This window comes from Rhodovastum atsumiense (assembly GCF_937425535.1).
GTDB classification, from domain to species: domain Bacteria; phylum Pseudomonadota; class Alphaproteobacteria; order Acetobacterales; family Acetobacteraceae; genus Rhodovastum; species Rhodovastum atsumiense.
In genome coordinates this window covers 516829-574499 of record NZ_OW485601.1, presented here as the reverse complement: position 1 = coordinate 574499, position 57671 = coordinate 516829, and the positions used below count along the sequence as shown (strand labels likewise).

General features: G+C 69.8%; 47 protein-coding genes and 1 tRNA gene (1 of these 48 running past the window's edge). 33 read left to right on the top strand and 15 right to left on the bottom strand.

The genetic code is table 11. From position 1 onward, the window contains the following. Positions 1–2264, bottom strand: partial view of a DUF3141 domain-containing protein gene (locus tag NBY65_RS02400; RefSeq protein WP_150045143.1) — the 5' portion only. The gene continues 136 nt to the left of window position 1, outside the view; the window shows 2264 of its 2400 coding nt (coding positions 1–2264); it begins with the start codon at positions 2262–2264; the stop codon falls past the left edge of the window. Positions 2265–2614: 350 nt separating this feature from the next. Further along, a complete protein-coding gene (locus tag NBY65_RS02395) occupies positions 2615–4036 on the bottom strand; it encodes an MmgE/PrpD family protein (RefSeq protein ID WP_150045142.1) in 1422 nt (473 codons plus the stop codon). A gap of 209 nt (positions 4037–4245) precedes the next feature. Here NBY65_RS02395 and NBY65_RS02390 point away from each other — a divergent pair, with 209 nt between their 5' ends. After that, on the top strand, positions 4246–4980 hold the full coding sequence (locus NBY65_RS02390) for a PIG-L deacetylase family protein (RefSeq protein ID WP_150045141.1): 735 nt from the start codon (positions 4246–4248) through the stop codon (positions 4978–4980). 121 nt (positions 4981–5101) lie between these two features. Continuing rightward, on the top strand, positions 5102–5629 hold the full coding sequence (ppa, locus tag NBY65_RS02385; RefSeq protein ID WP_150045140.1) for an inorganic diphosphatase: 528 nt from the start codon (positions 5102–5104) through the stop codon (positions 5627–5629). Positions 5630–5890: 261 nt separating this feature from the next. Here the strand turns inward: ppa and NBY65_RS02380 are convergent. Continuing rightward, a tRNA-Cys gene (locus NBY65_RS02380) sits at positions 5891–5964 on the bottom strand. 121 nt (positions 5965–6085) lie between these two features. Here NBY65_RS02380 and NBY65_RS02375 point away from each other — a divergent pair. The 11 genes from NBY65_RS02375 (at position 6086) to NBY65_RS02325 (ending at position 19581) form a co-directional block, all read left to right on the top strand. Further along, positions 6086–6760: a protein-L-isoaspartate O-methyltransferase family protein gene (locus NBY65_RS02375; protein WP_150045139.1), complete on the top strand. Its 675-nt coding sequence runs from the start codon at positions 6086–6088 to the stop codon at positions 6758–6760. A 175-nt stretch (positions 6761–6935) separates the two neighbouring features. Then, on the top strand, positions 6936–8324 hold the full coding sequence (locus NBY65_RS02370; RefSeq protein WP_150045138.1) for a TolC family outer membrane protein: 1389 nt from the start codon (positions 6936–6938) through the stop codon (positions 8322–8324). Between the two features lie 52 nt (positions 8325–8376). Continuing rightward, complete coding sequence (locus NBY65_RS02365; RefSeq protein ID WP_162530849.1) at positions 8377–8955, top strand: DUF2497 domain-containing protein; 579 nt, start codon at positions 8377–8379, stop codon at positions 8953–8955. A gap of 85 nt (positions 8956–9040) precedes the next feature. Beyond that, a complete protein-coding gene (locus NBY65_RS02360; RefSeq protein WP_150045136.1) occupies positions 9041–11737 on the top strand; it encodes a valine--tRNA ligase in 2697 nt (898 codons plus the stop codon). 201 nt (positions 11738–11938) lie between these two features. Next, positions 11939–13591: a thiol reductant ABC exporter subunit CydC gene (gene cydC / locus NBY65_RS02355; protein ID WP_150044457.1), complete on the top strand. Its 1653-nt coding sequence runs from the start codon at positions 11939–11941 to the stop codon at positions 13589–13591. A 187-nt stretch (positions 13592–13778) separates the two neighbouring features. Then, on the top strand, positions 13779–15740 hold the full coding sequence (locus NBY65_RS02350) for an elongation factor G (protein ID WP_150044459.1): 1962 nt from the start codon (positions 13779–13781) through the stop codon (positions 15738–15740). A 212-nt stretch (positions 15741–15952) separates the two neighbouring features. Next, on the top strand, positions 15953–16336 hold the full coding sequence (locus NBY65_RS02345; protein ID WP_150044461.1) for an OmpA family protein: 384 nt from the start codon (positions 15953–15955) through the stop codon (positions 16334–16336). Between the two features lie 27 nt (positions 16337–16363). Beyond that, positions 16364–18190: a DNA helicase RecQ gene (gene recQ / locus NBY65_RS02340; RefSeq protein WP_150044463.1), complete on the top strand. Its 1827-nt coding sequence runs from the start codon at positions 16364–16366 to the stop codon at positions 18188–18190. A 101-nt stretch (positions 18191–18291) separates the two neighbouring features. Beyond that, on the top strand, positions 18292–18675 hold the full coding sequence (locus tag NBY65_RS02335; RefSeq protein WP_150044465.1) for a Rap1a/Tai family immunity protein: 384 nt from the start codon (positions 18292–18294) through the stop codon (positions 18673–18675). Next, positions 18675–18941 (top strand): glycine zipper family protein, encoded by a 267-nt coding sequence (locus tag NBY65_RS02330; protein ID WP_150044467.1) that lies wholly within the window; start codon positions 18675–18677, stop codon positions 18939–18941. The genes NBY65_RS02335 and NBY65_RS02330 overlap by 1 nt, the downstream gene beginning before the upstream one ends. 385 nt (positions 18942–19326) lie before the next feature. Next, positions 19327–19581: a hypothetical protein gene (locus NBY65_RS02325; RefSeq protein ID WP_150044469.1), complete on the top strand. Its 255-nt coding sequence runs from the start codon at positions 19327–19329 to the stop codon at positions 19579–19581. A gap of 110 nt (positions 19582–19691) precedes the next feature. On the opposite strand, the gene NBY65_RS02320 is transcribed toward NBY65_RS02325, so the two are convergent. The 3 genes from NBY65_RS02320 to NBY65_RS02310 form a co-directional block, all read right to left on the bottom strand. Then, entirely contained in the window at positions 19692–21494 is a 1803-nt protein-coding gene (locus NBY65_RS02320; RefSeq protein WP_150044471.1) for an ABC transporter ATP-binding protein/permease, read from the bottom strand. Positions 21495–21656: 162 nt separating this feature from the next. Beyond that, complete coding sequence (locus NBY65_RS02315; RefSeq protein ID WP_150044473.1) at positions 21657–21935, bottom strand: DUF3253 domain-containing protein; 279 nt, start codon at positions 21933–21935, stop codon at positions 21657–21659. Positions 21936–22117: 182 nt separating this feature from the next. After that, positions 22118–22960: an EAL domain-containing protein gene (locus tag NBY65_RS02310; protein WP_150044475.1), complete on the bottom strand. Its 843-nt coding sequence runs from the start codon at positions 22958–22960 to the stop codon at positions 22118–22120. Between the two features lie 238 nt (positions 22961–23198). On the opposite strand from NBY65_RS02310, the gene NBY65_RS02305 reads away from it, so the two are divergent. The 7 genes from NBY65_RS02305 (at position 23199) to NBY65_RS02275 (ending at position 29926) form a co-directional block, all read left to right on the top strand. Next, positions 23199–24494 (top strand): CitMHS family transporter, encoded by a 1296-nt coding sequence (locus NBY65_RS02305; protein ID WP_150044477.1) that lies wholly within the window; start codon positions 23199–23201, stop codon positions 24492–24494. Between the two features lie 28 nt (positions 24495–24522). Continuing rightward, positions 24523–25863: an acyclic terpene utilization AtuA family protein gene (locus NBY65_RS02300; RefSeq protein WP_150044479.1), complete on the top strand. Its 1341-nt coding sequence runs from the start codon at positions 24523–24525 to the stop codon at positions 25861–25863. A 2-nt stretch (positions 25864–25865) separates the two neighbouring features. Beyond that, the gene (locus NBY65_RS02295) at positions 25866–26183 is read left to right on the top strand and encodes an AtuA-related protein (RefSeq protein ID WP_150044481.1); all 318 of its coding nucleotides are present in this window, start codon (positions 25866–25868) and stop codon (positions 26181–26183) included. Between the two features lie 108 nt (positions 26184–26291). Beyond that, the gene (locus NBY65_RS02290) at positions 26292–26954 is read left to right on the top strand and encodes a CoA transferase subunit A (protein ID WP_150044483.1); all 663 of its coding nucleotides are present in this window, start codon (positions 26292–26294) and stop codon (positions 26952–26954) included. Beyond that, positions 26947–27606, top strand: coding sequence for a 3-oxoacid CoA-transferase subunit B (locus NBY65_RS02285; RefSeq protein ID WP_150044485.1), 660 nt, complete (start codon positions 26947–26949; stop codon positions 27604–27606). The genes NBY65_RS02290 and NBY65_RS02285 overlap by 8 nt, the downstream gene beginning before the upstream one ends. A gap of 36 nt (positions 27607–27642) precedes the next feature. Beyond that, on the top strand, positions 27643–28818 hold the full coding sequence (locus tag NBY65_RS02280; RefSeq protein WP_150044487.1) for an acetyl-CoA C-acetyltransferase: 1176 nt from the start codon (positions 27643–27645) through the stop codon (positions 28816–28818). Positions 28819–28960: 142 nt separating this feature from the next. Next, on the top strand, positions 28961–29926 hold the full coding sequence (locus NBY65_RS02275) for a LysR family transcriptional regulator (RefSeq protein WP_150044489.1): 966 nt from the start codon (positions 28961–28963) through the stop codon (positions 29924–29926). 39 nt (positions 29927–29965) lie between these two features. Here NBY65_RS02275 and NBY65_RS02270 read toward each other — a convergent pair whose 3' ends face one another. Further along, the gene (locus tag NBY65_RS02270; protein ID WP_150044491.1) at positions 29966–31177 is read right to left on the bottom strand and encodes a 6-phosphofructokinase; all 1212 of its coding nucleotides are present in this window, start codon (positions 31175–31177) and stop codon (positions 29966–29968) included. 359 nt (positions 31178–31536) lie between these two features. Here NBY65_RS02270 and NBY65_RS02265 point away from each other — a divergent pair, with 359 nt between their 5' ends. Both NBY65_RS02265 and NBY65_RS02260 read left to right on the top strand, forming a co-directional pair. Then, the gene (locus NBY65_RS02265; RefSeq protein ID WP_150044493.1) at positions 31537–32181 is read left to right on the top strand and encodes an HD domain-containing protein; all 645 of its coding nucleotides are present in this window, start codon (positions 31537–31539) and stop codon (positions 32179–32181) included. Between the two features lie 73 nt (positions 32182–32254). Beyond that, positions 32255–32437: a hypothetical protein gene (locus NBY65_RS02260; protein WP_150044494.1), complete on the top strand. Its 183-nt coding sequence runs from the start codon at positions 32255–32257 to the stop codon at positions 32435–32437. Between the two features lie 267 nt (positions 32438–32704). Here the strand turns inward: NBY65_RS02260 and NBY65_RS02255 are convergent, their stop codons facing one another. The 3 genes from NBY65_RS02255 to lepB all read right to left on the bottom strand — a co-directional run bounded on the left by NBY65_RS02255 (position 32705) and on the right by lepB (position 34482). Beyond that, positions 32705–33118 (bottom strand): GFA family protein, encoded by a 414-nt coding sequence (locus NBY65_RS02255; RefSeq protein ID WP_150044498.1) that lies wholly within the window; start codon positions 33116–33118, stop codon positions 32705–32707. 82 nt (positions 33119–33200) lie between these two features. After that, on the bottom strand, positions 33201–33362 hold the full coding sequence (locus tag NBY65_RS02250) for a hypothetical protein (RefSeq protein ID WP_250265621.1): 162 nt from the start codon (positions 33360–33362) through the stop codon (positions 33201–33203). A 223-nt stretch (positions 33363–33585) separates the two neighbouring features. Then, entirely contained in the window at positions 33586–34482 is an 897-nt protein-coding gene (gene lepB / locus NBY65_RS02245; RefSeq protein WP_162530829.1) for a signal peptidase I, read from the bottom strand. A 404-nt stretch (positions 34483–34886) separates the two neighbouring features. Between lepB and NBY65_RS02240 the strand changes: the two genes are divergently transcribed. Both NBY65_RS02240 and pbpC read left to right on the top strand, forming a co-directional pair. Further along, positions 34887–39992 carry an MG2 domain-containing protein gene (locus NBY65_RS02240; RefSeq protein WP_150044502.1) on the top strand — a complete coding sequence of 1702 codons (5106 nt, stop codon included), beginning with the start codon at positions 34887–34889 and terminating at the stop codon, positions 39990–39992. Beyond that, on the top strand, positions 39989–41977 hold the full coding sequence (gene pbpC / locus NBY65_RS02235; protein ID WP_150044504.1) for a penicillin-binding protein 1C: 1989 nt from the start codon (positions 39989–39991) through the stop codon (positions 41975–41977). Before NBY65_RS02240 ends, pbpC begins: the two co-directional genes overlap by 4 nt. A 166-nt stretch (positions 41978–42143) precedes the next feature. Here pbpC and NBY65_RS02230 read toward each other — a convergent pair whose 3' ends face one another. Together NBY65_RS02230 and denD are read right to left on the bottom strand one after the other, a co-directional pair. After that, entirely contained in the window at positions 42144–44009 is a 1866-nt protein-coding gene (locus NBY65_RS02230; RefSeq protein WP_150044506.1) for a chloride channel protein, read from the bottom strand. A gap of 184 nt (positions 44010–44193) precedes the next feature. Further along, the gene (gene denD, locus NBY65_RS02225; RefSeq protein WP_150044508.1) at positions 44194–45174 is read right to left on the bottom strand and encodes a D-erythronate dehydrogenase; all 981 of its coding nucleotides are present in this window, start codon (positions 45172–45174) and stop codon (positions 44194–44196) included. A 199-nt stretch (positions 45175–45373) separates the two neighbouring features. Between denD and hcp the strand changes: the two genes are divergently transcribed. The 4 genes from hcp (at position 45374) to NBY65_RS02205 (ending at position 49694) form a co-directional block, all read left to right on the top strand. Beyond that, on the top strand, positions 45374–46933 hold the full coding sequence (gene hcp, locus NBY65_RS02220; RefSeq protein ID WP_150044510.1) for a hydroxylamine reductase: 1560 nt from the start codon (positions 45374–45376) through the stop codon (positions 46931–46933). Positions 46934–47015: 82 nt separating this feature from the next. Further along, the gene (locus NBY65_RS02215) at positions 47016–48179 is read left to right on the top strand and encodes a diaminopropionate ammonia-lyase (protein ID WP_150044512.1); all 1164 of its coding nucleotides are present in this window, start codon (positions 47016–47018) and stop codon (positions 48177–48179) included. A gap of 99 nt (positions 48180–48278) precedes the next feature. Then, entirely contained in the window at positions 48279–49307 is a 1029-nt protein-coding gene (locus NBY65_RS02210) for an SDR family oxidoreductase (protein WP_150044514.1), read from the top strand. 195 nt (positions 49308–49502) lie between these two features. Then, a complete protein-coding gene (locus NBY65_RS02205) occupies positions 49503–49694 on the top strand; it encodes a hypothetical protein (protein WP_150044516.1) in 192 nt (63 codons plus the stop codon). A 10-nt stretch (positions 49695–49704) separates the two neighbouring features. Here the strand turns inward: NBY65_RS02205 and NBY65_RS02200 are convergent, their stop codons facing one another. Then, complete coding sequence (locus tag NBY65_RS02200; protein ID WP_250265620.1) at positions 49705–51102, bottom strand: CoA transferase; 1398 nt, start codon at positions 51100–51102, stop codon at positions 49705–49707. On the opposite strand from NBY65_RS02200, the gene NBY65_RS02195 reads away from it, so the two are divergent. Continuing rightward, entirely contained in the window at positions 51101–52147 is a 1047-nt protein-coding gene (locus tag NBY65_RS02195; protein ID WP_150045781.1) for a response regulator, read from the top strand. The genes NBY65_RS02200 and NBY65_RS02195 overlap by 2 nt on opposite strands. Positions 52148–52203: 56 nt before the next feature. On the opposite strand, the gene NBY65_RS02190 is transcribed toward NBY65_RS02195, so the two are convergent. Further along, positions 52204–52377, bottom strand: coding sequence for a hypothetical protein (locus NBY65_RS02190; RefSeq protein ID WP_162530930.1), 174 nt, complete (start codon positions 52375–52377; stop codon positions 52204–52206). Then, on the bottom strand, positions 52350–53447 hold the full coding sequence (locus NBY65_RS02185) for a helix-turn-helix transcriptional regulator (RefSeq protein ID WP_150045782.1): 1098 nt from the start codon (positions 53445–53447) through the stop codon (positions 52350–52352). The genes NBY65_RS02190 and NBY65_RS02185 overlap by 28 nt, the downstream gene beginning before the upstream one ends. An 889-nt stretch (positions 53448–54336) precedes the next feature. Here NBY65_RS02185 and NBY65_RS02180 point away from each other — a divergent pair. From NBY65_RS02180 to NBY65_RS02165, 4 genes are all read left to right on the top strand, one after another. Next, positions 54337–55068 carry a hypothetical protein gene (locus tag NBY65_RS02180; protein ID WP_250265619.1) on the top strand — a complete coding sequence of 244 codons (732 nt, stop codon included), beginning with the start codon at positions 54337–54339 and terminating at the stop codon, positions 55066–55068. 62 nt (positions 55069–55130) lie between these two features. Further along, complete coding sequence (locus NBY65_RS02175; RefSeq protein WP_150045784.1) at positions 55131–55553, top strand: hypothetical protein; 423 nt, start codon at positions 55131–55133, stop codon at positions 55551–55553. A gap of 177 nt (positions 55554–55730) precedes the next feature. Continuing rightward, positions 55731–56138, top strand: a complete 408-nt coding sequence (locus NBY65_RS02170) for a hypothetical protein (RefSeq protein ID WP_150045785.1) — start codon at positions 55731–55733, stop codon at positions 56136–56138. Between the two features lie 169 nt (positions 56139–56307). Then, positions 56308–57371 (top strand): IS630 family transposase gene (locus NBY65_RS02165; protein ID WP_150045868.1). Its coding sequence is split into 2 segments (ribosomal slippage): positions 56308–56800 and positions 56800–57371, totalling 1065 coding nucleotides; the frame shifts between segments, so codons are not numbered across the junction. The last annotated feature ends 300 nt before the right edge of the window (positions 57372–57671 follow it).

The following is a 57671-nucleotide window of genomic DNA, read 5'->3' as shown; positions in this document are numbered from 1 at the left end:
TCGCCGGCGATCTGTTGCACGAGGTCGATCGCCCGCTTGCGCTCGGCTTCCTTCGGCAGCAGGGCGGGCAGGGTGCGCACCGCTGCATCCGGCTCGAAGTCGATGATCAGCCCCTGCTGGGCGATGATGCGGGCGCGTTCCTCCTCGCCGAGGCTGCGGAACGGCTCGACGGCGTGCAGGATGGCGTTGGAGCGCTCCAGCCGTGACTGGCGCACCGATCCGCGTGATTTCGCCATCAGGATCAGCATGCGGATCACGGCCTCGGCGTAGCCGCCGCGTTCCAGGCTGGCCAGCGCCGCCTGCACCTGCGGCAGCTCGCGCAGGGTTTCGCCGATGCCGGCATTCGGATCGGCGCCGCGTCCGTCGCTGAGGCGGGCCAGGAAGGGATTGGCCCAGAGCGCGAAGAAGGTGAGCTCGTCGGCGGCGGCCCGCAGGTCGCGCCAGAAATCGAAGCTTTGCTCGACCATCGCCGCCCAGATGTGCTGGGCCTGCACGAAGGGATTGTCGGCGGCGACCGGCCGGCGGCCGGCCCTGACCTGTTCGGCCAGCGCCGTCACCGGCTGCATCGCCGGGTTGAGATCCGACAGCGCGGTGCGGCGCGCGCGCAGCGGATGCGTCTGCCGCAGCCATTCGGCACTGGTCGGAGTGGCCATCGCGCGCACCCAGGGGCGGGCGAACATCTCGTAGCCGGTGACGTTGTATTCGGAGACGCGTGCGACCAGCGCGAACGGCGTCTCGTCGTCGTGCCCGTCATCCAGGGCGCGCAGGTCGGCGATGCTGCGTTCCTGGAAGCCGACGACGTACTGGGCCTGGATGCCCTCGCCGGTCTTGGCCTCGATCGTCATTTCGTAGAGGCCCGGTGCCAGCGCTTCGACCGCTTCGAGGGTGGAGACGATGCGGTCGTGTTCCTTCCGCGCCACCTTGGCCGAGACGAAGATGCCGAGATGGCCGATGTCCTCGTGCACCATGTAGATGATGCGCTGGCCACGGGCGCGGATCTCGCGCTCGTCCTGGTAGAGCCTGGGGATCCAGCCGAGCGCCTGCTGCGGCGGGGTGATGTCGTCGCCCTGGCTGGCGAAGACGATGATCGGCGCCTTGATCTCGCGCAGGTCCACCGGCCCGCGGCCGCCGAGCTGGGCCTCGCCGCGCTGCAGCCGGTTGCCGACGAACAGGTTCTCGACGATCCAGCGGATCTCGGCCTCGTTGAGCAGGAAGAAGCCCGACCACCAGCGTTCGAAGCCAAGGAAGCGTTCGGCCTCGCTGTCGACGTTGGCGTAGAGGTTGTAGTATTTCCGCCACCACGTGTTGCCGGGGTTCATGGTCTCGAAGTTGAGCACCAGGTTCGCGCCGTCGAACACGCCGTTGCCGAGATCCGATGAGAACAGCGCCGGTGCCGCGCCGCCGGCCAGCCCGCCCAGGTAGCGCAGCGGGTTCCTGCCGCGCACGCCCGCCCAGTAGCTGAGCGGTGCGCCATTGGCCACCACCGGCCCGGTGACATGCGGATTGCTGGCGGCCAGCAGCATCGCCGCCCAGCCACCCTGGCAATTGCCGACGACCACCGGCCTGGGGGCGCCGGCGTGGCGCAGCGCCACCTCGCGCACGAAGCGTCCTTCGGCGGCGCACACGTCGGCCAGGGTCTGCCCGGGCTGGGGACGGGGGAAGAAAATGACGAAGTAGACCGGATGGCCATGGGCGAGCGCCACGCCGACCTGGCTGTCGGACTTGAAGCCGCCGATGCCCGCACCGTGGCCGGCGCGCGGGTCGATGATCATGTACGGCCGCAGGTTGGGATCGACCGTGACGCCCGCGGGCGGCAGGATGCGCACCAGCGCATAGTTCACCGGACGCTCGAACGACCGGCCGTCGAGCACCATTTCGGTGTCGTAGACCAGCACCGGCGTGCCGTCGCCCTGTTGCTGCGCGACCACCTGGTTGCCGACCTGGCGCATCACGTCGAGGAACAGGATGCCGCGCTGGAGCGCATCGGTGACGTATTCGCCCCATTGCGTGGCGATCTGCTGCGGCGTCGTCGGCATGGCGGCCAGGCGCTGCAGCTCCGCGAGATGGCGCGCCGGGGCGCCGCCATGCGTCGCGGCGATCCGCTGCAGATGGCCGGCCGCCCCCTGCAGCAGCGACTGCCACAACGTGGCCGTCCCGGTCAGGCGGTCGCTCATCACCCCGGCACGGAAGGCAACACCAAGCGGATCCTGGCCATTCGTCGGCCATTGTGCCTGTGACGGCAGCGGGAAGAACCCGTCGAGCATATTCCCTCTCCTTGCAGAGTCGACGTCGACAACACACCAGTGCGTGCCCGCCCCCGCCGGGGCGGGAGAGAGTCACCGGCCGGGGTCGTTGCCCTCGGCCGGCAAAAGGCACCATGCTGCGGTGCAGAAGAGTAGCAGACGTTTTCCGTGGACAACGTGACGTTTTGCGGGAGTCCGTTTCGAATTCGTGAACCTCTCACGAAGCCCGTACCGCCGGTGGCGCCCTGGGGTGATTTCGCTTATCGAAACGATCTCCGGTGCGGCGACAGGCATGGCCTTCTGCCGCCTGGAATGGCAGGACCGCAGCCCTGGACAAGATTTATGCAGACCAGATCAGCGACGATCCCGAGCTATCCCGAGATCAGGTCCATGAAGGCATCCACGGCCATCGCCTGCAGCCGCTCGGGATCGCTCAACGTGGCCAGCACCCGCTCGCGCCGTCCCGCTGTCCAGACCTGCGCCCCCAGGTCGAGCAGCTTGGCGTGCACCAGCGGCGTGGCTTCCTGGCGGCGGCGGGCATCGCCGATCGGAATGGCGACCTTCTCGCGCACGGAACACGTGCCGTCGTTCAGCACGATCTGCACGGCGCTCGCGGCGGTGCCCTGGCCGGGGTCGTGGTGGGACGCGGTGAAGGCGGCGTTCTCGGTGACCTGGATCCTGGCGCGCAGGGCCTGCAAGGCCGGGTTCGCGGCGGTGGCGTCGGAATAGTCCGAACTTTCCAGCCGTCCCTGCAGCAGGGCGGTGGCCACCGTGTACGGCAGGCTGCGCTCGCGGGACGCCGGGGTGAGCAGGGTGCCGCCGACGACGGTGCGGCGCATCGCCGTGTCATGGGTTTCCACGTTCACGCTGGCGACCCGGGGGGCGACACTGCGGAACCAGGGCGACAGCCGCAACGCCGCCTCGACCGCGGTGGTGGCGCTGGCATGGCATGGCAGCAGGCGCAGGGTCACCCGGTTCAGGTAGAAATACCCCAGCGGGCGCGCCAGGCCCGGGCGTGGCCCGGCCGTCCTGGCCTTGCTTCGGCGCGGCCGCGCGGCGGCTGGTTTCGGCACGCCGGTCTCCCCGCGCATCGCCAGCCAGGCCAGCATGATGCCCCGTGCCCCGGCATCCGCCTCCGCCCAGAGCCGGCGCGCGCCGGCGGCGGCACGACGCGCGGGGGCGGGAAGGCTGCCCTCGAGCAGGGCATGGCTCAGCGCGGCCCGGGCCTGGGCGCGGCCGCCTCCCATCAGCCGGACGGCCACCGCCGTCGCGGCGATCCGCACCGCGGCGGTCGCGTCGGGCTCGCCATGCGGGCGGTCGCGGCGGCTGGTCTCGATCAGGGCGCCGTGGATCTCGTAGGCCAGCGCCATCGCCTGCAGCACCGCGTCCATGTGCAGCGGCGGCTCGCCGAAGGCGCGGCGCTGGCGGCTGATGTGGTCGGCCACCGCAAGGATGGTGCCGATGGTGTCGGAGGGATGGCCCCCCGACGGAGAGGTGTCGTTGATGCCGAGCCAGCGGATCAGCACGGTCGTATCGAAGGCGGCCTTGATCGGATCGAGCCCGCCCGCGCGTCCCGGCACGCGCGCGCCTTTCGGCACCGTGGTCCCCGGCACGACCGGCCCGAGCAGCCGCCCGCAGGCCGGCACCACCAGCGCCGCCAGCGCGCAGGCCAGGGCATCGGCAAGGCACAGGATGGCCATGGTCCGCGTCGCTTCGTCCGGTGCGGGCAAGGCGAAGAGAGCCTCGACGATGGCGTCGATGACGTCGACCTCTTCGGCCTCGGCGAACGGCATGCTCGCTTCCTTCTGGTCCGGCCGATGGTGCCGTGTCGCGCCCTGGCGAACCGGGGGCGTTTATCCGAATATGTTGCACCCCGGAACGGATGAGGACGTGCAATTACGCGGGAGCGTCGATCGGCGCGGGCCGGGGGGCCTGCGACCGCAACCATCGTGCCGGCCAGGGCGTTCGGGCCGGCGCGGTGAGGGAAGGGGATTGGCCGGGCATGGCCAGGACGGTCGCGGCGGTGCTGGCGGCGTTTCCGGCGTGCGGGCTGGATGACGTGGTCGCCGGCACGGCGCCCGTGCTGGTGCTGGCGCCGCATCCGGATGACGAAACCCTTGGCTGCGGTGGACTCATCGCGACGCTGCGCGCGCGCGGGCAGCGTGTCCATGTCGCCGTGCTGACCGACGGCTCGGGATCGCATCCCGATTCGCGGCGCTTTCCGCCGGCCCGGCTGGCCCGGTTGCGGGCGCGGGAAGTCACGGCGGCGTTACAGGTGCTCGGGGTGCGCGCGGAGGATATCAGCTTTCTCGGCTGCCTCGACGGGGCCGTGCCGCGGGCGGGGCCGGCGTTCCGCGGCATCGCCGCGACGCTGCTTGCCCTGCTGCGGGTCAGCGGGGCCCGCACCCTGCTGACGACCTGGATCCATGATCCCCATCCCGATCACCAGGCCGCGGCGAAGCTGGCGTGGCTGGCCTGCCGGGACGCCGGCGCCCGGCTGGCGTGGTTCCCGATCTGGGGCTGGCGACTCGATTCGGCGGCGATTCCGGGGCCTGCGCCGCGCGGCGTGCGCCTCGACATCGGCGCGCATCTGCCGGCCAAACGCCGGGCGATCGCGGCGCATGCCTCGCAGACCTCGGCCCTGATCGCCGACGACCCGCGCGGCCTTCGCCTGCCGCCTGATGTCGTGGCACTGTTCGAGACGCCATGGGAAACGTTCATTTTCCCCGAAACCTGACGCCCGCGCGGGCCGGCCGGCAGGAGCATGGTTGCTCCGGGCGCACAAAGAGGGTGTAACCGGGCCCCTCGGTAACCACCTTCGTGCCGCCCGCGCCGCGTGCCGGGACAGGAGATGACCCATGCGCCTCGATGCAATTCCGATCGGCAACAACCCCCCAGATGACATCAACGTCGTGGTGGAGGTCGCCATCGGCGGCGAGCCGATCAAGTACGAGATGGACAAGGCGGCGGGCACCCTGTTCGTCGACCGCTTCCTGTACACGCCGATGCGTTATCCCGGCAATTACGGCTTCGTGCCGCACACGCTGTCGGATGATGGTGACCCGATCGATGTGCTGGTGGCCAATACCCGCCCGATCATTCCAGGCGCGGTGATCAATGTCCGCCCGGTCGGCGTGCTGAAGATGGAGGACGATGGCGGCGGGGACGAGAAGATCATCGCCGTCCCGACCTCCAAGATCACCAAACGTTACGTCCGGATCGCGAATTACACCGACATGCCGGCGATCACGCTCGAGCAGATCCAGCACTTCTTCGAGCACTACAAGGATCTCGAGCCCGGCAAGTGGGTCAAGGTGGTCGGGTGGGGGGATGCCGCCGAAGCGCGCCGGCTGATCCAGGAAGCGATCGCCCGCAACCAGGGCTGAGCCGGCACCTGTGGCATGCGAACCATCGGGGGCGCATGCCACAGGTCATCCCAGTCGGCCGAAGTATTGACCCATTCGCGTGCGGGCGGCCGGCTGGTATGTCTTTGGTTGCGCGCGCGGCCGCCCCACCATCCCCGCGCGCATACCGGTCAGCCCTTCAGGCTGCCGGCATCAGGTGCCGAAGATCGGTTCCGATGGGAGGAATGACCCGGGGCACCGTCCAGGGAGGGGGCTCTCATGCCGCGCCTGCCGGGAGGCGAATGGAGGTCCGGGCCGGAATCGAACCGGCATACAAGGATTTGCAGTCCTCTGCATCACCACTCTGCCACCGGACCGGTGCCGAGAGGGCGTGGTTATGGTTCGCCCGCGGCGCCGGGTCAAGCCCGTCGCTGCGGCGCTTGGCGTTCCGGGCGGGCGCTCCTATAAGAACCCGCCCCCAAACAGCCCGGCGCCGCCATGAACCGTCACGTCATCGACACCGCCGATGCCCGCAACCTGATGGTTGACGGCCAGCTCCGCCCCAACAAGGTCACCGACCCGCGCGTCATCGGCGCCATGCGCAGCCTGCCGCGCGAGCGCTTCCTGCCGCCCGCGCTGGCGCCGCTCGCCTATGTGGACGAGGATGTCCGGCTCGCGAACGGCCGCTGCCTGATGGAGCCGATGGTGCTGGCGCGGCTGGTGCAGCTCGCCGATCCGCAGCCGGACGAGCGGGTGCTGGTGGTCGGTGCCGGCAGCGGCTACGGCGCCGCGGTGATCGCGGCGACCGGCGCGCGCGTGGTCGCGCTGGAAGAAGACGAGGATCTGCTGCGGCTGGCCCGTGGTGTGCTGCCCGCGCTCGCGCCGCAGGTGCAGATTGCCGTCGGCCCGCTTGCCGCGGGCTGGCGGGTGGGCGCCCCGTACGACCTGATCGTCATCGAGGGAGGCTTCGAACAGCTCCCGCCCGCCATCCCCGAGCAGCTCCGCCAGGATGGCGGCCGGCTGGTGGGCGTGCGGGTCGTGGCCGGCCGCGTCGGCCAGGCGGTGATCGGCGAGCGGGGGGGGCACGAGCCGGCGGTGACCTCGCGCCCGGTCTTCGACTGCGCAACCCCGATCCTGCCCCCGATGCGGTACGTACCCGGTTTCATATTCTGATCCGGGCCGATATTGCCGGCCTTGCCGGATCGATCGCCCGCCAAAACCGTGGCGCGCCGACCGGGCCTGTGGCAGATGAATGAGAGTCGCGCTGTCGTCGCCGTGTTGGTGCGGCCGTGTCGCCGCGCCCGCCATCCCGCGGAGTCGCTGCGCAGCAAGGAATGAGGGTCGAAGGATGCTTCTGCGTTCGGGTCTCGCTATTGGCATCGCCATCGGCCTGGTCGGGCCAGCCGCGGCAGAAACGCGCACGCTGCAGGAGGCGCTCGCCACCACCTACGCCAACAACCCCTCGCTGCAGGCCGCCCGCGCCCAGTTGCGGTCAGTGGACGAAAACGTGCCGCAGGCCCTGGCCGGCTGGCGCCCGCAGGTCAGCTTCACGGCCAATGCCGGGTATGTCGACGGGCACAACTACCAGCGGGCGCAAGGCCAGACCTTCCGCAGCAACGTGGCCCGTGGCACCAACACCGAGCAGTTGCAGCTCACCCAGCCGCTGTACCGGGGCGGCCAGACCCGTGCCGGCACCAACCGGGCGGAGAACCAGGTGATGGCGCAACGCGCCCGCCTGATCGCTTCTGAGCAGCAGGTGTTCACCGATACGATCAACGCCTTCGTGCAGGTGATCGCCAACCAGCAGGTGCTGGCGCTGAACATCAACAACGAACAGGTGCTGTCGCGCCAGTTGCAGGCCACCAACGACCGGTTCCGCGTGGGCGAGATCACCCGCACCGACGTCGCCCAGGCCGAGGCGGCGCTCGCCGGCGCCACGGCGCAGCGGCAGACCTCGGAAGGCAACCTGCAGACGGCGCGGGCCCAGTACCAGCGCCTTGTCGGGGAACTGCCCGGGGCGTTGATCGAACCCCAGCCGCTGCGCCTGCCGGTCCGCGGCATCGACGAGGCGAAGGCGGTGGCCGCGGCCAACAACCCCGCAGTTGTGGCCGCCCTGTTCGACGAGTCCGCGGCCAAGGACAATTTCGACCTGCAATACGCCCGCCTGATGCCGAACGTGAGCCTGCAGGGGACCGTCGCCCGCGCCGAGGACGTCACCCAGAAGGACCTGACCAACAAGTACGGCGAGATCCTCGCCACGCTGACCGTGCCCATCTACCAGGGCGGGTCCGAGTACTCGGCCATCCGCCAGGCGCGCCAGCAGCAGCAGCAGGCGCGCAAGACCGTCGATGACGCCCGCCGCACCGCGGTCCAGCAGCTCATCGCCTCCTGGGAAACCTACAACTCCGCCCGCTCCACGATCGAGAGCACGCGGGCGCAGATCCGCTCCAACCAGATCGCCCTGGAAGGCGTGCAGCGCGAGGCAATCGTCGGCAGCCGCACCACCCTCGATGTGCTCAACGCTGAGCAGGCCCTGCTCAACTCTCGGGTAACGTTGGTGCAGAACCTCGCCAATCTGGTGACGGCCAGTTATTCCGTTGCCGCAGCCGTCGGCCGCCTGACCGCACGCGACCTGAACCTTAACGTGCCGTTGTATGATGATGCCGCCTACTACAGGGCGGTGCGGGATCGCTGGATCGGCACCGGTGACTACGCGACCAACCAGCCCGGGCGGTGAGCCGGACCAGGACCCTGACGCCGTACCCGGTCGGATCGAGGAAGCAGGCTGCATGAACGCGTCCAACCCGCCCGGCCAGACCCCCGCCCCGCAGACCGCGGGCGGCAATGCCGATCCCTCGATGGAGGATATCCTTGCCTCCATCCGACGCATCCTCAACGAGGACGAGGCCGCTTCGGCGTCCCGCCCGGCGCAGCTTGCCGCGCCGGCGGCGCCGGACCAGGCCGAGATACTGGCGCTCGATGCCTCGATGATCATCTCCGACCCCTCCGCCGCATCCGCCGCTGCCCCGTCCGGGGGCAACGGCGCGGCATCCCCGCCGGTGGAGCCGCCGCCGGCCGTGGCCGTCGCGGCCCCCGCGGTGAATGCCGCCCCGGCCACCGGGCTGGTTGCGCCCGATGTCGCCGCCGCCGCCTCGTCCGCCCTGGGGGCGCTGGTCCGCACGCTGGGTGAGCGCAGCGCGGCGACCCCGCCGTTGGCCATCCACCGTGGCGGCCCGACCGTCGAGGAGGTGGTGCGCGAGGAGCTGCGCCCGCTGCTCAAGGCGTGGCTCGACGAGAATCTCCCTCCGCTGGTCGAGCGTCTGGTACGCCTGGAAATCGAGCGCCTGGTCGGCCGCTCGCTTTCCTGATCGCGTCGCGCCCGACCTTTTCTCCGGCCACCGGACCCCGGCGGCCCCTCCTCATTTGCCGCGAGCCGACCGGGGCAGAAACGACATGCTGGAAAAGACGCATACCCCCGACACCACCGAGAAGCGCCTGTACGAAGGCTGGGAAGCGTCGGGCGCTTTCGCCTGTGATCCAGGCAGCAACGCCACGCCCTTCGCCATCATGATCCCGCCGCCGAACGTCACCGGCAGCCTGCACATGGGACATGCGCTGACCTTCACCATCCAGGACACGCTGATCCGCTGGCGGCGCATGCAGGGCCGGGACGTGCTGTGGCAGCCCGGCACCGACCATGCCGGCATCGCCACCCAGATGGTGGTGGAACGCCTGCTCGCCGGGCAGGGCAGCAGCCGCCAGGCGCTCGGGCGCGAGGCCTTCGTCGAGCGCGTCTGGCAGTGGAAGGCCGAATCGGGCGGCACTATCACCCGGCAGTTGCGCCGACTCGGCGCTTCGCTCGACTGGCCGCGCGAGCGCTTCACCATGGACGAGGGGCTCTCGGCGGCGGTGCGCGAGGTCTTCGTCACGCTGTACCGCCAGGGGCTGATCTATCGCGACCGGCGGCTGGTGAACTGGGATCCGAAATTCCAGTCGGCGATCTCTGACCTCGAGGTCGAGAGCCGGGAAGTCAAAGGCAATCTCTGGCACCTGACCTACCCGATCGAGGGCGAGCCGGGCCGCTTCATCACCGTCGCCACCACGCGGCCGGAGACGATGCTGGGCGATACCGCCGTCGCGGTGCACCCCGAGGACGAGCGCTTCCGCGACCTGGTGGGCAAGTTCGCCATCCTGCCGCTGGTGGGCCGCCGCATCCCCATCGTCGCCGACACCTACTCCGATCCCGAGAAGGGCACGGGCGCGGTGAAGATCACCCCCGCGCATGATTTCAACGACTTCCAGGTGGGGCAGCGGCACAGCGTGCCCATGCCCTCGATCCTCGACCGCGAGGCCCGCGTCACCCTCGCCGAGATCGAGGATGTGCTGGCCGCGGTGCCGGGCATCGCCGATCCGGACTTCGTGCGCTCGCTGGACGGCCAGGACCGTTTCGCCGCGCGCAAGGCGATCCTGGAGAAGCTGGAAGAGCTTGGGCTGCTGGTGAAGACCGAGCCGCATCTGCACCAGGTGCCGCACGGCGACCGCTCCGGCGTGCCGATCGAGCCGCGCCTGACCGTGCAGTGGTACTGCAATGCCGCGGTGCTGGCGAAGCCGGCCATCGAGGCGGTCGAGCAGGGCCGCATGCGCTTCGTGCCGCAGCAATGGGAGAACACCTTCTTCGCCTGGATGCGCGACATCCAGCCCTGGTGCATCAGCCGCCAGCTCTGGTGGGGGCATCGCATCCCCGCCTGGTACGGCCCGGACGGGACGGTGTTCGTCGAGAAGACCGAGGACGAAGCCCTCGCCGCCGCCCGCGCCCATTACGGCCATGACGCGGCGCTGACCCGCGACGAGGACGTGCTGGACACCTGGTTCAGCTCGGCGCTGTGGCCCTTCTCCACGCTCGGCTGGCCGGAGCAGACGCGCGAGGTCGCGCGCTACTACCCGGGCGACGTGCTGGTGACCGGGTTCGACATCATCTTCTTCTGGGTCGCCCGGATGATGATGATGGGCCTGCACTTCATGGGCGACGTGCCGTTCCGCCACATCTACATCCACGGCCTGGTGCGCGACGAGCGCGGCCAGAAAATGAGCAAGTCGAAGGGCAACGTCATCGATCCGCTGGAGCTGATCGACCGCTACGGCGCCGACGCCCTGCGCTTCACCATCTGCGCCCTGACCGGACCGGGCCGCGACGTCAAGCTCGGGCCGAGCCGCGTGGAGAGCTACCGCAGCTTCGTCACCAAGCTGTGGAACGCAGCGCGGTTCTGCGAGATGAACGGCGTGGCGCCCGATCCCGCCTTCGATCCGGCCAAGGCGAGCCTGCCGCTGACGCGCTGGATCCTGGATGCCGCGTCCTCGGCCATCGCCGAGGCAACGACGGCGCTGGAAGCCTATCGCTTCGACGAATACGCCCAGGCCGGGTACCGCTTCACCTGGAACACCTTCTGCGACTGGTTCGTCGAATTCGCCAAGCCGGTGCTGGCCAACGCCGACAGCCCCGAGGCCGCCGAGGTCCGCAGCACCGCCGCGCATGTGCTCGGGCTGGTGCTGCGCCTGCTGCACCCGGCCATGCCCTTCGTGACCGAGGAGCTGTGGGACCGCTTCGGCTACGGCCCGGACTGCAGCCTGATCCGCACGTCCTGGCCTACCCCCTTCGAAGTGCCCGGCGCGGCCGAGGCGCGCGCTGAACTCGACTGGGTGGTGCGGCTGGTCTCCGAAGTGCGCGCGGTGCGCTCGGAGATGAACGTGCCGCCGTCGCAGCGGGCGCCGCTGCTGCTGAAGGACGCGGCGCCGGAGACGCTTGCCCGCGGCCAGCGCTGGATCGAGGCGATCGGACGGCTGGCCCGCGCGGCGTCGCTGGAAGCACTCGATGGCGAGGTGCCGCACGGCTCGGCCCAGGCGGTGGTGGGCGAGGCGACGGTGGTGATCCCGTTGGCCGGGCTGATCGACATCGCCGCCGAGAGCGCCCGGCTGCGCAAGGATCGCGCCAAGGCGGCGGCCGAGGCCGAAAAGATCGAGAAGAAACTGTCGAACGCCGATTTCGTTGCGCGCGCGCCGGAAGAGGTGGTCGAGGAAAACCGGGAGCGGCTGCAGGCGGCCCGCGACGAGATGGCACGGCTGGACGCGGCGCTCGCGCGCATCGACGGGTGACCATGCCCGGGGCGCTGCCCCGGCCCCGCCAGGGGCTCCGCCCCTGGACCGGGCCAAGGGCTTTGCCCTTGGAACCCATGACTCTGTGCCGCGCAGCGAGAATGGGATCCAAGGGCCTTGTGGCCCTTGGCAGGTCCAGGGCGGAGCCCTGGCCTTTCCTGCACCGTTGACGACGCCGCGGACCGGCGCGATGGAGCAATCATGACTCCCCTTACTCCGCCGCTCCTGCGCGTGTTGTCCCTCTGGCGGGGGCGCGCGCTTTGGCTGTTCGCCGGGATCCTGGTCACGCTCGGGGCGCTTGCCACCGGCATGGCGCTGATGGGGGTCTCGGGTGGGATGGTGGCCGGGCTGGTCACCGGTGCCGTCGTCACCGCCCCCGTGCTGCTGCGCGGGCTCGGGCCGGTGCGGGTGGTGTTGCGCTACCTGGAACGGCTGATCGCGCATGACGCGACCTTCCGCGCGCTGGCCGATCTGCGCGTCTGGTTCTTCCGGGGCCTGGCCGGCAGCGCCGTTGGTGGGCTCGGGTTCCGCCGCGCGGGCGATGTGCTGGCGCGGCTGGTCAATGACGTCGAGGCGCTGGACGGGCTGTATATCCGCATCCTGCTGCCGCTTTCCTGTGCGCTGATCCTGGTGATCGGCTTGCCGCTGCTGCTGGCCGAGCTGGATCCGGTGCTGGCGGTGGCGGTGGGGGTGCTGTTCGCGGTGTCCGCCTTCCTGCTGCCATTGCTGGCGGCGCGTGTCTCCGCCGGGGCGGGGGAGCGCATGACCGGGGCGGCGGCGGCGCTGCGGGTGGCGGCGCTGGATGCCATCTCGGGGCTGCGGGAAGTGCGGGCCTTCGGGGCGGAGGGGCGCATGCTGGCGCAGGTGCAGGCGCGCGAGGCGGCGCTGCTGTCCGCCCAGCGCGAGCTGGCCGGGCGCGGGGCGCGGGCCACTGCCGCGTCCTTCCTGTGCGGGCAGTTCGCCATCCTGGTGATGCTGGCGGCCGCCGCCGCGCATTGGATCGCCGATGCGCCGGCGGCCATTGCCGGCGCCTTCCTGGTGGTGGCGGGGTTCGAGGCGGTGGCCGGCCTGACCCTGGCCGGCTCCCTGGCGGGCCATGCCAGCGCCGCCGCGCGGCGCGTGCTGGAGGCGGCCGAAGGGGCGCCTCCGGTGCCGGATCCGGCCGTGCCGGCTGTGGCGCCAAAGGGCAGCGCGCTGCGCTTCGAGGGGGTGCATTTCCGCTGGCTGCCCGACCGTCCGCCGGTGTTCGAGGGGCTCACGCTCGACATTCCCGAAGGCAGCCGGATTGCCGTGCTCGGGCCGTCGGGGGCGGGGAAGTCCACCCTGGCGGCGCTGGCGCTGAAAGTGGCGGCGCCGCAGGCCGGGCGTGTCCTGCTGGGCGGCGTGGATATCGCCACCCTGCCCGGGGAGACGGTGCGGGCCCGCATCGCCTGGCTGAGCCAGGCCAGCCATTTGTTCGACGACACGATTCGCAACAACCTCCTGCTCGCCCGGCCCGGTGCCGACGAGGCGACGCTGTGGACGGCGCTGGAGGCGGCGCATGTCGCCGCGGTGGTGCGGGACCTGCCGCACGGGATCGATTCCTTCGTGGGCGAGGGCGGGCGGAAATTCTCCGGCGGGCAGGGGCGGCGCCTCGCGCTGGCGCGGGTGCTGCTGTCGGAGGCGCCGATCCTGATCCTGGACGAGCCCTGCGCCGGGCTGGATGCCGAAACCGAGCGTGATTTCATGGCGACCCTGAACGACGTGGCGCAGGGACGCACGCTGGTGCTGATCGCGCACCGGCTGACCGGAGTGGAACGGCTGGACCGGATCTGGCGGATCTCGGGCGGCGTGGCGGTGGCGGCCGCCGGCTGAAGCCGCCGCCCCACACCACGTCCATGCGGACAGCGCATTGATTTGGGTCAGTTTTCCTGCCGGTTTCGGCGGAAATTAGGCTCTTGGCGACCCGGCGGGGGCCGGCTCATGATGCCGTGGAAGTGCTGGCGAACGATAAGGTCCGGCTGATCGGGCGGGATCACAGAGCCGGCCGAGGAGGGCATCCGTGTCACAAGCGCAATCCGGTCCCCGCACCGTCGCCATTGTCGGACCTTACGGCAGCGGCAAGTCCACCCTGTTCGACGCCCTGATCGCCGCCGCTGGCGGCCCCGCCCGACGTGGGGCGGCGCCGCGCGGCAGCACGCGTATTGCGCATTGCACGTTCCTCGACGAGCCCTGGGCCCTGATCGATTGTCCCGGTTCGGTCGAATCCGCGTACGAGGCCGAGGCCGCGCTGGCGGTGGCGGACATCGCCGTGGTGGTGTGCGACCCCGATCCCGCGCGCGTGCCCACGGTGGCGGGGCTGCTGCGCCGGCTGGAGGAAATCGGCCTGCCGACGATGGTGTTTGTCAACCGCATCGACACCCTGAACGGCCATGTGCGCGATACCCTGGCGGCGCTGCAGGGGATCACGCGGCGGCCGCTGGTGCTGCGCGAGGTGCCGATCCGCGAAGGCGAGACTGTCACCGGCTATGTCGATGTCGTCAGCGAGCGCGCCTACCAGTATCGCAAGGGGGCGGCCTCCGAGCTGATCGCGCTGCCCGATACGATGCGTGACCGCGAGCAGGAAGCGCGCGCGGCACTGGTGGAAGTGCTGGCCGATCACGACGACGCCCTGCTCGAGAAGGTGGTCGACGACATCAAGCCGACCCCGGCCGAGGTGTTCGAGCGGCTGCGCCTGGTGGAGGCGGAAGGGCATGTCACCGAGGTGCTGCTGGGCTGCGCCGAGCGTGACAACGGCGTGCGCCGGCTGTGGAAGGCGCTGCGCCATGACGCGCCGGCGGCGGCCAGCACTGCCGAGCGCCATCTGGTCGCGGCCGAGGGCGCGCCGCTGGTGCAGGTGTTCCGCACGCTCAATGCCGGTTATGGCGGCAAGCTGTCCTGGGCACGCATCTGGCGTGGCCCGGTGAAGGACGGGGCCACGCTGGAGGGCGGGCGCATCGGCGGCATGTGGCGCGCCGTCAACGGCGAGATGACCAAGATCCTCGAGGCCGGCAGCGGCGAGATCGTGGCACTCGGGCGGCTGGAAGGGGTCGCCACCGGCGCCGTGCTGGGTGAGGCCGGTGACGCCGACCTGGCGTTCCCGCCGCCGCCGCCGCCGGTCTATGCGATGGCCATCACCACCGCCGACCGCAAGGACGACGTGCGGCTGTCCGGTGCCCTGCAGAAGCTGGTGGAGGAAGATCCGGCCCTGACGCTGCGCCAGGATGCCGACCTGGGCGAGACCATTCTCGCGGGCCAGGGCGAGCTGCACCTGCGCGCCTCGATCGAGCGGCTGGCCAATGCCTTCGGGGTGAGGGTGAACACGCATCGCCCGCGCATCGGCTTCCGCGAGACCATCCGCAAGCCGGTGCACCAGCACGCGCGGCTGAAGCGGCAGACCGGCGGGCATGGCCAGTTCGCCGACGTGACGATCGACATCGCCCCGCGCGCCCGTGGCGAGGGCTACCAGTTCGTCGACAAGATCGTGGGCGGGGTGGTGCCGCGCCAGTTCATCCCTGCGGTCGGCGAGGCCGCCGAGGAAGCCGCGCGCAAGGGGGCCTATGGCTATCCGGTGGTCGACATCTCGGTGACGCTGGTCGATGGCGGCTTCCACAGCGTCGACAGCTCCGACATGGCCTTCCGCACCGCGGCCCGCATGGCCATGCAGGAAGCCTTGCCCAAGGCCGATCCGGTGCTGCTGGAGCCGATGCATCGCGTCACCGTGACGGTGCCGAACAGCTACACCGCCACCGCGCAGCGCCTGCTCACCGGGCGGCGTGGCCAGATCCTCGGCTATGGCGAGCGTGAGGGCTGGAGCGGCTGGGACGATGTCGAGGCCCTGGTGCCCGAGGCGGAGCTGCACGACTTCATCATCGAGCTGCGCAGCCAGACCATGGGCCTGGGCAGCTATCGCCATCACTTCGACCATCTTGCCGAGGCTCATGGCAAGGTGGTTCAGGAGGCGCAGAAGATGGCCGCCGGATAGCGGCCCGCCGCGAGTCGCATCCGGTGCAGGACATCGCCCCCGCACGCAGGCCCTGCGTGCGGGGGCTGTGCTGTCTGCATCCTGTCTGCATCCTGTTCGGGGCCTGCCATGGAATCGGTTCGTTGACATCCGGGTTGCGCAGGCCATGCCCGCGATTGACGTCCGGTGGTACGGGTGGGCAACGTACCAGCATACCATTTGGAGACTCGGTCATGCGTCGTCTGTTCATCCTGGGGATGCTGCTCGCGCTGGGGGCCTGTTCGCTGTTCGAGCCATCCGGTCAGCGTTATGTCGTGTTCTTCCAGGAGTTCTCGGCGGCGCTGGATGATCCGGCCAAGGCGGTGATCGCCAGCGCGGCCGACTGGGCGAAGGCCCATCCCGCCGCCCCGGTCGTGGTTTCCGGCTACGCCGATCCGGAAGGCAGCGCGCAGGCCAACAAGGATATTTCCCGCACCCGTGCGCAGGTCGTCGCCGATGGCCTGGTCGCGGGCGGGGTGACGGCGCAGCGCATCACCATCCGCGCGCGCGGCGAGGTCGGCTACACCATGGACGCGCAGGAATCGCGGCGCGTGACCATCGTGCTCGGCACTCCCTGATTGCCCGACGGTTCGACAGGAGCGGCGGTGGAACGGTCCGGCTCGCCGCTCGACGTATTGCGCCGGGTGTTCGGTTATCCCGGCTTTCGTGGCCTGCAGGAAGCCGCGGTGCGGCATGTCATGGGCGGCGGCGACGCGCTGGTGCTGATGCCGACCGGCGGCGGCAAGAGCCTGTGCTACCAGTTGCCGGCGCTGTGCCGGCCCGGCACCGCCATCGTGGTCAGCCCGCTGATCGCGCTGATGGACGACCAGGTGGCGGCGCTGCGCCAGCTCGGCATTGCCGCCGGCGCCCTGCATTCCGAGCTCGATCCGGACGAACAGCGCCGGGTCGGCCGTGCGCTCGATGCCGGGCAGCTTGATCTGGTCTATGTTTCGCCCGAACGCCTGCTCAGCCCCGGCACGCTGGAGCGGCTGCAGCGGCGCAGCCTGTCGCTGATCGCCATCGACGAGGCGCATTGCGTCAGCCAGTGGGGCCACGAGTTCCGGCCGGAATACCGGGCGCTGGCGGATCTGGCTGCGCGCTTTCCCGGCGTGCCGCGCATCGCCCTGACCGCCACCGCCGATCCGCGCACGCGCACGGACGTGCTGGAGGCGCTGGCGATGCAGGGCGCGCGCGTCTTCGTCGCCAGCTTTCACCGTCCCAACCTGCAGGTTGCCTGCGAGGCCAAGCGCGCCGAGAGCGCCCAGTTGCTGGAACTGCTGCACCGGCACCCGGACGAGGCCGGCATCGTCTATTGCGGCAGCCGGGCCAAGACCGAGCGCATGGCCGCGTGGCTGCAGGGCAAGGGGGTGGCCGCGGTCGTCTTCCATGCCGGCCTGCCGGCCGAGGCGAAGCGCGCGGCACTGGCGCGGTTCCGCTCGGGTGAGCCGGTGGTGGTGGTGGCGACCATCGCCTTCGGCATGGGCATCGACCGGCCGGATGTGCGCTTCGTCGCGCATCTGGACATGCCGGACAGCCCGGAAGCCTATTACCAGCAGATCGGCCGCGCCGGCCGCGACGGCGACCCGTCCGAGACCCTGCTGCTGTACGGCGGCGAGGACATCGCCCGGGCCCGTCACTGGCTGACGCAATCCGCGGCGCCGGAGGCGCAGAAGCGGGTGATGCACGACCGGCTGGAGGCGATGATCGCGCTGACCGAAACGGCCGGCTGCCGCACCCGTGCGCTGCTCGCCTGCTTCGGCGAGGATCTCGGCGCCGATTGCGGACATTGCGACAACTGCATCTCCCCGGTCGGCACCTTCGACGGCACCGTGGAGGCGCAGAAGCTGCTCTCGGCGGTCTATCGCACCGGCCAGCGTTTCGGCGCCGGGCACGTGATCAATGTCCTGCTCGGCAAGGCCTCCGAGATGGTGCTGCAGCGCCAGCACGACCGGCTGCCCACCTTCGGCATCGGTGCCGATCGCACCCGCAATTTCTGGCGCGGCGTGATCCGCCAACTGGTCGCGCGGGGGGCGCTGCAGGTTGAGAGCGGCGAGTTGCCGACGCTCTCCCTGGTCACGGAGAAAGCGCGCCCGATCCTGCGCGGCGAGGAACGGGTGATGCTGCGCGAAGACATCCTGATCGAACGCGACCGGCGGCGCGGTTCCCCCGAGCGCCGCAGCCGGGTGCGGCCAGGCATGGCCGAGGAGCCCGGGGGCACGCTGTTCGACGCCTTGCGGCTCTGGCGCTCGGGCGAGGCGCGGGCACAGGGCGTGCCGCCCTACGTGATCTTCCATGACAGCGTGCTGCGCGAGATCGCGGCGGTGCGGCCGGCGAGCCTCGACGAACTCGGGGAGGTGAAGGGCGTGGGGGCCAGCAAGCTCACACGCTACGGCGCGCGGGTGCTGGGCGTGGTGCGCGATACCCCGGTCTGAGCGCGGGAACTTCGATTGATTTCTACATCAGTACGGTTGCAAGATCCCGCCGTGAAGAACGGAGGGACACCATGAGGTGCCGTAATCTTCTGCCCGCTGCCATGCTCGCGATTCTGTTGCCCTGGGGGGCACGCGCGGCGGTGAGCCCGGAGAATTTCCAGCTTCGCAACGCAGGGGATCTCGCCGCACTTTGCGCCAGCGACCCAGCCGATCCCAGCGCCGTCGCCGCCATTCATTTCTGCCATGGCTTCGCCGAAGGCGCCTATGCGGTGCTGAAGATCGAGCAGGATGCTAATCCACGCCTGCGCCTGTTCTGCATGCCGCCCGCACCGCCCAGCCGCAATGCGGCAATCGGCGGGTTCGTCGCCTGGGTGAAGGCCGATCCGGCACGCGCCGCCCTGGCTCCGGCCGACGGGCTGGCCGGCTATCTGTCGCAGGCCTATCCCTGCCCGCCGACGGCGGCAACAAATACGCGGAGGAAATGATGCGCGGATTGGCTCTGGCACTTGGAACGGTGGTGCTGCTCGCGGGCTGCGCCGATCTCTCGCCCACCCAGCAACGGGCCCTGACCGGAACGACCGGCGGCGCCGCGGCCGGGGCACTCCTCGGGGCGATCGGCGGTAACGCCGGATTGGGGGCGGCCGCAGGTGCTGCCGCCGGGCTTGCGGGCGGGCTGCTGTACGACGCGCACAAGCAGTCCGAGGATGCCGCCTATCGCGCCGGCGTGCAGGCCGGACGCAGCGGCCGCTGATCCTTGGCGGGGCGTTGCCCCGCCCCCACCAGGGGCTCCGCCCCTGGACCGGGCCAAGGGCTTCGCCCTTGGAACCCATGATTCTGTGCCGCGCAGCGCGTCGCGGGTTCCAAGGGCCTTGTGGCCCTTGGTGGGTCAAGGGCGAAGCCCTTGCCTTGTCTGCTGCGCAGCACAGCTCCGCCTGGCGGACGGAACAAGTCAGCGTGACCGTTCCACCAGGATGGAACCTGGGAGTGGCTTGGATACTTCTCCGCGGGTGATCGCTGGCGCCTTGAAATCGCGTCGGATCAATACGTGAAGCCGAAGTAATCCACAAGAAAACAGTTTCCTGGCGTCGCGCCGGATTATGGCGGCGTCCGGTGCTGCAGAACCCGGGGAACTACACATGGACTTTGGACTCAGCCCAGTGCTGGACTTCACGGTGCGAATGATTCTCACCGTTTTTCTGCTTTATGCCCTGTATTGCTGGCTCGACTTCCTGTACCGCGGAAATAATCGCTACCCGAAAATATTCGGTGCCCTTGAGCGGGGGATCAGCTTCATTCTCAGCGCTCCGTTCGGTGGGGCCAAGAGCCTGGACGTGCTGTCGCGCCGCTCTTCCGAGCCGCGTCGTGATGTCTGGCGCAAGCCGGAAGCATAGTCTCCGACCTGCGCCTGAACTGTCGGGGCTGACGCTCCTGATTCCTCGGGGACGAGGGATCGGGAATCGTGCGTTCCGGGCCGGGATGCCACATCCCGGCCCGTGGCGCGTCAGGCCAGTTGGGCGGCGCGATCCACCAGCCGGCCGGGCCCTTCCGGCCCACGCTCGAACACCAGGTGGCGTTCGTGGAAGCCCGCCACCGCCGGCCGGTGCGCGATCGACACGATGGTCGTTTCCGGCAATCTTTGTCGCAGCAGCGCATAGAGCGCCGCCTCCGCCTCCGGATCGAGGCTCGCGGTGGCCTCGTCGAGGAACAGCCAGTCCGGCCGGGCCAGCAGCGCGCGGGCCAGCGCGAGCCGCTGCTGCTCGCCGCCCGAGAGGTGCTGCGCCCAGTTCTCCTCGTCATCCAGCTGCGCGGCCAGCCGGTCCAGCCCCACCGCGGCCAGGGCATCGTGCAGCTCCGCGTCGCTGTGGGCGGTGACCGGCGCGGGATAGGTGACGACATGTCGCAAGGTGCCGAGCGGGATATAGGGCCGCTGCGGCAGGAACAGCGTCCGGCCGGCGGGGCGGCGCACCTCGCCGCGCCCGAACGGCCAGATGCCGGCGAGCGCGCGGAACAGGGTCGATTTGCCGGATCCGGAGCGGCCGGTCACGATCACCGGCTCGCCGGGGCGCAGCGCCACGTCGGCATCCTGCAACAGCGCTTCCCCGCTGGGCAGCGCCAGGGTGGCGCCGCGCAACTCGTAGCCTTCGCCGCTGCCCGATTGCAGGTGCACCCCCTCGTCCGCGGCGGCGCGGGCGGTGGTGATGGCGCGCTGGAAGGTGGCAAGACGTTCCACGGTGGCGCGCCAGGCGGCGATGGTAGTGTAACTGTCCACGAACCAGCTCAACGCCCCCTGCACCTGTCCGAAGGCGCCCGCGGTCTGGGTCAGCGCGCCGAGGGTGATCTCGCCGGCGAAGAAGCGCGGCGCCGCCACCACGATGGGGAAGATGCTGGCGATCTGGCCATAGCCCGCGGTCAGCGCGGTCAGGTATTTGTAGCGCCGCATCAATTGCCACCAGTTGGCCGCCAGCGCCTCGAAGCGGGCGAGCAGGCCGCGCTGCTCCTCGGCCTCGCCGCCATAGAGCGCGATGCCCTCGGTGTTTTCGCGCATGCGCACCAGGGCGAAGCGGAAATCCGCCTCGACCCGCTGCTTGCGGAAATTCAGCATGGCCAGCGGCCGGCCGACCAGATGCGTCAGCACCGTGCCGATGATGGCGTAGACCAGCGCCACCCACACCATGTAGCCGGGGATGGAGACGCCGAGGATCGTCATCGGCCCCGACAGCGACCACAGGATGGCGATGAAGCTGAACAGCGAGACGATGGTGGAGAGCAGGTCGATGCCGAGGAACAGGATGCCGCGCACCCCCTCGACGCCGTCGCCGATGAAGGCGCGGAGGTCTTCGGCGATACGCTGGTCGGGGTTCTCGGTGCCGATGCCGCGGCGCTCGTCGTGGGGCGGGATCAGGCTGATGCGGTAATAGGCCCGGTCCGACAGCCAGTCATCGAGGAAGCGGGTGGTCATCCAGCGCCGCCAGCGGATCTGCAGCCACTGGGTCAGGTAGATGCGATAGACCGCGATGATGATGTAGCCGACCGCCACGCCGCAGAAGCCGGGCAGGATCCAGCCATCGGCGGTGACCTTCCAGGTCAGCAGCAGCGAGATGAAGCTGTCCCAGTCCTTCTCCTGCAGGCTGGTGAAGAAGGCGTTGTTCCAGAAGCTGAGCACCACCTCGGCGCCCACCAGCACCAGCCGCAGGGCGATGACGGTGGCCAGCATGCCGCAGGCGAACAGGCGTTCGTTGGACTGGGTGAAATAGGGCTTGGCGAGCTGCCAGGCGTCGCGGAGGAATTCGGCGAGATTGCGCATCGCGGGCTCCTCAGTGGGGGGCGGGACCGGCATCCGGGGCCGCGCGCCAGGCACCGGCCCGTGTGCGGTTCACGCCGACATCGCCGCGCCCGTACACGCTGCGCGACCTCGTGACCAGGGGGCGGCCCGCATCCGCGTGCCGTGACCACGCTGGCCCCTGCATCAGGGGCTGTCTCCGGGGCTGGCTTCCGTGGGGTGGACGCGCAGGCGGATGACGCCGCGGATCTCGCCATGCGGATCGACCGGCTTGCCCTTGCGCAGGATTTCGATCCGGCCGGCCTGGGCGAGGCGGATGGCGGCACGGCGCACGGCGGAGAGCTTGCCGTGCCAGGCGTCTCCCGGGACGAGGGCGCGGGCGACCTCGGTCGGGCAGATCGACCCGCCAGGGCCGCGCGCGGCGGTCAGGCGGAGGATCTCGGCTTCGGTGGCGGTATCGCTCATGCGGCGCGAGGGGCCTTGAGGCGTCCCAGGCCGGGGGCGGTCGGAACGATGCGGCGGATGCGGATCATGGGTGGCACATGACCGCATTCCGGCGGGCAGGCAAGTTGCAAGCCGTTCAGGCGCGCTGCGTCACCACAGGCGCGAACAGCCCGGCCTTGCATGCATCCGCAGGCGGGGCCGGATCATGCCGCGCCGCCCGGCCGCAGCGCCCCGGCGGGCAGCGGGTGGCCGAACAGGTAGCCCTGGCCCTCGTCGCAGCCACAGGCGGACAGGAAGGCCCGCTGCGCCTCGGTTTCGATGCCTTCGGCCACCACCTGCAGCCCCATGGCGTGGCCCGCGGCGATCACGGCCCGCGCGATCGCCGCATCCTCGTGATCGGCGGGCAGGTTGCGCACCAGCGAGCGGTCCAGCTTCATGGTGGTGAGCGGCAGGCGCTTGAGCATGCCCAGGCTGGCGAAGCCGGTGCCGAAATCGTCGAGGGCGATGCCGACGCCGAGATCGCGGATCGCCGACAGCATCAGCAGCATGTCGACGGCGACATCGACCAGCAGCCCTTCGGTCAGTTCCAGCTCCAGCCGCTCCGGGTCCAGGCCGGACAGTTCGAGCGCCGTGGCCACCTGCCCGAGCAGCAGCCCGTCCTCGAGCTGCCGCGCCGAGACGTTCACCGACACGATTGACGGCTCGGGCCAGGAGGCTGCCTCGCGGCAGGCTGCCTGCAGCACCCAGCCGCCGATCGCCCCGATTCGCCCGTTCTTCTCGGCAATCGGGATGAACTGGGCCGGCGGTACCATGCCGCGGCGCGGATGCTGCCAGCGGATCAGCGCTTCCGCGCCGGTCCGCTCGCCGCTGTCGAGCGCGATGCGGGGCTGGTAGTGCAGGATGAACGCGTTGGACTGCACCGCGCCGTCGATGTCACGCAACAACCGGCGCCGGTGCGCCGCCTCGCTGCGCGGGTCGGGGGCGAGCCGGAAGCGCGAAGCCGGGCCCTCGGGGCCGGTCGGGGGGAAGAGGGATGTCGAAACCATGCCGTCGTCTCGCTGGCCTGTACGCGTCCCAGAATCCGATCCAATGGTCACCAATCGGTTAAGGCGTGCTGGCGGCAATCTGCCGGCGATACGGCCTGGGGGTGGCCCGTGGGTGTGGCGGGCGCCTGGATTTATGCGATGCGTTTATGAACCTATCAGACAAATGTCTTGGACGTATTAATTGAGGATGTGGTTCCCTCTCACAAGACACCAAAACAAATAAATGTGAGTGGAGGTCATGCTGGCACTGATTTGCTTGCTGGTAATCAGCATAATGCTGATCGCCATCCTGCGCGATTGGATGTCGCCCATCGTCGCACTGATCGTTATTCCGATTCTTGGTGCTCTTTTTGCCGGTTTTGGGCTTGATACTTCAAAATTTATCATCAAGGGCATTTCCTCGATCGCGCCGACCGCGGGAATGTTCGTCTTCGCCATCCTTTACTTCGGCATCATGACCGATGCCGGGATGCTCGATCCGATCATCGGCGGCATCCTCAGGCGGGTCGGGCTGCGCCCGGCGCGGATCACCTGCGGCACGGTGCTGCTGGCCGGGCTGGTGCACCTGGACGGCTCGGGCGCCGTGACCTTCCTGGTCACCATCCCGGCGATGCTGCCGCTGTACGAGCGGCTTGGCATGGACCGGCGCATCCTGGCCCTGTGCGCCTCGCTGGCCGCCGGCATCAACTTCCTGCCCTGGACCGGGCCGGTGATCCGTGCCGCCGCGGCACTGCATGTCACCACCACGGAGATCTTCAATCCGCTCATCGCCGTGCAGGGCGTGGGCTGGGTGTTCGCCTTCACCGTGGCCTGGCTGCTGGGCAAGCGCGAGGAACGGCGGCTGGGGCTGACCGATCATGCCGATGCCCCCGCGCCCACCCGCACGCTGACCGAGGCCGAACTGGAATTGCGCCGGCCGAAGCTGTTCGTGCCGAACCTGCTGCTCACCGCCGTCATCATGACGGTCATGATCGGCGGCTGGGTCGATCCGGTGGTGATGTTCATGCTCGGCACCGCGCTCGCGCTGCTGCTGAACTATCCGGCGGTCAAGGCGCAGAAGCAGCGCATCGACGCGCATGCCAAGGCGGCGCTGATGATGGCCTCGATCCTGCTCGCGGCCGGCTGCTTCACCGGCATCATGAGCGGCACCGGCATGCTGAAGGCGCTCGCCGCCGCGGCGGTGGGCTTCATCCCCGCGGACATGGGCCAGCATCTGCCGGTGGCGCTGGCGGTGCTGTCGATGCCGCTGTCCATGGTGTTCGATCCCGACAGCTTCTATTTCGGCGTGCTGCCGGTGGTGGCGGAAGTGGGCCAGCATTTCGGCGTCGCCCCGCTCGCCATGGGCCAGGCCGCCGTGCTGGGGCAGATGACCACCGGCTTCCCGGTCAGCCCGCTGACGCCGGCCACCTTCCTGGTCGTCGGGCTGTCGCGCATCGAACTGCGCGAGCATCAGCAATTCGCCTTCCTCTACCTGTTCGGGGCCACGCTGGTCATGACCGCCGCCGCTGTCGTCCTCGGCGTCCTGCCGCTCTGACCCCATCATCCGCTCAAGGAACACGGTCATGCGAACCATCAGGATCGGCTCGGGCGCCGGCTATTCCGGCGACCGCATCGAGCCGGCCGTCGAACTGGTGGAGAAGGGCGGGATCGCCTATCTCTGCTTCGAATGCCTCGCCGAGCGCACCATCGCCATCGGCCAGCAGGCCAGGCTCGCCAATCCGGGCGCCGGCTACGACCCGCTGCTGGAAGCCCGGATGCGGGCGGTGCTGGCGGGGGCGAAGGCCCGCGGCGTGCGCATCATCACCAACATGGGCGCGGCCAATCCCGAGGCGGCGGCGGCGAAGACCCGCGACATCGCCCGCGAACTCGGGCTGACCGGCCTGAAGATCGCGGCGGTGTACGGCGATGACGTGCTCGCCGGGCTCCTGGCCGCCGACGTGGCGATCACCGAGACCGGCGCCCCGGTCTCGATCATGCGCGAGAGCCTGGTTTCCGCCAACGCGTATCTCGGCATCGCGCCGATCGTGGCGGCGCTGGCCGCCGGGGCCGACGTGGTCATCACCGGCCGCGTCGCCGACCCGGCGCTGTTCCTCGCGCCGCTGGTGTACGAGTTCGGCTGGGCCGAGGATGACTGGGACCGGCTCGGCAAGGGCACGGCGGTGGGGCATCTGCTGGAATGCGCCGGGCAGGTGACCGGCGGTTATTTCGCCGACCCCGGCGTGAAGGACGTGGCCGGGCTCGCCCGGCTCGGCTTCCCGATCGCCGAGGTGGCCGAGGACGGCAGCGCGGTGATCACCAAGGTGGCGGGATCCGGCGGGCGCGTCACCCCGGCCACCTGCAAGGAACAACTGCTCTACGAGATCCACGATCCGACCAGCTACTACACCCCGGACGTGATCGCCGATTTCTCCGCCATCACCGTCACGGAGGAGAGCTTCGACCGGGTACGGATCGCGGGCGCCACCGGACGGGCGCGACCGGACACGCTGAAGGTCTCGGTCGGCTATCGCGACGGCTTCGTGGGGGAGGGGCAGATCTCCTATGCCGGCGGCGGCGCGGTCGGGCGCGGCCGGCTGGCGCTGGAGATCGTGCGCGAGCGGCTGGCGCTGACGGGCGTGCGCGCCAGCGAGCTGCGCTTCGATCTGATCGGCATCGATGCGATCCACGGCGCCGCTCTTTCACGCGCTGCGGGGGAGCCGCATGAGGTGCGCGTGCGCGTCATCGGCCGCACCGACAGCATGGCCGAGGCCGTGCGCATCGGCAACGAGGTGGAGACGCTCTACACTAACGGCCCGGCCGGCGGTGGTGGCGCGACGAAGTCTGCGCGGCCGGTGGTGGCGATGCTCTCGGCGCTGCTGCCGCGCGCTTCCGTGACCCCCACCGTCGCGTATCTGGAGGCGTAACCATGAAGCTTCGCGACATCGCGCATTCGCGCACCGGCGACAAGGGCGACATTTCCAACATCTCGCTCATCGCCTTCGATCCGAAGCACTATGCCGCGCTTGCCGCCTTTGTCACCGCCGAGCGGGTGCGCGCGCACTTCGCCGGGGTGGTGCGCGGCAAGGTGGTCCGTTACGAAATCCCAAGCCTGGGCGCGCTGAATTTCGTGATGGAGCAGGCGCTCGGGGGCGGGGTCACGCGGTCCCTGGCGCTCGATGCGCACGGCAAGTGCCTGGCCTCGGCGCTGCTCGACATGGATATCCCCGACAGCCTCGCCGGCTGAGCCGGCTTCCGCTTTTCCCACCCGCCTGCACGCGGCTGCCCCCTGGCATGGGCCGGCCGCGTCCCCGCGCAGTCCCGGCGGCGCAGTTGCCCGCCGGAGGAGATACACGTGAACAAGGCCAGGAATATCACCGAAGCGGTCGAGATGATTTCCGACGGTGCCTCGGTCATGGTCGGCGGCTTCATGGGCGGCGGCACGCCGCACCGGCTGATCGCCGAACTCGTCCGCCAGGGCCGCAAGGACCTGACGCTGATCGCCAACGACACCGCCCGTCCGGGCTTTGGTCTTGGCCGGCTGATCGATGCGGGGGCCGTGCGCCGGCTGCACGCCACGCATATCGGCACCAATCCGGAGACCCAGAAAAAGATGATCGCCGGCGAGATCGAGGTGGAGCTGACGCCGCAGGGCAGCTTCGCCGAGCGCATCCGTGCGGGCGGGCACGGGCTCGGCGGCGTGCTGACCGCGACCGGGCTCGGCACCGCGGTCGCCGAAGGCAAGCGCACCATCGAGATCGATGGCCGCAGCTTCCTGCTGGAATTGCCGCTGCGCGCCGATTTCGCGCTGATCGCCGCCTATCGTGCCGATTACCTCGGCAATCTCGAATACGAGCTGACCGGGCGCAACTTCAATCCGGTGATGGCCATGGCGGCCGATACCGTGATCGCGGAGGCGCATGACATCGTGCCGGTGGGCGTCATTCCCCCCGATCACGTGGTCACGCCGCATCCGCTGGTCGATGTCATCACCGGGGGGAACGTGGGCCATGCATGAGAAGACGCTGATCACCCGCCGGGTGGCGCAGGAATTGCGGCCGGGCGACCTGGTCAATCTCGGCATCGGCATGCCCTCGCTGGTGGCCAACCACATCCCGCCGGGCGTGCAGGTGTTCTTCCAGGCCGAGCACGGGCTGATCGGCATGGCACCGCCGCCGCGTGCCGGGCTCGAGACCGGCTTCATGACCGATGCCGGCGGCAACCTGATGGGGGCCTATCCCGGCGCCTGTGCCTTCGACAGTTGTTTCTCCTTCGGGCTGATCCGGGGCGGGCATCTCTCGGTGACCGTGCTCGGTGGCTTGCAGGTGGACGAGCTGGGGCGGCTGGCCAACTGGATGGTGCCCGGCAAGATCGTCCCCGGCATGGGCGGGGCCATGGACCTCGTCTCCGGCGCGAAGCGGGTCATCGTCGCCATGACCCACACCGCCAAGGGGGCGCCCAAGGTGGTGCGCCGGTGCTCCCTGCCGATCACGTCGCTGCGGCGCGTGGACCTGCTGGTGACGGAGCTTGCCGTCATCGAACCCACCGACGACGGCCTGCTGGTGCGCGAGATCGCGCCCGGTGTCAGCCGCGATGCGCTGCAGGAAGCCACCGAGGCGCGGTTGCTGATCCCGGATCATGTGCCGGTGATGCAGTTCGGCGAAGCCTGAGCGGCACGGTTGGTGGCAGGAACAGGAGTGCATCGGATGACCCATGACATCGTCATCGTCGCGGCGGTACGGACGCCTGTCGGCAGCTTCAACGGGGGCCTTGGCACCTTGCCGGCACACGCGCTCGGCGCCGTGGCGATCCAGGCGGCGATCGCCCGGGCCGGCATCGAAGCCGGCGACGTGGACGAGGTGATCCTCGGCCAGGTGCTGACCGCCGCCCAGGGGCAGAACCCCGCCCGCCAAGCCGCCCGGCTCGCCGGCATCCCCGATGGCAAGACCGCCTTCGGCATCAACCAGGTCTGCGGCTCGGGGCTGCGCGCCGTGGCGCTGGCCGCCCAGCAGGTCCGCACCGGCGAGAGCGCGATCGTGCTGGCCGGCGGACAGGAGAGCATGAGCCAGTCCACCCACGCGGCCTGGCTGCGCGCGGGACAGAAGATGGGCGACCTCGCCATGGTCGACACCATGATCCGGGACGGGCTGTGGGACGCCTTCAATGGCTACCACATGGGCGTCACCGCCGAGAACGTGGCCCGCGCCTACGGGATCAGCCGCGAGGAGCAGGACGCCTTCGCCCTGGCCAGCCAGCAGAAGGCCGCCGCCGCGCAGAAGGCCGGCAGGTTCCGCGACGAGATCGCCCCGGTTACCGTCAAGGGCCGCAAGGGCGAGGTGCTGGTGGAGCAGGACGAGTATATCCGCCACGACGCCTCGGCCGAGAGCATGGCGAAGCTGCGCCCGGCCTTCAGCAAGGACGGCACCGTCACTGCCGGCAATGCCAGCGGCATCAATGACGGCGCGGCGGTGCTGGTGGTGACCTCTGCGGCCGAGGCGTCCCGGCGCGGGCTGGCGCCGCTGGCGCGCATCGCCGCCTTCGCCACCGCCGGGGTCGATCCGGCGGTGATGGGCACCGGCCCGATCCCGGCCACCCGCAAGGCACTCGCGCGGGCCGGCTGGACCCCGGGTGACCTCGACCTGATCGAGGCCAACGAAGCCTTCGCCGCCCAGGCCTGCGCCGTGAACAAGGATCTGGGCTGGGATACCGCCCGGGTGAACGTCAATGGCGGCGCCATCGCCATCGGCCATCCGATCGGGGCCTCCGGCGCCCGCGTGCTGGTGACGCTGCTGCACGAGATGCGGAAGCACGACGCGAAGAAGGGCCTGGCCACGCTGTGCATCGGCGGCGGCATGGGCGTGGCGCTGGCGGTCGAGAGATAAAGGGGAAGAAAGGCAAGGGCTCCGCCCTTGACCCGGCAGGGGCCACAAGGCCCCTGCACCCCAAAAGCGCTGCGCGGCAGGGAGGTCTGAAGATGCCGCCAATTATTGCGTGAAAGTGCGAAATTTGCCAAACTCATAAAAAATGCGCATCAATATAACCCCACAACAACTCGCCGCCTTCCTGCGCGTGGCCGAGACGCTCAGTTTCAGCGAAGCCGCCACGCAGCTCGCGGTTTCACAACCGGCTTTGAGTCGCACCATCAGGTTGATGGAAGAAACGCTCGGGGCACGTCTGCTGGACCGCGATACCCGCAACGTCACGCTCACCCCGGCCGGGCAGGAACTCCGGCCGATCGCCCTGCGCATCGTCCGCGAGTTCGAAAGCAGCTTCAGCGAGCTGTCGCGCTTCGTCACCGGTCAGCGTGGCCGCGTGGTGATCGCGACCCTGCCGTCCATGGCGGCGGTGCTGTTGCCCGGCACCATCGCGCATTTCCGCGAGACCCGTCCCGATGTGGATTTCCAGATCCTCGATGCGCATTCGGGACAGGTGCATGATTCGGTGGCGGACGGGCTGGCCGAGATCGGACTGACGGCGCAGCCCAGCCCCGATCGCCAGCTTGTCTACCATCCGTTGCTGACCGACGAGTTCGGGCTGGTCTGCCGCAAGGACGATCCCCTGGCTGAAGGGGGCGCGGTGCCCTGGAGTATCTTCGGCAACCGGTCTTTCATTGCCATGTCGAAGGGATCGAGCGTGCGTGCCAGCACCGATGCGGCCTTTCTCCAGGCCCGGTTGCCGGTCGCCCCCTTGTTCGAGTGCAGTTTCCTGGCGACGGCCCGGGCGCTGGTGAACGCGCGCCTTGGCATTACCGCGCTGCCCGGACTGACCGTGCCGCTGATGGCGGAATCCGGACTGGTCTGGCGGCGGCTGATCGACCCGGTGCTGTGCCGTTCGCTCGGGGTGGTGCACCGGGCCGGCGCCACGCTTGCGCCGGCGACGCTCGATTTCATCGCCCATCTCCGCCAGGAGGTCCGGCGCCGCAGCGCGGCCGTACACGAGGAAGGGGCGGTGCGGCCGGTCGAGGAAACCGCGGGGTCCCCCCCCTGGTAGGACCGCTGGCCGGCCCGGAAGCCGGCCGGCCGGCCGCTTTTACTTCAGGATCTTCGCGACCCTGTTCTGCCGCAGGCGGTAGGCGTCCGGCATCGACTTGCCGAGCAGCGGACGAAGATAGAGCCGATAGGCGTCGGTCACGTCGGTGCCGCTGGCGGCGATGAATTCATCAGGCATGGTGCGGGTCTTGCCGGCCACCGCTTCCAGCGGCACCAGCCGGTAATCCACCGAATAATACCCGGTCCGCTCGATCGTCACCGAACCGTTGGTCTCGCCCCACATGGCATACTGCACCGCCTTCTCGCCGGCTTCGCGCGCCTCGCGCTGGTCGACATCGGAGACGCAGCCGATGAAGGAACGCTGCAGGTAGCCGAGCGTGTCGGCGCGGACGCGGCTGATGCCAAGCCTGTCCTTGACCTGGTCGCACAGCAGCCCGGCCAGGGCGCCGCTGCCGGAGAGCTGGACATTGCCATGCGCGTCGCGCTCGATCTGCCGGGCGAGCTGCAGCGCGATCGGGGTGCCGGAATCGTCGTGGATGCCCTCGGACACCGCGACCACGCAGCGGCCGTAGGTTTCGATCGCGCGTTTCACGTCGGTCAGGAAGGCGTCGAGCCGGAAGGTGCGTTCCGGCAGGTAGATCATGTGCGGGCCGTCGTCAGGGAACTTCTTGCCGAGCGCCGCGGCGGCGGTCAGGAACCCGGCATGGCGGCCCATGACCACGCCGATATAGACGCCCGGCAGCGAACGGTTATCCAGGTTGGCGCCAAGGAAGGCCTGCGTGACGAAGCGCGCGGCGGACGGAAAGCCGGGCGTGTGGTCGTTCAGCATCACGTCGTTGTCGATCGTCTTCGGGATGTGCACGCAGCGGATCGGGTGATTGGCCTTCTGCGCTTCCTCGGCGACGATGCGGATCGTGTCGGAGGAATCATTGCCGCCGATATAGAAGAAATAACGGATCTGGTGCGCCTTCAGGACCCTGAAGATCTCCTGGCAATATTTCAGATCCGGCTTGTCCCGCGTCGAGCCGAGCGCGGAGGAGGGCGTCTCGCCGACCATTTCCAGATTATGCGTGGTTTCCTGGGTCAGATCGACGAAGTCCTCGTCGATGATGCCACGCACGCCATGCAGCGCCCCGTAGACCAGGCTGACATTGCGGAATTTCCGCGCCTCCAGCACCACGCCGACGAGCGACTGATTGATGACCGCGGTCGGACCACCGCCCTGGGCCACCAGAACTTTTCCTTGTAGCACGGCACATTTCTCCGCTGGGAAGGCGTTGGGGCGGCCGTCTTCGTCGCGTCAGTATGGGCGATTGCCGCGCGGGCCGTAAATCTTCTTTCCCGTCCGGTATCGAATCCGGATCGCCCGTGACCAGATTTGCATCACCCTTCGGGCACCTGTGGGTTTTATATGGCCGGTGGTCATCGCCAGTTATGCGCGCAGACGGCCTTGTCGGCGGCATCGCGCCCGGGCAAACGCAACGCACAGCGAAGGTGAATGAAGGATCACATGATCATGCCATCGACCGTCACGGGTCACTCTGTTCGAAGCGGCGCCGGTCGTGCGGACCCGTGCCGGCGGATGTGGCGAGCGGGTTCACGGCGGCCCGCATGAGCCCCGACGCTTTCACGCCCCATGTGGCCCTGGCCGCACGGTTGCTGCCCCGGCTCGATGCCGGCGACGACGGCGCCCACGACCTGGCCCATCTGCTGCGGGTCTGGCGCAACGCCCAGGCGATCGCCGCCGTGGAAGGCGGCGCCGGAGACGTGCTTGCCGCGGCGGTGCTGCTGCATGATTGCGTGGCGGTGGAAAAATCCTCGCCTTTGCGCGCGCAGGCATCGCGCCTGGCTGCCGACCGGGCACGGGACATCCTGGGGGACCTCGGCTGGCCGGCGGAGCGGATCGAGGCAGTGGCGCACGCCATCGCCGCGCACAGCTTCTCGGCCGGCATCGCGCCGGCTTCGCTCGAGGCCCGCGTGCTGCAGGATGCCGACCGGCTGGATGCGATCGGCCATATTGGCATCGCCCGTTGCTTCTACACCGGTGGCCGACTGGGCTCGGCGCTGTACGATCCCTGGGACATCCGGGCGGAGCGGCGGCAACTGGACGATGCGCATTACGCGCTCGACCATTTCCGCGCCAAGCTGCTGCGGCTTGCGGATGGTTTCCAGACCGGCACCGGCGCGCGCATGGCCGCGCAGCGGACGCAGGTCATTGCCACGTTCCTTGCCGGTTTCGAGCAGGAACTCGGCTGACCGGCGCAACGCGGCGCGCAACCGGCCGGTGGCGAGGGTCGTTGTGTACGACAATCGCCAAAGGAGAACCGGCATGACCGCACATCTGCCTCCGGTGCCCCCGGACCAGCGCAGTGACAAGGCGACCGGTGCATCCCCCGCCCAGCGCCATGGCGGAGAGGTGCGGCCGCCGCGGGACCCGAACACCGCGGAACAGGGCCGCCAGGGCAATATCAAGCAGAACACGACCCATCAGGGTCATCAGCAGGACCGCTGATCATGATCCGGAGCAGGGGGGAAAGCGGGCGTTTCGGCGGTCCCGGCAGCAGTCACCAGGATCGGGACCATCCGGGCAGGAACCGGCAGGAAACCGGCCACAAGGGCGGCGGCACGCATGCCGGCGCGGCGGAACCCGGATCACCCACCAACAGTCGCAACAGCCGGCACTCCGGCGGCGGCGGGGAACGGGATCTGCATCATACCCATGACCCGCGGACGAAATCCTGAGGCCCAGGAAATCCTGAGGCCCAGCCGGGACCGTTCGTCAGCGTCTGGTGGCCTGACGCGGAAAGCGGCGGCGCTCGCCCCGCAACTGCACCCAGGGCTGAGCGCTGTCGCAGAAGATCTCGGCGGTCGGGTGCACCACGGCGGGATCATCAAGCGTGCCGGCTGCCAGCAGCAGCAGCTCGGGCGTGGTCGTCACTTCCACGGTCAGGCTTGATCCGCAATTCGGGCAGAAGCCACGCGTGATCGAACGTCCCGAATCGCCCGCCCCCTGATAGTGCCGCAGATCACCGAGGATGGTGACCGCTTCACGGGGAAAGGCGACGACCGTGCCGAAGGCGGAGCCGGTGGCGCGCTGGCAATCACGGCAATGGCAGATGCCGGTGAAGGCCGGCGCTGCCGTCGCCGTGTAGCGGATCCGGCCACACAGGCACCCGCCCGAAACCATGCTCATCGCTGTGTTTCCCCCCTGGTCGCTTTTTGTGCCGGCACCGAAGCGATGCGGCATGGCGCATGCGCCCCGGAGCCGGCCGGGATCAACCGGCGGGGTGCTTGGCTTCCCACTCGGCCGCGACTTCTTCGCAGGTTTCGGCCAACTCCTTCAGCTCGCGGAGTGTCGCTTCGTCTGCTTCCGGTTCCTGGACGGCGCGGTCGCGGAACTGGGTGGCCTGCTCGCGGAGATAGTTCACGTATTGCATCGTACGTCCCCGTCCTGAAAGGCCTGGTTGACGACACGAGCGCCCCCTTCGGGGCTGCGCGTGCTGCAGGGCGGATCCGACTCGCGTCTGGCGAAGATCACACATGTGTCGGACGCATCGCAGCGGCCGCAGCATAAGCATGCGCCGTTGCCGCCGCAACTGCGGCCTCGTGTCGTCTGCAATGGTCGGGCCCCGTGACGACCATGTGTTGACGACCACGTGCTCAGCGGATTGCCTGCCCGATACGCCCGGCATCCCTGGACCAGAAGATGACGGCGGCGCGGCCGATCACCAGCTCCCGCGGCACCAGCCCCACCGCCGAGGGCACGCGGCTGTCGAGGCTGTCATCGAGATTGTCTCCCATGACGAACAGCTCGTCCGGCCCGAGCGTGGTGGCCGGGGTGTCGTCGAGCACGCTGCCGGCTTCGGTTTTCAGCACCACGTAGCTGTGTCCGTCCGGCAGCGTCAGGCGCCGGCGATAGGTGCCGGGGGCAGCGGCGCCGAGATCCTCCTGCGGCACCTCGCGTCCGTCGATCATCAGACGGCCGTGCTGCATCTGCACCGTCTGGCCGGGCAGGGCGACGAGGCGCTTGACATAATCGACGCTGGGATCGCGCGGCAGGCGGAAGACGATGACGTCGCCCGGCTGCAACGCCGCGCGCGCCGCCTCGCTGCCATCGGCGATGAAGCGGTCGCCGACCTGCAGCGTCGGCAGCATCGACGACGAGGGCACCGTGAAGGCGCTCCAGCCGAGATCTTCCGGCAGGATCTCGAAGCCAAGGCTGATGGCGACCAGCACTACGCCCCAGGTCCAGGTGGAGCGGCGCCATCCGGGGCGCACCCAGTCATGGCCGTGCCGCACCGCGTGCCAGGCATGCAGGGCGGCGGCACCGTTCAGCGCGATCGTGAACAGTACCATGCCGAGCGTGGCCGCGAGCACCGCCGGCGAGAGCAAGGTCGCGCCGGTGACCGCGACGAAGGCCGTGGCATTGGCGATCGACGCGAGCGCGAAGCCGAGGGCGGCACGATAGCGCTGCGCGTACACCTGCCCGAGTCCCGGCACGAAAAACGACAGCACGGCGGCCCAGGCGGCGTTGGGGGCGGGGTTGAGCGGTCGCATCAGGACAATGCCATGGCCAGGACCTGCCTTGAAGGAAAGGCCGCGCGGCCCAAGGGGAATCGGCTGCGTCTCACGCCGCGGGCGATCGGCGAGGGGGGAACGGGAAGCGATACGATCATGCCGTGTCCTCGGTGCCGGGGCCTGCGGCTGTGATCCCAGATCAGCCTCGCCTTGGCAACTCGGCCCCGGTGGTGAAGTGCCGGCAGGCATGGGATCCCGGCGCCATTCCGATAATTTTTACTTTATCATAACGTTATATTTGTATGGATGTGGTAGAATATATTGCGATCTAGAAGAAATATTTGATCATCGACCCTGATCCGGGGCGTTCAATCAATGTCTCCCGCGTGCCCCGGCGCGCTGCTATCATTCATTTCGCCGATATCCGCCTGGGGAGCCCTGCCATGCTGCGCCGCCTGCTCGCGGTCCTGTTGCTCACGCTCGCCGTGCTCGGCACCGCGCCTGCCTGGGCCGAGCCATTCCAGCTTCCCGGCCTCTCCCGCGACAGCGATGCCTGGGCCCGGACCCTGCTTGATCGCTTCCCCGCCGGTGGCACGCCGCAGGCCCGTCGCACCGCCGAGCAGCAGGCCGCCACGGCGTTGCAGAAGAAGGACCTTGCCGCCGCCGTCACCGCGCTCGAGCAGCGCGTCGCCCTTGGCAACGCCACGGTGCAGCATTTCCTCGATCTTGCCGCCGCACAGCTCCGCAAAACCCCGCCTGACCCGCAGAAGGCCCTGTTCGCCGCATGGCAGGCCTTCGCCCGCGCCAATGCCGGCGCGCCGGAAATTCCTCCGCTGCTGCTGATCGCCGATGCCCTGCGCGCGCTCGACCGTCCCGCCCAGGCCGCGCTCGCGCTGGAGGCGGTGGTGGAACGCGCGCCCGACGATGCCGGCTATAAGCGCCAGCTTGCCGACGCGCGCCGCGCCGCCGGGCTGCAGGTTCGCCGCGTCCGCACCGAGGCCGAATCCGAACCGCCGCGCGCCTGCATCGAGTTCACCGTCGCCCCGGCGCGCCGCGCCGAGCTGGTGGCGCAGGACTGGGTGAAGCTCGACCCGCCCGTGCCCGGCGCCGCGGTCACGCGGGAGGGCGACCAGATCTGTATCTCCGGCCTGCCGGCGGGCAGCACCACCCGCGTCACCCTGCGCGCCGGCCTGCCGGGCGAACAGGGACTGGCGCTGAAGGCCGACACCACGCTCGCGGTGGGCATGCCCAACCGCCGCCCGCGCCTGGCCTTCGACTCCCGCCTGTTCGTGCTGCCGCGCGGCCAGGCGCCGGCGGTCACGCTCACCAGCGTCAATCTCTCGGCGGTGTCGCTGAAGCTGCTGCGGCTGACCGAGCGCAACATCCCGGCATTGCTGCGCGACAACCGGCTCGGCGAGGCGATCGAGCCCTGGACCGCCAACTGGGTCGAGGCCAATGCCGGGCGCGTGCTGTGGGAAGGCAGCGCCGAGATCCCGCGCTGGGAACCGAACCGCACCATCCGCACCGCGCTGCCCTTCCCGGAGGCGCTGCGCAGCGGCGGCCCCGGCCTCTATGTCCTGGTCGCCACGCCCGGCGACGGCACCAGCGAGAACGCCGCCGCCGCGGTGCAGACCATCCTGCGCACCGACCTCGCGCCGACGGTCTGGCGCGGTTCGGACGGGCTGACCGTGCAGGTCCGCGGCTACGCGGACGCGGCGCCGCGTGCCGGGGTGCGGCTCGATCTGCTTGCCCGCAACAACGAGATCCTGGCCCAGGCCACCACCGATGCCGCCGGGGTGGCCCGCTTCGCCGCCGCCCTGCTGCGCGGCGAGGGGCCGCTGGCGCCCGCGGTGCTGCATGCCTTCGCCGGCGAGGATTTCGCCGCGCTCGACCTGACCACCGCCGCCTTCGACCTCTCAGATCGCGGCGTGGCCGGGCTGCCCCAGCCCGGACCGCTCGATGCCTTCGTCTGGCTCGATCGCGGCATCTACCGTCCCGGCGAGACGGTGCAGGTGATGGCGCTGCTGCGCGATGCCGCCGGCGCGCCGGCCGAGGTGCCGGCCCGCGTCACCATCAAGCGCCCCAACGGCCAGGTGTTCCTGCAGGCGACCCCGGCCCGGCAGGCCGATGCCGCGCTGCACCTGCCGGTCACGCTCTCCGCCGGTGCCCCCGCCGGCACCTGGACGGTGGAGGTGGCGGGCGACCCGAAGGCGCCGCCGATCGGCCGCGCCGAGTTCCGGGTGGACGCCTTCATCCCCGATCGCATGGCCGTCGAAGCCGGCCCGGCCCCCGCCGTCCTGGTCCCCGGCCAGACCGCGACGCTGCCGGTCACCGCGCGCTTCCTGTACGGCGCGCCGGGCGCGCATCTCTCGGGCTCGGCGTCGATGCGGCTGGTGGTGGATCCCGCGCCGTTCCCGGCGCTGGCCGGCTATCGCATCGGCCTCGCCGGCGAGGTCTACGCCCCCGAGTCGCGCGAGCTGGAGCTGGCGGAGACCGATGCGCAGGGCCGCACCACGCTGGCGCTGCCGCTGCCGCGTGCCCCGGACACCACCCAGCCGCTCAAGGCCGCGATCGACATCACCGTCAACGACCCGGCCGGACGCGGCAGCCGGGCTGCCGTCGAGATCCCGGTCCGGCCCACCGGCCCGCTGATCGGCATCCGCCCGCTGTTTGCCGAGGACGCCGTCGATGCCGGCACCGAGGCCGCCTTCGAAGCGATTGCCGTTGCCCCGGACGGGACGCGCCTGCCGCTCAAGGCGCAACTGCGGCTGGTGCGGGAACGTCCGGACTGGCGCCTGGTCATGCGCGGCAGCCTCGCCCGCTACGAGACGGTCTGGCGCGACGAGCCGCTGGAAACGCGCGAGGTGGAAATCCCCGCCGACGCGCCGCTGCGCATCGCCAAAAAACTCGATTTCGGCCGCTACCGGCTGGAACTGCTGCAGGCCGGCGGGTTGGCCGCCACTTCGGTGCGGTTCCGTTCCGGCTGGGTGGGCACCGACAGCCCGGACGTGCCGGACCGCGTGGACGTGTCCGCCGATCGCCGGGTGGTGCCGGTCGGGCAATCAACCCGCATCCACATTGCCCCGCCCTTCGGCGGGCAGGCGACGCTGCTGGTGCTGACCGACCGCGTGCTGGCGCTGCGCACCCTGACCGTGCCGGAGGGCGGCACCGATGTCGACGTGCCGGTCGAGGCATCCTGGGGCCCCGGTGCCTATGTCACCGTCCATGTCTTCCGTGGCGGCAGTGACGACAAGCGCCCCGCGCGTGCCATCGGCCTGACCTGGGTCGGGGTTGATCCGGCCGCCCGCAAGCTCGATGTAGCGGTCACGGCCCCGGAGCGGGTGCCGCCGCGGGCCCGCACGGTGGTGCCGGTGCGCACCGCCCCCGGCGCCTGGGTGACGCTGGCGGCGGTGGACGAGGGCATCCTGCGCCTGACGCGCTTCGCCTCGCCCGATCCGGCGGCGCATTTCCTCGGCCGGCGCCGGCTCGGCCTGGACATCCGGGATGACTGGGGACGGCTGATCGCCCCGGCGGAAGGGACGGCCGCGCTGCTGCGCCAGGGCGGCGACGAAGGCAGCTTCGTGCTGCCCGACATCCCGATCCGCACGGTGACGCTGTTCACCCCGCCGGTGCAGGCGGGCCGGGACGGCGTCGCCGCCATCCCGCTCGATCTGCCCGACTTCAACGGACAGGTAAGGCTGATGGCGGTGTCCTGGCTGGGCAACCGCATCGGCGCGGCCAGCACCGATGTCATCGTCCGCGATCCCCTGGTCGCCGAGGCGTTGCTGCCGCGCTTCCTCGCCCCCGGTGACGAGGCACGCCTGCCGGTGCTGCTGCACAATCTCGACCTGCCGGGCGGGGAAGCCACGGCGCGCATCACCCTGGAAGGGCCGCTGGCGCTCGCCGGGTCCGACCGCCTGACGGTGGCGCTGGCCACCGGCACGCAGGCGGTGCCGGCGACGGTGCTGCGCGCCACCGGCGCCGGGCGCGGCGTGATCCACCTGCAGGCCAGCGGACCCGGCGGCTTCGCCGTGACCCATGACTACGCCCTGACCATCCGCCCCGCGCGGGGGCCCGCCGCAGTGGTCGCCGCCACCGAACTGGCCCCGGGCGCCGAGGCGATGCTCGCTCCGGCGCTGGCCCGCTTCATCCCCGGCACCGCGCGCGCCAGCGTCAGCTTCGGCGCGCCGGTGCGCTACGACGCCGCCGCCCTGGTGCAGGCGCTGGCCGAATACCCGTTCGGCTGCCTGGAGCAGGCGACCAGCCGGGCCTTCCCGCTGACCCTGCTGCCGGATGGCCCGCTCGCCGGTCCCGATCGCGCCGGGCGGCTGCAGCAGGCGGTCGCCTCGGTGCTCGACCGCCAGCGCTACGACGGCACCTTCGCGCTGTGGACCGCCAGCGGCGAGGCGGAGCCCTGGCTCACGCCCTACGCGCTGGAATTCCTGCTGCGTGCCCGCGCCGCCGGCATCGCCGTGCCCGAGGCCGCCCTCGCCGACGGACTGAAGGCCCTGGTCGCCACCACCGAGGAGGACGCCGATACCCCCGATGCCCTGGCGGCCCAGGCGTACCGGCTCTACGTGCTGGCTTTCGCCGGGCAGGGGCGTCCGGGCGCCGCCCGTGTGCTCGCCGAGGGCATCGACCGGCTGCCGACCCCGCTCGCCAAGGCCCAGCTTGGCGCCGCGTTGGCCCGCGCCCATGACACCCCGCGCGCCGAGGCCGCCTTCGCCGCGGCGTTGGACGCGCCAGGGCGGCGCTGGTGGAGCGCCGATTACGGCACGGCGCTGCGCGACCAGGCGGCGATCGCGGTGCTGCTGAAGGAAAGCGGGCTGTTGCCCGACCGGCTGGCTGCGCTGGTCGCCGGCCTGCCCGGGCCGGAGCTGCAGCCGCGCGATCTCAGCACCCAGGAACAGGCCTGGACCGCTGCCGCCGCGGCCGCGCTCGGTCGTGACGGCCGCCTTGCCCGCATCGCCCTGGACGGGCGCGACCTGCCACCGGCCGCCGTCGTCACCGCCGCGCTGACCGGCCCGGCGACGGCGCGCAATCTCGGCGACCGCGCCGTCTGGCAGAGCCTGTCGGCCACCGGCATCCCTGCCGAGGCGCCGCCGGCCGCGCGCAACCTGATGCGGGTGCAGCGCCGCTTCTTCGCGCTCGACGGCACGCCGCTGAACCTCGACGAGCTGCGCCAGAACACCGTGTTCGTGCTGCTGCTGGAAGGCCGCGCCGAGGATGGCCAGGACCACCGCGCCCTGGTGGTGCAGGGCCTGCCCGCCGGCTGGGAGATCGCCGGGCGCTTCGCCGAAGGGGACATTCCCGGCATGCCCTGGCTCGGCAAGCTGTCGGCGACCGAGACGCAGATCGCCGCCGATGACCGCTTCGCCGCGGTGATCGGCCTGACCGCGGAGGCGGCGTCCTTCCGCACCGCGGTGCGCCTGCGCGCCGTCACCCCTGGCAGCTTCGCCCTGCCGGGGGCCGAACTGTCCGACATGTACCGGCCCACCCTGTTCGCGCGGCAGGCGGAAGGCCGCATCAAGGTGCTGGCCCCCGAGTGAGTCCCGCAGCTTATGCCGGTGAGGGGGGAGATACGCCCCCCTCCCGTGCCGGACGATCCGGGTCGTGGCTACGGCGGCATGGCAAAGGCGTCGGCATCGTCCTCGGATTGCTGCTGGTGCTGTCCGGTGCCCTGGTCCTGCTGGACCGGTTCTGTCCGCTCAACCTCGCGCGGCTGGCTTCCCCCGGCACCGAGATCCTCGACCGCGACGGCCGCAGCCTCGCCATCCTGCCCGCGCCGGGCGGCGTCTGGCGGCTGCGCACCACGCCCGACGACGTCGCCCCGGTCCTGCTCGACATCCTGATCGCCACCGAGGATCGCCGCTTCTGGCAGCATCCCGGCGTCGATCCGCTCGCGCTTGCCCGCGCCGCCTGGCAGGATCTGCGTGCCGGCCGCATCCTCTCCGGCGGCTCTACCCTGACCATGCAGGCCGCCCGCCTGCTGGAGCCGCGCCCGCGTACGCTGCGGTCCAAGCTCATCGAGATCGCCCGCGCCCTGCAACTGGAGGCGCATTTTTCCAAGCGGGAGATCCTCGGCATCTGGCTGACCCTTGCCCCCATGGGTGGCAATCTCGAAGGGGTGCGGGCCGGGTCGCTCGCCTGGTTCGGCACCGGTCCGCGCCTGCTGGCCCCGCCGCAGGCAGCACTGCTGGTCGCCATTCCCCGTCGCCCGGAGGCGCTGCGCCCGGACCGTCATCCCGACCGTGCCCGCGCGCTGCGCGACCGCATCCTGCCCGCCGCCGCCGGCGCGGAGATCCCGCGCGCCCGCACCCCGTTGCCGCGCCACGCCCGCCAAGCCATCGCCCGCCTTCCCGCTGCCCCGCAAGTCGCCACCACGCTCGACCTGTCGCTGCAAGTGGCGCTGGAGCGGCTCGCGGCCGAACGGCTGCAATTCCTGCCCGAGCGCGCCTCGCTGGCGCTGCTGGTCGCCGATGCCCGGCGGCGCGAGATCCGCGCGCTCGCCAGCGGCGGCGACGGGCGCGGCGAGGGCCGGGGTGGGGCGCTCGATCTGACGCGGGCGGTGCGCTCGCCCGGATCGGCGCTGAAGCCCTTCATCTACGCCATGGCCTTCCAGGACGGGGTCGCGGGCCCCGACACGGTGCTCGCCGACCTGCCACGCCGCTTCGGCAGCTACGCGCCGGAGAATTTCGACCACGGCTTCGCCGGCACCCTCACCGCCGCCGAGGCGCTGCGGCGCTCGCTGAACCTGCCGGCGGTGGCCCTGCTCGATCGCGTCGGGCCCTTGCGCTTCGCTGCGACGCTGCGCACCGCCGGCATCGCCCTGCACCTGCCGGCCGGCGCCGATCCGGCGCTGCCCCTCGCGCTTGGCGGGGTGGGCATCACCCTGCGCGACCTCGCCGGGCTCTATGCCGCGCTGGCCACCGATGGCGGCACCGCCCGGTTGCGGCTGCTGGCCGATGACCCGCCGGAGCCGCGTCCCTTCCTCGCCCCCCGCGCCGCCGCCACCATCGCCGCCGTGCTTACCCAGCCCTTGCCGGAGGGCGGCCCGGCCGGGATCGCCTGGAAGACCGGCACCTCCTGGGGCGGGCGTGACGCCTGGGCGATCGGCTTCGATCGCGGCCACGTCGTCGGCGTCTGGATCGGGCGCCCGGACGGCACGCCCCTGCCGGGGGCCACCGGACGATCCCTGGCGGTGCCGCTGCTTGGCCGGGTGTTCGACCTGCTGCCGCCGGCGCCGCGCGACCCGCCGCCCCCGGTGGTGCCGCGCCCCACGGTGTCACCGCAGGCCGATGCGCTGCGCCTGCTGTTCCCGCCCAACGAGGCGGTGCTGAGCGCCGATGGCCCGGTCACGCTGCGCGCCATGGGGGGGCGGCGGCCGCTGACCTTCCTGGTGGACGGCACGCCGCTGCGGGTCGATCCGGCCCGGCGTGAAGCGGCCTGGATCCCGGGCGGACCCGGGTTCTACCGGATCACCGTGCTGGACGCCGAGGGCACCAGCGCCCGCGCTGCGGTGCGGGTCCGCTGAGGAGCGGAGCGTTGCGAAGGCGGATTGCGCTACGCTTATCCGCCCTACACGTGCTGTGCCGCACAGCGCGAATGGGATCCAAGGGCCTCTGGCCCTTGGCGGAGGTCCAGGAGGCGGAGCCTCCTGGCGGATCGGGCCGCGAAGCGGACCGATGGGCAGCGCCCCGCTATTCGCCGGACAGTTCCCGGCGGCGGCGGTCGAGTTCTTCCGAGTAGCGGCGCAGCGCGTGTTGTTCGGTCAGCAGCCCGATCACGCGTTTGGTTTCCTTGCCGTCGACCACCGCGAGCGCGTCCGCCTCGGCCTGTTCGAACATCGACACCGCTTCCTTGATGGTCATCTGCGGCAGCAGGATGTCGGTTTCGTTGTGGATCAGTTCGGCGACGGTTTCGGCCTTGGAGTCGGTGGCGTGGGCCTCGGCCAGGGCGACGATGCCGGCGTAGCGGTTGGCCTCGTCCACCACGACGACGCGGGCGGTGGCGCCGAGCGGGAAGTCGCGGCGGAAGGCGGCGAGCGGGGTGTCGGAGCGGACTGTTCGTACCTCGCGCCGCATCATCCGCCCGACGGTCAGGCTGCGCATCCAGCCGATATCGACGGCGCTGCGGATGGCCTCGCCGCGCAGGTGGAAGCGCCAGGTGGCGAAGGAGTAGCCGAAGGTGCGGCGCACGGTGAGCGAGGAGACCACCGAGACCGCCACCACGGCGATGGTCATGGGCAGGCTGCCGGTGCTCTCCAGCACCAGGAAGGCCATGGTCAACGGGCCGCCCACCACGGCCACGGCGAGGCCGCTCATGCCCACCAGGGCGCAGACTATCGAGGGCACGGCCTGGGTTGCCGTCACCATGGCGAGGCAGGCGGCGAACAGCTTGCCGAGCAGGCCGCCGAGGAACAGCGAGGCGAAGAACAGCCCGCCGCGGAAGCCCGATCCGATCGACACCGCCGAGGCGATGGATTTCAGCAGGATCAGCAGCGCGATCTGCTGTACCGAGTAGGGGGCGTCCAGCCCGACCTGCAGGGCGGCGTGCCCCGAGGACAGCACCTGTGGCGTGACCAGGGCCAGCATGCCGACGACCAGGCCGCCGAAGGCCGGGCGGGCCCAGCCGGGGACGGCACTGCGGCGGAAGATTTCCTCGGTGAGGGTGACGCCGCGCATGATGGCGATCCCGCCCAGGGCGCAGACCATGCCGAGCGCGAGGATGGGCAGGTAGGCGGCGGGTTCGATTGCGGTGGGCACGCGGATATCGAAGCCGTAATCCTCGGGGATCAGCACGCGCACCACGGAGACCGCCGAGATCGAGGCGACCACCACCGGGGCGAGGGTCGCCAGCGAATAGGTCCCGATCACCAGTTCGAAGGCGTAGAAGGCGCCGGTGAGGGGGGCGTTGAAGGCGGCCCCGATCGCCCCGGCGGCGCCGCAGCCCACCAGCAGGCGCAGGTCGCTGCGCCGGACCCGGAAGGAGCGTCCCAGCCGCGAGCCCAGCGCCGACCCGATCTGGGTGTAGCCGGCCTCCAGCCCGACCGAGGCGCCGCAGCCGTTGGAAACCATGGTCTGGCCGACCAGGATCAGGCTGTCGTTGAGCGACATGCGCCCGCCATAGAGCGCGTTCGCCTCGATCGGGTCGATGGCGCGGCGGGGCCACCAGCGGGCGAGGGCAAGGCCGATCACCCCCATCAGCAGGCCGCCCACGGTCGGCACGATCAGCGCCCGCCAGGCTTCCACCTCGACCTGGCCGGACAGTCTTTCGTGCGGCCCGAGCGCGAACAGCACGCGGTGCATCGCCTGGGTCGTCCAGGTCATGGCGGTGACGCAGACGCCGGCGCCGAGGCCGACGCCCGCGGCCAGCACCACCAGCCAGATTTCGTCCGCCCGCACCAGGGCGCGCAGGGTGTGCGGGACGTGCAGCACCCATTCACCGAGGCGGTGGCGCTGGCGGGCCAGCACGGTGCCGACGAATTGCCCCAGGCGGCGTCGCGGACGTGCGGAAGCCGCCCCCGTCCCGCGGAAGCGCTCCAGCAATCCCGTCCCCTGGAACATGTTCATTCCGTCACAGGCCTGCACTCAGTCGTTGATTCGGGACGCAATTCGCCTCGCGGGCGCGAGCCCGCGAGGCGTGGCGGCTATTCTAGGTCGCGACCACTGCTCCGAATCAACGTGATCCTCGGTGCATCGGCCTTAAGATCGCGTAATCACCTCGGGACGTTGCCGATTTGTCATGCCGTCATCCCAGCCCGCGCTCGCGGCGGGTGGCGTCGAGGTCGTCGGCGATGAAGGCCCGCACGAGCTCGACCAACGGTTCATGCGGCGCGAAGCCGAGCGTGCGGGCGCGCAGGGCCTCGAAGGCGGCCGGCCAGGTGGCGACGATCTTCTCGGTGGCGGGGTCGTGCACGCGGCGCACCAGGGCCGAGGCGCCCGGCTTCACCGCGTCGAGCGCGTGCAGGATCGCCGCCACCGTCACGCTCATGCCCGGCGGGTTCACGCTGCGGTCGATGCCCATCACCGCGCTGTCCATGGTCGCCGCATGCAGCAGCCACTCGACCGCGCGGCGCGGGCTTGCCACCCAGAGCGCGAAATCGGGCGCGACCGGCAGGTCGGTGTGCAGTCCGAGCAGCGGCTCGCGCAAGATCGCGCTGACGAAGGAGCTGGCGGCCTTGTTGGGTCGTCCCGGGCGGACGATGATCGTGGGCAGCCGCAGGATCACCGCGTCGAGGAAGCGGCGGCGGGAGGCATCGGCGAGCAGCAGTTCGGCCGCCGCCTTCTGCGCGCCGTAGCTGTTGGCCGGCACCTGCCGGGCGTCGTCGGCCAGCACCGCGCCCTGGCCGCCGCTGAAGCTGGCGACGCTGCTGGTGAACACCACGCGCGGCGGGGCCGCGAGCCGGCGGCAGCGGTCGATCACCGCATCGGTGCCGCGCAGGTTCACGCGCCGGCCCAGCTCGTAGTCGGCCTCGGCCTGGGCGCTGACCACGGCGGCGAGGTGGAACACCACATCGGTGCCATCCGGGATCGCTGCCGGCGGCAACTGCGCGATGTCGCCGCCGAGGCATTGCACCGGAAAGCCGGCCGCCGGGGGGGGATCGGGTGGCTGCAGGTCGAACAGTGTCAGCTCGCTGATCGCGCGCCCGCCGAGCCTGCCGTCGGCGGCAAGGCGTGCCGCGAGCCGGCGCCCCAGAAAGCCGCTGCCGCCGAGAATGCTGATGCGCATCGTCTCCTCCTCATGTGCGGGTGAGCCGGTACAGACACAGGCGCGCGAGGCGGGGAAAAGTTCTGCCCGGCAGATCGGTCCTTCCGGGATCGGGTGCGATCAGTTTCGCATGGCGGCAGTCGCTTGATCCAGGTCAAGGCCGCGTCCCGGGAATTTGGTATTCAGTACTCCAAATTTTCCAACGAAATGAGGATTCATCATGTTCTGCTACCAATGCGAGCAGACCGCTGGCGGGACCGGATGCGACACCACCGGTGCCTGTGGCAAGCGGCCTGACATCGCAGCCCTGCAGGACCTGCTGTTCGAGGTGACGAAAGCGGTGGCGCGCAGCGGCGCGGCCGCCGACGCATTCCTCGAGGACGCGCTGTTCACCACGGTCACCAACGTCAACTTCGACGCGGGGCGGATCGTGGCGCTGATCCGCCAGGGCGCGGAGATGCTGGCGGAAGCCGGCGCCGCCAGCCCCGTCGCCGTCACCGCCACCCCCGAGGAGATGGTGGCGGCGGGGCATCTGGTTTCGCTCGATGGGCGGATCGCGGCCCTCGGCCCGGATGTCGCCGGACTGCAGGAATTGCTGGCCTATGGCGTGAAGGGCGTGGCGGCCTATGCGCGGCATGCGCGGGTGCTCGGGCGGACCTCGCCCGCGGTCGACGGCTTCGTGCGCGAGGCGCTGACCTTCCTGGCCGGGCCGGTCCCCGACGCGGGTGGGCTGCTGGCCATGGCGCTGCGCTGCGGCGAGGCCGGGCTGCAGGTGATGGAATTGCTGGACGGCGCCAATACCGACCGCTTCGGCCAGCCGGAGCCGGCCCCGGTGACGATCGGCTGGCGCGAGGGCAAGGCGATCCTGGTGTCCGGCCATGACCTCGCCGATCTGGCCGACCTGCTGGAGGCGACGGCGGGGATGGGCATCAATGTCTATACCCATGGCGAGATGCTGCCGGCGCACGGCTATCCGGAATTGCGCAAATACCCGCACCTGGTTGGCCACTACGGCGGCGCATGGCAGGACCAGCTCAAGGATTTCGCGGCCTTCCCGGGGGCCATCCTGCTGACCACCAACTGCCTGATGCCGCCGCGCGCGAGCTATTCCGACCGGCTGTTCACCACCGGCGTGGTCGGCTTCCCCGGCATCCCCCATCTGCCGGCGGGCGCGTTCGGCCCGCTGATCGCGGCGGCGCTGGAGGCGCCCGGCTTCACCGATGCGCGCGAGACCGGCCGGCACATGGTGGGGTTCGGGCACCATGCGGTGCTCGGCGTGGCGGATACGGTGATCGGGGCGGTGAAGAGCGGCGCGCTGAAGAAGTTCGTGCTGATCGGCGGCTGCGACGCCGCCACCACGGGGCGCGGCTACTACTCGGATCTGGCCGAGGCGCTGCCGGCGGACTGGGCGGTGCTGACGCTCGGCTGCGGCAAGTACCGGGTGCTCGGACGGGTGGAAGGGACGATCGGACCGCTGCCGCGCCTGCTCGACATGGGACAGTGCAACGACGCCTTCTCGGCGATCAAGGTGGCGGGCGCGCTGGCGCAGGCCTTCGGGGTGGGCGTCAACGAGCTGCCGCTGCACCTGGTGCTGTCCTGGTTCGAGCAGAAGGCGGTGACCGTGTTGCTGGCCCTGCTGCACCTGGGCGTGAAGAACATCCGCATTGGGCCGCGCCTGCCGGCCTTCGTCAGCCCGGCGATGCTGCAGGTGCTGGTGGAGCAGTTCAACGTGATGCCGATCGGCGACGTGCAGAGCGATCTGCGCGCCATGGCGGCCTGACGGCACGGCCACGCGGCGTCGGCAGATCCGGCGCCGCGTGGGACGGCTTGCGGCCTGGCCTCGGCGGAGGCAGCCTGGGGCCATGCTCGATCCGTTTCCCTTCAGCCTGTTCCCCAACCCCCGCGCGGGCACGCCCGGCACGGTCGTGCTGCCTGCCGGGGGGTTCCGCCGCGCCCGCGCGGAGATCACTTCCTGGCCCGGCTATGCCCCGACGCCCTTGCGCGACCTGGAGGGCCTCGCCGGCGCGGCCCGGGTGGGCGCGATCCGGTTCAAGGATGAATCGGGGCGGTTCGGGCTGGGCAGTTTCAAGGCGCTCGGGGGCGCCTATGCGGTGGCGCAACTGCTGGTGACCGAACTGGCGCGGCGGGGCGTCGCCTCCGCCGCCACCACCGCGGACCTCCTGGCCGGACGCCATGCCGAGGCGACGCGGGACATCACCGTGACCTGTGCCACCGACGGCAATCACGGGCGCTCGGTGGCCTGGGGGGCGCAGCGCTTCGGCTGCCGCTGCGTGATCTTCGTGCATGCGGCGGTGAGCCAGGCGCGCCTTGACGCGATCGTCGGCCATGGCGCCGAGGTCCGGCGCGTACCGGGCACCTACGACGACGCGGTGCGCGAGGCAGCGATGGTCGCCGCCGACGAAGGCTGGTTCGTGGTCTCCGATACGTCCTGGCCGGGCTATACCACCGTGCCGGTCGACGTGATGCAGGGCTACCGGGTGATGGCCGACGAGGCGGCCGACCAGTGGTCCGGCGCGCCGCCCACCCATGTGTTCATGCAGGGCGGGGTCGGCGGGGCCGCCGCCGCGGTGTCGGTGCAGATGCGCGCCCGCTACGCGCCGGCGCCCCGCTTCGTGGTGGTCGAGCCGGACCGGGCGGCCTGCCTGCTTGCCTCGGCCGAGCTGGGCGCGCCGGCGGTGGTGCCGGGTGACCTCGACACGCTGATGGCCGGGCTGGCCTGCGGCGAGCCGAGCCTGCTGGCCTGGACGGAGCTGGAACGCGCCGCCACGGCGTTCATGGCGGTTCCCGACGAGGCGGCGATCGCCTGCATGCGGCTGTTGGCGCGGCGGGGCATCGTCGCCGGGGAATCGGCGGTGGCGGGGCTGGCCGGGTTCCTGCTGGCGGCGGCCGATCCGGCCGCGCGTGCCACGCTCGGGCTGACCGAGGCCAGCCGGGTGCTGCTGTTCGGCACCGAGGGCGCCACGGATCCGCTGCTCTATCGGCGGCTGGTCGGCGAGACGGCCTGAGCGACGTCACGCGGGCGGCGCCACTCATTCGTGACCGGCGGGCGGTCTGGCATGGGGGGGACCGGGCTTACGTGAAGGGACCCAGCCCGGAGGGTCCGCATGGTCGCCCTGTCGTTGAAGCCGCTTGCGCAGCAGACCATCGTCATCACCGGGGCGAGTTCCGGGATCGGCCTTGCGACCGCAAGGCGGGCGGCCCGGCGCGGAGCGGCGGTGCTGCTGGTCGCGCGCAACCGCGTGGCGCTTGAGCGCGTGCGTGACGAGCTGCGCCAGGGCGGCGGGCGCGCCGAGCTGGCGGTCGCCGACGTCGCCGATGCCGAACAGGTGGAAGCGGTGGTGAGGGTGGCTGATGCCGCGTTCGGGGGCTTCGATTCCTGGGTTAACAACGCCGCCACCTTCGTGTTCGGCCGGGTGGACGAGATCCCGCTGGCGGATCACCGCCGCCTGTTCGACGTGGTCTATTGGGGCGTGGTGCACGGGACCCTGACCGCCTCGCGCCATCTGGCCGGGCGCGGCGGCGCGATCGTGACGGTTGGCAGCGTACTGGGCGACCGCGCCCTGGCGCTGCAGGGGCCGTACAGCGCCGCCAAGCATGCGGTGAAGGGCATCACCGATGCCTTCCGCATGGAATTCGAGGCGGCCGGGCTGCCGATCTCGGTGACCCTGGTCAAGCCGGGGCCGATCGATACGCCCTATGTCGAGCACGCCCGCAACCTGACCGGCGCGGCGGGGGTGCGCAACCTGCCGCAGGCCTATCATCCCCGGCTTGCCGCCCGCGCGATCCTGTACGCCTGCACCCGGCCGGTGCGCGACCTGTATGTCGGCGGCAGCGGGCTGGCGACGACGCTGGCCGGGACGCTGGCACCGCGGCTGACCGATATCGCCATGGAACTGACCGCCCGCCGCTTGCAGACCTCCGATGATCCCGGCCGGCCGGGCATGCGCGACAGCCTGCATGCGGTGCGCGAGGACCTCGCCGAGCGCGGCAGCCTGCGCCAGGGGCCGGTGCGCCGCACCAGCCTGGTGCTGGAGGCACAGGTGAACCCGCTCGCCACCGCGGCGCGAAGCCTGGGAGAAGCCACGCTGGCGGCCGGCGCCGCGTCGCTGCGGCGCCTGTTGCGCGCGCGGTAACGGAGCGCGCTCAGGGCCAGGCCGGCTTGTGGGTGCCGAGCGGCACGGTCGGCCTCGCCCAGTGCGCCGGCGTCTCGGGCAGGATGGCGGCGTGGCGGAGGGCGCGGATGCGGCCGAAGCCGCTGTCGGTTTCCTCGAGCAGGTCGGCGACGTCGTCGCCCGGATCGGGGGCGGCCAGTCCCCGGCCGGCCGGGCATGCGCGACAGCCTGCATGCGGTGCGCGAGGACCTCGCCGAGCGCGGCAGCCTGCGCCAGGGGCCGGTGCGCCGCACCAGCCTGGTGCTGGAGGCACAGGTGAACCCGCTCGCCACCGCGGCGCGAAGCCTGGGAGAAGCCACGCTGGCGGCCGGCGCCGCGTCGCTGCGGCGCCTGTTGCGCGCGCGGTAACGGAGCGCGCTCAGGGCCAGGCCGGCTTGTGGGTGCCGAGCGGCACGGTCGGCCTCGCCCAGTGCGCCGGCGTCTCGGGCAGGATGGCGGCGTGGCGGAGGGCGCGGATGCGGCCGAAGCCGCTGTCGGTTTCCTCGAGCAGGTCGGCGACGTCGTCGCCCGGATCGGGGGCGGCCAGTCCCTGCGGCAGGCGGCCGAGGCGGCGCAGCCACAGGCCGGTGCCGGCCAGCGAGACGCGCACCAGCCAACTGCCGCCCTCATGTGCCTGCCGCAGCAGCGCCGCCATGACGCCGAGCGCCAGGAAATAGCCGGAGGCATGGTCGAGCGCCTGGCAGGGCAGGGGCTTCGGGGCGCCGGCGCCGGCCGCTTCGGCCTCGGCGGCGTTGAAGCCGGTGGCGGTCTGCACCAGCGAGTCATAGCCGCGCCTGCCGCCCCAGGGGCCGGTTTCGCCATAGGCCGAGAGCGTAGCGACGACGATCCCGGGCCGCAGCGCCGCCAGGGCCTCGGGCGAGAAGCCCTGGCCGGCGAGCGCCCCCTGGCGGTACGACTGCAGGAAGACGTCGCTGTCCCGCACCAGCGCGCGCAGCCGGGCGCGGTCCGCCTCGCCGCGCAGGTCGAGCGAGGCCGATAGCTTGCCGCGACCGCCATCCATGACCAGCAGGGGGATGGCGGGCAGATGCGGGGCGGTGATGTGCAGCACCTCGGCGCCGTGGGCGGCCAGGGTGCGGCCGCCGACCGGCCCGGCGATGACCCGGGTCAGGTCGAGCACCCGCAGCCCGGCGAGCGGGCGGGCGGGCGCGGGCGGGAAGTGGCGCGGCGGGGCATCGCCCAGGCGTGTCAGCGTCAGCGGTGGCGCGGCGGCAAGGTGACGGCCATGCGGATGGGCGTCCCAGGTGGCGACGTCGCGCAGCATGGCCACGCAGAGCCCGGCCGCGCTGGCTTCGTCCTCGAAGGCCCCGGCGCGCCGCCCGGCGAGGGCCTCGGCCACCTCGGCCCGGGTCGGCCCGCAGCCGAGCAGGCGCAGCACGCCGTCGCGATGGTGGGGGAAGTTGGTGTGCAGCCGCACCCAGCCGCCATCGCCGCAGCGATAGAGGCCGGCGATCGCGTCCCAGGGATCGGGGATCGGGGCGTCGAGGCAATGGAAATGGCGTTCGCTGCGGAATTCGGCGGCGGTGGCGCGCATCTCCACCGTGACCGGCTGGCGGCGGCCGGTGCGGTGCTGCCACAGCAGCGCGGCGCCGAGCCCGGCGGCGGCGATGGCCGCCTGCGCCGCCACGCCTACCCGGAAGGAAGAGGGCAGCGCCGGCTCATCGCCCGTCAGCCTGGCCAGGGCGGCGGCCCCTGGCGGCAGGCCTGCCGTGGCGAGCAGCCCGGAGAGGATCGCGTGACCATCGGCAAGGCCGGACATGTGTGCCTCCTGGGCGAAGCGCGGACGATCGAATGCGTGTGAGGTCGCACAGCTGAAGAATGTGAACGAAAGTTTAGTGCGGCATCGCGCATGTTTTCACGATGCGTTTATGCGCTTGGGCAAGTATCCCGTCATCGCGCTTGCAGGTCGGCTTTTGCAACATTACCACTTGCTCAACCCCTACGACCGCATGGAGTGCCCCTGTATGGTCGGTCCCACTTCCGGGGTCATTGACCGGTCACTTTCGGAACGGCTCCGCTTTGCCCGGCGAGTCGCGGGGATGACTCAGGCCCAGCTTGCCATGGCGATTGGCGTACCCGTGTCGCAGATTCGCCGCTACGAGGCGGGGACGGCGGTGATCTCGGCGGGGACGATGTTGTCCATCGCCGTTGCCCTGGATGCGCCGCTGGCATGGATGTACGGCATCGACGATGCCGATCACTGGCCGCAGACGGCCCTTGCCGCCCTGCTGCAGGATCCGGACATGCCGGCGCTCGCGCTTGCGTTCCGGGGCATTGCCGATCCGCAGACCCGGCGCCTGGTGCTGAACATGGCCAGGCAGCTTGGCCATTCCCCGGCACGGCCGCCGCCCCGGGACGTGCCGGTGGAAAGGGTGCCGGAGGCGATTTTCACCGAAACGAAACGGCGCGTGCTGCTGGTGGACGATGCCCCGGACGTGCTGGTGGTGGTGGGGGCGTTCCTGCAAGGTGGCGGCTATGAGGTGGTGCGGGCGCACAGCGCTGAAGCGGCGCTGACCGTGCTTGCAGGCGACGAGACGCTGGACGTGCTGGTGACCGACCATGGCATGCCGGGCATGAGCGGCCTGGAATTGCTGGAACGCGCCGGTACCTTGCGGCCCGGCCTGCCCGTGGTGGTGATCACCACGCAGATGGCGGATTTCTCCATGACGATCCGGCACCGGGAGGATGTGCGCGTCCTGGCCAAGCCGTTTGCCCGCACCGACCTGCTCGCCGCGATCGCCGCTTGCTGCGCCCGCGCCGAGGCACGCTTGCCGCCGGATACCTCGCTGTCCTCCGAACGCTGAGGGGGGCTGGGGGCGCTTCCCCCGGTGTGCGGCTGCTGCCGTGGCCGCGGCGTTGCTCAGCTATCCGGCAGCTTGTGCTGCAGGTTACGGGCCAGTTCGTCCATGGCGGTGACGGTGGCGAGTTCACGCGCCTGCGGCTCGGCCTGTTCCGCATCCACGCCGAGCCGGGTGGCAATGGTCAGGAAGGCGAAAGGGCAGCAGACTATCCCGATAGGCGTGCCAGAAGCCAAGATAGTTCTGCCTGTCGATGCGTCTCAGTCTTGTCGAAGATTTTTTTCAGATGCGAGCGTGCGGTATTCGAGGCCATGCCGAGCACGTCCGCCACGCTGTCCAATCCTTCGCCCCGCGCGGCACGAACCGCCACCGCTGCTTCCCTGGCTGTCAGCCCGTATAAGGTTCGCAGCCGGTCCGCGGTGGGGCCGAGCTCATTCTCGGGGTCCGTGATCATCAGCAGCACTGCCGGCCGGGCCCCAAGACTGGGTAGCGTTGCGGATCGGCCGACCGGCACGGTTTCCAGAAACAAAGAGGATCCTTCGTCCCGCCGCGGCAAGATCAGCCCCTTCGTTGCCTCTCCGTTGGCGGCCAAGCCAATCATGCGGCGCAGGGAAGAGGTCAGGTCGGGCCGCCTGGCAGCGAGCAGGCCATGCTCCACCAGCAGCGCGTCACCCGTCGTCAGCAGCGTACGCGCGGCCTCGTTCGCAAAGACGATCCGGCCGGCCGGATCCAAACCGATGACGCCCCGCCGCATACGATCGAGCGCCACGCCCATGGCCTGCCCGGACGCCCATGCTTCGGCAAGCCGGAAGTATGCGCGGATGCTGCGCCGAAAATGCGGGGTAAGGCGCCGCTGGAGAGCAATATCGCCCGCATCGAATTCATCGGCACGGCTTGAGCGGGTCAGGCCGACGCAAATCTTCGCTTCGTCGGTGTTTTCAAGCCGGGTGTTCATCATTGCTTTGAAATCTTGTGGACGTGCCCAGTCATTGAAAAACTCCGAACGCTGGTAGTCGGCAGTGGGCATCAGCATTTGATCTGTCAGCACGGATCCGACCGGAGCGGCATGGGCGCGCGCGGCCAAAGGATTGATGGCGGCATAGTGCGCAAAATACGACGCGTGGAACGATGGGTCGGCACCAATCGACGCGCCCCAACCGCCACCGCGATTGAGTTCCACTGAAAGCACAGCGCTGTTTGCTCCGAACAAACTTGTGAGCGATTCAAGCACATTTTCCCATGGCACGTCCCCGAGCGCAGCATCGTAAATTTGCTCTATTGTTAGAGAAATACGATCTGACGCCATGAAACCCCCTTTTCGACGTTATTTGAGAAGATATGCATGCTGACCGCAGATTATTTAGTTGACGCAGATGTGAAGGTTCAATTCACAGGATCTCCTCTGAATGGGGGAGGCGTGGTCCTGCGGCATCCGCTGTCATTAGCGCCGTTGACATTGCTACACGCGGCATATGGTTGCATGGAGGGGGGCGCTAAGATGCCGAAGCTTCAGCGACCCAGGTGTGGGTTCGTGAACGTGACATCGGGGACGAGGAGGTCCTCGGGTCAGACATCGGATGAACACAGCGGGATGGCGACGAGCAGGGTGAGCGGGGTCGGCGCCAGTGGCAATTTGTGCGCCTGCCCAGGAGCCAGCGCGAAGCCGATGGCACGTCCGGCGGCTGACCGGCAACGGCGATGAGGTCATGCTGCTCTTTTCCTCGCGCCGCGGCGACTGGGAGGCACTCGGCGACTTCGGCTCAAGCGCCATGCCGCTCGACGAAGCTCTCCAGCGTCTCACCGCAAATCCATGCTTCCGGGAACCGCGGCGGACCTGCGGTTGAGCCGCGTCAGCGTTCGATGCGCAGGCCGAAGGCCGTTCCCTGAAAACTACAGCCCTGTCGCGTTAAACAACTTTTGCCAGGCCCCCACACGGCACGGCGTGGGGGATGAGCAGATACTGCCGGGCTGGCGAAGGGTGCATGTTCTGCTGAATGGAGCCGCGGAGGGGCGCTGCCGCGGCCATCCGTTCTGATATCGAATGAAAATGCGGGCCTGCGGACGGTACCTGCCTATGACCGGCAGTCATCACAGTCTCACCGCCGGTCATGAGGCCATTCCGGTTCCGCCAGGCCAGGGCACTTTCAGACCCTGGTCCAGAAGCGATTTTATCAACAAAGAAAATGGAGGAAGAGATGCCTGTTCATCGTCAATGGGAAGATCGTGGGGATGAATGGTGGAACAGACCCCCCTGGTGGCAACAGCCTGGGGGGCATAATCCCGGCGGCAACAACCCGGGCGGCAACAACCCGGGCGGCAACAACCCGGGCGGCAACAACCCGGGCGGCAACAACCCGGGCGGCAACAACCCGGGCGGCAACAACCCGGGTGGCAACAACCCGGGTGGCAACAACCCGGGTGGCAACAACCCGGGCGGCAACAACCCGGGTGGCAATAACCCGGGTGGCAATAACCCGGGTGGCAATAACCCGGGCGGCAACAACCCGGGTGGCAATAACCCGGGCGGCAACAACCCTGGCACTGCGCCAATCACGCATTACGCGCTGAAGCTTCGAAGCATCTCCTACATCTCGTCGGAAACTCCGGACTTAAACCGCACCCTGTCCCTGTCGCTGAATGGTGACGAACTCTGGAGCGGATCGGCTGGGGCTGGAAATGTTCCAAATATCGGTCAGCCCATTTTGCTCGGAAACATCAGTCCACGGGAGTTCACTAGTACAGCCCCACTCACCCTGACGGAAAACCGGCCTACGGGCAATCCGGTGAGCAAATCCACCACCAACAACGTCTCCACGTCGCAAGATGACCGCGGCAGCTTCGACCTCAATTACAACATGGCCGGCGGAGAGATCTACGGCGTCAATCTCGACATCGTCCACCAGGACACCTTCGGCAACTGGGTTTAGGCACCACCAGCCCCGGCGCCCGCCGCAGCGGGCGCCTCCCCCACCAGGACATGGAGGCAGACATGCCACAGCCCACCGGTCAGGGGGGCGCAGGCGTTCCGATCACGACCTACGGCCTCGCCTTGCGCTCCATCACCTACCTTCCCTCCCGGGATGGCTCACCCGGGGTGGAACCTCCCGGCTTGCAGCGAGATCGCGTGTACTTGACCTTCAACAACCAGCCGATCTGGAACGAGGCCGCCACCACTCTGCGCCCCTACGAGACGGTCTGGATCCGAAACGTCTCGCCGATCGCGTTCACGGGGGCTGCCAGTCTCGATTTCTATGAAACTTCGTCACATTCGGGCACTCCGGGCGGGTTCTTCCACGCGGTCCGGCAGATCTCGCCATCCCAGGAGCCGAGCGGCGCCTTCAGCCTGACCTGCGGCGCCTATGACATCAACGTGGACGTCGTTCATCGCGACGCCAGCGGCAACTGGATTTAGCGCCCTCGATCGCGATGCGTGCGGCCGCACCGTGGCGCTGGCCGGGCCGCGGCGCGAGGCTGCGCTCCGTCGCGGTCGCGGCCCGCATGCCAGAAATGGAGGGAAACATGCCGCAGATCGGCAATTTTCATCGCATTCGGTGGCCAGCCGGCGCCGAGGCCTTGAGGAGGGCAAGGCATGAGGTTGGCCGCGGGCCGCGGTGTCGCGTCGATAACAAGATATGCGCTTCAGCTTTACAGTATTTCCTACATATTGCGGGCAAATCCGGATCCAGGCCGGGACCTGTGCCTGTTGTTGAACGATCATCCGATCTGGCATGGCTCGGACCCGGACGGAACCGCCCCGAGACCGAAAAGCAGGCTGATCATCTTTAACCTCGGGGAATTCGAATTCACCGGAGCGGCCCGTCTCACGCTGCGGAAAACCACGTCGGGCGACACGGTTCATGTTGATACCCGCTGGATCACCACGACGGACGAAAGCAGCGGCGGCTTCGACCTTGCCTACAACCTGCAAGGTGACGAAGTCTACAATATCTATTTCAACGTCATCTGGCATGAATTTGGCACCAAGTGGGCCAGATGAATGCGTCGATAAATCTGACATGACTTTACCGTAGTGGGGCTGCCGCCTCCGCCTGTCTAGTGGAGCCATTGCGGCGATGTTATACCAATGCCCGTGGATGACAACTCGTTTGGGGGTTGCCCGACGCGGGTGAGATCGGATTCAAGATGGCGAACGAAGGAGGTTCGCCATGACACGCCCCCTGCTCTTGCGAGGTGATTTTGACGCGATGTCGGTCCGTGCGGCGGCCCGGGCCGCGAAGGACGGGGGACAAGCCCGACGTCTGTTGGCACTGGCGGCGATCTACGAGGGGTCGAGCCGAACGGAGGCGGCGAAGATCGGCGGGGTGACGCCGCAGATCGTTCGGGACTGGGTGGTGAAGTTCAACGCGGCTGGTCCGGCGGGGCTGATCGATCCCAAGCGGCCGGGGCCAGCGCCTCTGCTGACTGCCGAGCAGCGTGCGGCATTGGCGGCGGTCATCGATAGCGGGCCGATCCCGGCGGTGCACGGTGTGGTGCGCTGGCGGCAAATCGATCTGTGTCAGTGGGTGTGGGAAGAATTCCAGATATCGGTGTCGCGGCAAACGATAAGCCGGGAATTGCGGGCGATGGGCTTTCGCAAGCTGTCGGTTCGGCCGCGCCATCATGCCCAGGCCGAAGGAGCAATCGAACATTTTAAAAAAGTTTCCCGGCCCGTCTGGAGGAAATCGCCGCCGAGACGGGTATCGCCCCTGAGCGAATAGAGGTCTGGTTTGCTGACGAAGCCCGGGTTGGCCAGAAAAACAAGCTCACCCGCCGCTGGGCCCGACGGGGTACTCGACCCTCTGCACCCCAGGACCAGCGCACGGCGTCCACCTACATCTTCGGCGCCATCTGCCCTCGGGAGGGCAAGGGGGCAGCGCTGGTTCTGCCCCGATGCAATCTCGATGCGATGAATCTGCATCTGGTCGAGATCGCCGCCGCCGTGGCGCCTGGTGCACATGCCGTGCTGCTGCTCGATCAGGCGGGATGGCATACCTCAGCGCGCCTCGTGGTGCCGTCCAACATCACCTTGGTGCCGCTGCCGCCGAAATGCCCTGAGCTCAACCCCACCGAGAATATATGGCAATTCCTACGTGACAACTGGCTCTCGAACCTAGTGTTCCGCTCCTACGAGGCTATCGTCGAACACTGCTGCGACGCGTGGAACAGGCTCATGGATCAGCCTTGGCGGATCATGTCCATCGGACTACGCGACTGGGCACATCGGTTCTGACCCGTGGGCATTGGTATTAGTTCTTGCTTCCTTGACATCGTCAAACAACAGGATATGAACAATGTCAGACAATATTACTGCTAACATATCGACGACATATACTATTATCCATGACACTCCATACTCAGCGGCAATCGCACCTGACAATGATCGTGACTGGTTCAAAATACTCAGCGGCAGTCGCACCCGGCAATGATCATGACTGGTTCAAAGTCAATTTTATAGATAAGCATGAATATGAAATCAGGGTTGAATCCACAAATACAAATTCCGGAGAGGACCTTGACCCGATCATAGTGC

Excerpts from the sequence above, each read along its gene's own strand:
- NBY65_RS02175 (WP_150045784.1), top strand. The coding sequence starts at position 55,131 with ATGCCACAGCCCACCGGTCAGGGGGGCGCAGGCGTTCCGATCACGACC.
- NBY65_RS02250 (WP_250265621.1), bottom strand. The coding sequence starts at position 33,362 with ATGCAATACGTGAACTATCTCCGCGAGCAGGCCACCCAGTTCCGCGAC.
- NBY65_RS02180 (WP_250265619.1), top strand. The coding sequence starts at position 54,337 with ATGCCTGTTCATCGTCAATGGGAAGATCGTGGGGATGAATGGTGGAAC.
- NBY65_RS02365 (WP_162530849.1), top strand. The coding sequence starts at position 8,377 with ATGAACGCGTCCAACCCGCCCGGCCAGACCCCCGCCCCGCAGACCGCG.
- NBY65_RS02240 (WP_150044502.1), top strand. The coding sequence starts at position 34,887 with ATGCTGCGCCGCCTGCTCGCGGTCCTGTTGCTCACGCTCGCCGTGCTC.
- NBY65_RS02305 (WP_150044477.1), top strand. The coding sequence starts at position 23,199 with ATGCTGGCACTGATTTGCTTGCTGGTAATCAGCATAATGCTGATCGCC.
- NBY65_RS02215 (WP_150044512.1), top strand. The coding sequence starts at position 47,016 with ATGCTCGATCCGTTTCCCTTCAGCCTGTTCCCCAACCCCCGCGCGGGC.
- NBY65_RS02370 (WP_150045138.1), top strand. The coding sequence starts at position 6,936 with ATGCTTCTGCGTTCGGGTCTCGCTATTGGCATCGCCATCGGCCTGGTC.
- NBY65_RS02280 (WP_150044487.1), top strand. The coding sequence starts at position 27,643 with ATGACCCATGACATCGTCATCGTCGCGGCGGTACGGACGCCTGTCGGC.
- NBY65_RS02330 (WP_150044467.1), top strand. The coding sequence starts at position 18,675 with ATGCGCGGATTGGCTCTGGCACTTGGAACGGTGGTGCTGCTCGCGGGC.
- NBY65_RS02170 (WP_150045785.1), top strand. The coding sequence starts at position 55,731 with ATGAGGTTGGCCGCGGGCCGCGGTGTCGCGTCGATAACAAGATATGCG.
- NBY65_RS02200 (WP_250265620.1), bottom strand. The coding sequence starts at position 51,102 with ATGTCCGGCCTTGCCGATGGTCACGCGATCCTCTCCGGGCTGCTCGCC.
- NBY65_RS02260 (WP_150044494.1), top strand. The coding sequence starts at position 32,255 with ATGACCGCACATCTGCCTCCGGTGCCCCCGGACCAGCGCAGTGACAAG.
- hcp (WP_150044510.1), top strand. The coding sequence starts at position 45,374 with ATGTTCTGCTACCAATGCGAGCAGACCGCTGGCGGGACCGGATGCGAC.
- ppa (WP_150045140.1), top strand. The coding sequence starts at position 5,102 with ATGCGCCTCGATGCAATTCCGATCGGCAACAACCCCCCAGATGACATC.
- NBY65_RS02230 (WP_150044506.1), bottom strand. The coding sequence starts at position 44,009 with ATGTTCCAGGGGACGGGATTGCTGGAGCGCTTCCGCGGGACGGGGGCG.
- denD (WP_150044508.1), bottom strand. The coding sequence starts at position 45,174 with ATGCGCATCAGCATTCTCGGCGGCAGCGGCTTTCTGGGGCGCCGGCTC.
- NBY65_RS02395 (WP_150045142.1), bottom strand. The coding sequence starts at position 4,036 with ATGCCGTTCGCCGAGGCCGAAGAGGTCGACGTCATCGACGCCATCGTC.
- NBY65_RS02375 (WP_150045139.1), top strand. The coding sequence starts at position 6,086 with ATGAACCGTCACGTCATCGACACCGCCGATGCCCGCAACCTGATGGTT.
- NBY65_RS02295 (WP_150044481.1), top strand. The coding sequence starts at position 25,866 with ATGAAGCTTCGCGACATCGCGCATTCGCGCACCGGCGACAAGGGCGAC.
- NBY65_RS02285 (WP_150044485.1), top strand. The coding sequence starts at position 26,947 with ATGCATGAGAAGACGCTGATCACCCGCCGGGTGGCGCAGGAATTGCGG.
- NBY65_RS02210 (WP_150044514.1), top strand. The coding sequence starts at position 48,279 with ATGGTCGCCCTGTCGTTGAAGCCGCTTGCGCAGCAGACCATCGTCATC.
- NBY65_RS02265 (WP_150044493.1), top strand. The coding sequence starts at position 31,537 with ATGAGCCCCGACGCTTTCACGCCCCATGTGGCCCTGGCCGCACGGTTG.
- lepB (WP_162530829.1), bottom strand. The coding sequence starts at position 34,482 with ATGCGACCGCTCAACCCCGCCCCCAACGCCGCCTGGGCCGCCGTGCTG.
- NBY65_RS02205 (WP_150044516.1), top strand. The coding sequence starts at position 49,503 with ATGCGCGACAGCCTGCATGCGGTGCGCGAGGACCTCGCCGAGCGCGGC.
- NBY65_RS02255 (WP_150044498.1), bottom strand. The coding sequence starts at position 33,118 with ATGAGCATGGTTTCGGGCGGGTGCCTGTGTGGCCGGATCCGCTACACG.
- NBY65_RS02310 (WP_150044475.1), bottom strand. The coding sequence starts at position 22,960 with ATGGTTTCGACATCCCTCTTCCCCCCGACCGGCCCCGAGGGCCCGGCT.
- NBY65_RS02390 (WP_150045141.1), top strand. The coding sequence starts at position 4,246 with ATGGCCAGGACGGTCGCGGCGGTGCTGGCGGCGTTTCCGGCGTGCGGG.
- NBY65_RS02195 (WP_150045781.1), top strand. The coding sequence starts at position 51,101 with ATGTGTGCCTCCTGGGCGAAGCGCGGACGATCGAATGCGTGTGAGGTC.
- NBY65_RS02315 (WP_150044473.1), bottom strand. The coding sequence starts at position 21,935 with ATGAGCGATACCGCCACCGAAGCCGAGATCCTCCGCCTGACCGCCGCG.
- NBY65_RS02300 (WP_150044479.1), top strand. The coding sequence starts at position 24,523 with ATGCGAACCATCAGGATCGGCTCGGGCGCCGGCTATTCCGGCGACCGC.
- NBY65_RS02325 (WP_150044469.1), top strand. The coding sequence starts at position 19,327 with ATGGACTTTGGACTCAGCCCAGTGCTGGACTTCACGGTGCGAATGATT.
- NBY65_RS02185 (WP_150045782.1), bottom strand. The coding sequence starts at position 53,447 with ATGGCGTCAGATCGTATTTCTCTAACAATAGAGCAAATTTACGATGCT.
- cydC (WP_150044457.1), top strand. The coding sequence starts at position 11,939 with ATGACTCCCCTTACTCCGCCGCTCCTGCGCGTGTTGTCCCTCTGGCGG.
- NBY65_RS02320 (WP_150044471.1), bottom strand. The coding sequence starts at position 21,494 with ATGCGCAATCTCGCCGAATTCCTCCGCGACGCCTGGCAGCTCGCCAAG.
- NBY65_RS02360 (WP_150045136.1), top strand. The coding sequence starts at position 9,041 with ATGCTGGAAAAGACGCATACCCCCGACACCACCGAGAAGCGCCTGTAC.
- NBY65_RS02275 (WP_150044489.1), top strand. The coding sequence starts at position 28,961 with ATGCGCATCAATATAACCCCACAACAACTCGCCGCCTTCCTGCGCGTG.
- NBY65_RS02345 (WP_150044461.1), top strand. The coding sequence starts at position 15,953 with ATGCGTCGTCTGTTCATCCTGGGGATGCTGCTCGCGCTGGGGGCCTGT.
- NBY65_RS02335 (WP_150044465.1), top strand. The coding sequence starts at position 18,292 with ATGCTCGCGATTCTGTTGCCCTGGGGGGCACGCGCGGCGGTGAGCCCG.